Origin of the sequence: Pseudoalteromonas mucoides (genome assembly GCF_049257175.1) — a bacterium.
GTDB lineage: Bacteria > Pseudomonadota > Gammaproteobacteria > Enterobacterales > Alteromonadaceae > Pseudoalteromonas.
In genome coordinates, this window is sequence record NZ_JBMMUC010000006.1 from 115054 (window position 1) to 172724 (window position 57671).

Sequence of the window (57671 nt, forward strand, 5' to 3'; positions counted from 1 at the left end):
TGAGAGAGGGTGTCACTCACTTGCTTGCGTGCGGTGGGGGAGTCATCTGCGTGGAGGATTTTACGGCCGGCAAACTCACTTACTATGCTTTTATCGAGTATTTCATCTGATATTTGTACTTCATATTCGACTATTTCAGCTAGCACTTTTTCTACATCGATAATTTCAACTAATTGCTCTTGGCCATCTCTTTGAATTTTTGTCAGCGCTGTTAAATAGTGATTTTTACCCACAGACGTTGGTGGTGGCATAATATCTGACCATGTCATATTAACTATTTGGTCAACCTTACCAATGAGAAACCCTTGCACCGTGCGGTTGTATTCAGTAATAACCAAATTACTATCTTCGATATTTTTAGCCGCAGGCATGCAAATAGCTTGGCGTAAATCGATGACTGGGATTGATTCGCCGCGAATATTAGCCACACCAGATATTTTAGGGTGAGCGTGAGGAATAATATTTAAATGAGGTAGCTTTACTACTTCTTTTACCTTAAATACATTTAGCGCAAATAAGTGGCGGCTGTGTAAATAAAATAACAGTAACTCAAGACGGTTTTCACCGACTAGCTGGGTTCGTTGATCTACAGAAGCTAATACACCCGACATAATACATCCGTCTTTAAAGTTATAATGCAATTATAGCTTACACTGTTCTAGTGTAAAAATGCATCCTAGAAATAATCTTCTTTATCTAAACATTGTCATCAATAACGCATTACAGTAACTTAATGGCTAGATGAACAGGAACTATTAAGTGGTGGTATGCCTTTTATATTTAAACGAATTTTTCTATTGGTAAGAAACCATATAGATCAAGTGAGTTGGCAAGCGGTAGCTTTAGCAACACTGCTACATATGACATTAACTTGGCTGCTGTTATTATTTGCAGGTGAATCAGTACTTACGCCAGTTAGCACTTTTGTGTATTACTATATAGTGACCACATCAACGGTAGGGTACGGTGATTTCAGCGTTAGCACAGATTTAGGTCGCTGGATTGTTGCATTATTACAAATCCCATTTGGGTTAGCTTTATTTGGTGTTCTGTTAGGTAAAACAGGGCAAACAGTTACATATTTAATTAGGCGTGCTATGACAGGTGATAAAAGTTTTTCGCATTCTAACAACCACATTATTATTTTTGGTTGGCATCAAACGCGTACAAAAAAGATGATTGACTATATTTTGGCTGATCAAAAACGCACTGATAGACGAATTTTACTCGCAGTAACTGAGCAAATGGAACATCCATTTCTAACCAATGAGCATGTTGATTTTGCGCGTTTAAGTAGCTTTACCGATTGTGAGCAGCTGGAACGGGTTGCAATAAAACACGCCGATAAGATTATAATTGATGGCCAAGATGATAACCAAACCTTTACCACAGCGTTACGTATTAGCAAGTTGGTGAAAGAGGGTTGCCATATTAGCGCGCATTTTAACGATGAGAGTAAAGTCGAAATGCTACTAGAGCACTGCCATAACGTGGAGTGTTCAAGTGCAAAATCAGCTGAGATTCTAGTGCGTTCAATGCAGGACCCAGGTTCGAGCCGAGTGCAAGAGGAGTTATTATCAACCCTTCATGGTGATACACAGTTTAGCTTGGTTATTCCTGATAATTTAGCGCAAATGGAATTTGGGAAGTTATTCCATCATTTTAAACATGATCACGATGCAATTTTGCTTGGTGTAGCACATAACCTAAGTGCTAAAAATATGGATTTAAACCCGCCGCTTAACTACCCAGTAAACAGCGGTGATATTTTACATTATATTGCGATTGACCGGGTGTTAAATAACGAAGTTGACTGGCAAGAGTTGGCAAAATAATGGATGAAATTGCGTTTTTACTTCTGATCTTAAGCGCTTATATTTTACCTGTGGTGTTAGTGCTTAATAGTAAGCGTACGCAAGGGCATGAAAAAAACGGTTGGCTAATTGGCATCATTTTCTTTTCGTGGCTGGGACTTATTATGTATTTTGCGATTGTGCCAAAGCATGGTCATAAAAAGAAAGGCCTAAAGAAAAAGGCCTAACTTAATATGCAGATGTACTATCGCGTTATTTTAGCTGTTTGAGTTTATGATCAATTAGTGGATCTTCTGGTGCAAGTTGTTGCGCTACTTCAAGCAGCTTTATGGCATCATTCGGATGCTCATTTTGATGTGTTATTGCCACATCAATCAGTGGTTGCACATCAATTTTATCTTTTTGCTCTTGCATATGAGCCTGTTTTTCATCAATTAAGATATTATGTGCGGTGCTGAGCAGCTCAAGGCGATGCTCCGAGTGAGCATTTGCTCTATTAAGGCATTGGTAATAATCTTCTTTTAAACGCAGAGTTTTGGTTTGTAATCTAAACTGTGCAATATCAAGTTGTTGATGGCGAATAAAATCAACAGCCACCTGTTTGTAAAAGCCAAATTTGTTCAAGTAACTTGCATGTGTGCCATGACCCATACCAAATACGCGTAAATGAGTGAGCTGTGGGTAGCGCTTAGCATGTAGGCGGTCGATATGATTGGTAGGATCGTAAATGATATAGCCCTTGGCATGACCTAAATCGAGGTCATGGTAATCGCTATTCCAATCAAACTGTTGTGCTATATCTGTGCTTGAGCGGTCATCCCAAGGCGCTATCGCTTGATTTTTGGTACTAACTGGATGAAAAAGTAATACTTGATCTAATTTGAGTAATTTAGCGAAAGCACCTACAGCAAAGCCACCTCGGCTGAGTCCATAGCCTAAGCGTTGATTGAATGGTTCAAGTAGCAGTGCAAGCTGCTCCAAAAAAAAGATTAAATCGCGGCTTCTAAACCAATTACTTCTTCCAAGATGCTGAAACGAAATAATATTTACATTTTGTTTTTTCGCCAAATTATAGCCCCATGGAGCAAACGCTTCATGGAGATCATGCTCTTGGTAATTTGTGCCAGCTGGAGAAAATGTAAAAAGAAGAGGTTTTTTGAGATCTGTGAAGTGGTACTTTACAAAAATATCGCCAAGTAAATCACTGCCAGACATAGGCAGCTTACTTTGTTGTTCATCGCGGGGGTGAGTTAACCATTCATCAAGCCAATACAGTAGTTTCATTAATCCCCCATAAAAAATTCGGCCGAGATCATAGCAAACTCAAGCAAAATGGGTCAAACGTTGTCGTTAATTTGCCATACTGATGATTTCATCCCAATCATTTTGAGTGACGGGCATTACTGATAAACGGTCGCCTTTTTTTAGTGCGATGTCAGTAATGGCATCATTGTCTTTAATCGCTTTAAGGCTAACTAATTTATTTAAATGCTGCTGATAAGTTACATCAACAACCATCCAGAGTGGATTATCTGTTGTTGCTTTGGCATCGTAATAATCACTGCTTAAATCAAATTGAGTTGGATCAGGGTAGGCCTCACGAGTTACGGCGGCAATACCTACTACGCCTACATGTTTACAACTTGAATGGTAAATCATCACTAAGTCGCCGAGCTTTACGTTATCACGTATAAAGTTACGGGCTTGATAGTTACGCACACCTTCCCATTGCGTTGTTTTTTGTGGTGCATTTTTTAAATCAGCAATCGAGAATGCATCAGGTTCGGTTTTAAATAGCCAATAAGCCATTGTTATCTCCCTAAGATTTACATAATTATAGTCTATAGTATTATGTGAGCCTTGTCGGGATTGAGGATATAAAAATGAGCCAGGTTTTAGATGATTTATTGTCGTTATTAGCACTAGAAGAAATTGAACAAGGCTTGTATCGCGGGCAAAGCCAAGATTTAGGTTTTGGTGCTGTATTTGGTGGGCAGGTTATGGGGCAAGCGCTTTCTGCAGCCAAAGAAACCCTACCGCAAGGGCGTATTGTTCATTCTCTACATTCTTACTTTTTACGCCCGGGCGATGCCGCAAAGCCAATTGTTTACGATGTTGAAACAATTCGAGATGGCAAAAGTTTTAGCACGCGACGGGTTAAAGCAATTCAATATGGCAAACCTATTTTTTACATGACAGCCTCGTTCCAAGGGCTTGAAGAAGGATTGTCGCACCAAGCAACTATGCCTGATGTGCCCCAGCCTGAGGAACTTAAATCTTCGCTGGAATTTTACCAAACAAATGCCAGTCATATTCCAGAGGCGATCCGTAATAAGTTTATCCGTGAAGTGCCGATTGATATGCGCCCAGTAACCTTTCACAATCCATTTAAGCCTGAGGCGATGGAACCAGTTAAGCATATTTGGTTTAAAGCCAATGGTGATATGCCTGATGATCAGCGTATTCATAATTACCTATTAGCGTATGCGTCAGACTTTGAATTTTTACCGACTGCGTTGCAGCCGCATGGTGTGTCGTTTATGCAGCCAAATATGCAGGTTGCAACGATTGACCATGCAATGTGGTTTCATCGTCCGTTTAGACTTGATGACTGGATTTTATATACCATTGATAGCCCAAGCGCGAGCTCGGGGCGTGGTTTAGTGCGTGGGCAGTTTTTTGACCGTCAAGGCAACTTAGTTGCCTCAACAATTCAAGAAGGTGTCATGCGCCAGCGCTAATATATTAACTGCGAGGTCAAAGGTAAATTCTACCTAACCTCGCTTAGTCGTTACTTTGACTCTGTACGATATCGGTTATCGATTGCCAAATGCGAGCCGGTAATAATGCTTTAAGGTGCATATAGAGCTCGCATAGTTCATTACTGCCTTGTAAACCGTTCTCGGACTCGCTGATCAAACCTTGCTCTCTCAAGTTGCTAATAAACCCTACTAGCACTTTTTTATCGAAAAACTCAGGGCTTTTTATGCCATGTAAAGTACCGAGGCGCTGAGCTAGCACCTGGCTTTCACGTTCTAATTCTTCGCGTTCAATACCTGAACTCGTTTGTATAAAGCCAATAGCAATGGCATAACGCTGTAAAGTTAAGCTAAGTGCGCGGCCAAGCATTTCGAGTTTTGCTAGGCAGTCATTACTGTTGGTGATTTTTATATTATCTCCATCAATTTCAATCAGCTCTTGATCAACAAAACTTGCCAAAATACGGGTGATGTAGTTTTCGTCTAATTCATGTAAAAACCATTCTTTAGCAAACAGAGGGTAAAACTGACTAATAAGGTTTTTACATTCACTCAAAGTGGTTTTGTGGCTTTTGAATATATGTAAGGCGAGCAAACTTGGCACTGCAAATACATGCAAAATATTATTACGATAATAATTAAATAACGTCTTTTCTTTATCGTTGATAGCGATTATCTCGCCAAACTCATCACTTATTACATCAAATTTGTTGAGTTTGAGGGCATGATTTAATAATTCTTGTGCACTGTCATCAGGTGCACTTACTTTTTCGCTATAGCGAGCGTTACGCTGCAGATGTAAATAAAAATCAAGCTGGGCTAAAAGTTTAGGCTTGCTCAGTGCTTGTTTATCATTAACCAGTAAAATCATCGCCAGTAAATTAACGGCATTGAGTGCGGCGGCACTATTGATATTAACCATGACTTTATCAGCAAGGTTGGCTACTTGCGGCCCTAACCATTGTGGTTTTTGTATATCGGTAGGGTGAATCGATTCGCGCCAATCAGGTTGATGCTCATTTAAATACTGGTTAATAGAGATTGGGTCACCGAAGTTTAAATTACCGCGACCATAGTTTTTTAAATTTTTAATGGCTTTGAAAATACCAAAAACTGACTCACCTTTTTTATCATTGCCAGCAAGCTCTTTCAGGTAGGTATTTATCTCCATGACATGCTCATAACCAATATATACCGGCACAATAGAAATAGGTCGGTCTATTCCACGCATCATAGCTTGCAGTGTCATTGCCAGCATGCCTGTTTTTGGTGGTAGTAGGCGCCCAGTTCGGCTGCGGCCGCCTTCAGTATAAAATTTTACAGAATAACCTTTAATAAATAATTGGCTTAAATATTCTTTAAATACCGCTGAGTAAAGTTTATTACCGGCAAAAGAGCGGCGAATGAAAAAGGCACCACTGCGGCGGAATATACCACCGGCCGGGAAAAAATTAAGGTTTATGCCCGCAGCTATATGTGGCGGGACTAAGCCTAAGTGGTAAATAGAGTAGGTAAGCAGTAAATAATCCATATGGCTGCGATGGCACGGCATGTAAATTATTTCATGGCCTTTATTCGTTAGATCATGCAGTTGCTCGGTGTATTTAATATCAATACCGTTATAAAGCTTATTCCATAACCAAGTTAGTACACGTTCCGCAACCCGAATAGTTGCATCACTATAATTAGCGGCAATTTCATCAAGTAGCTTTAAAGCGTTTTGCCTTGCTTGGTCATGGCTAATGTTTTTTTCTTTTGCTTCTGTTTGAATGGCTTTTTTTATGGTTGGTGAAGCTAATAACGAATTAAATAGTTGTTCACGAGAGGGCATTTTTGGCCCTGTAGCCGCAAGTTTTTGTCGACGAAAATGAACACGCGCTACACGCAATAGTTTATGAGGCAGCTCATCAACGTCTGCTTTTTCATTAACCAGTAATGACAAATCTAACGGTTTGCTAAAACGCACAAAATTATCGCGACCAGAAAACAGTAAAACAAAAAACTTACGAAACCAACTCGGTGTTAGAGAGTGCGACACGAGCGTGCCTAATCCAGGCTTTTCCTTACCTGGGTTACGGCCCCACAAAATGGTTACAGGGATAACTTGTACATTCTTTTCATCGCTCGCGATGAGCTGATCAATAATATGCTTACCTTTTTGTAAAGCGTCCGTTGGTTTTGCTTTATCTCCAAACAAAGGTGGCGGATTTTGTAGGCCTATAAAGCGATCAAGCTCTGCACTGCCTAATAACTGCTGTTCAGTAGGGTTTGGTAATCCGTACTTTTTACATACGCGAGCAAGTGCAGCTAAATCAGACCGTGCATTGAGCTTAACTATATAAAAGGTAGGGTATGCCGGATTAAGGCCGTATTGTTCAATAGGGTTCTCAGGGAGAACTTTGCTTTTTACAAGCAAACGATTCATCAGCATCGAGAAGAAGTTTAAACAATAATTAAAAATACGCATCAACTCACCAAAGTTAGGGGGTAAAAAGCAAAATAAGCGCAGATAATACCAAGTAATAACAGGACTGACCATTTATAGCAGTATTTAAGCTCTTCTATTATAGCGGATACTACTTTGAGTTTGTTGTATTTTTAATGAACAATTCAATGTCTGGTAAGGATTATTGAAATAGTTGTTGCATTTATCACCAATATCACTATAATACGCAGGCTTTCAAAATTCCCCCGGGAACTTGGAAGGAACATTAAGCTTGGATTTCAAGCTAATAAAACAGGAGTTCCGATTTGGAACTCAACGTAGATATAAATCAACAACCGGCATCTTAATTATTAAGATTGTTTCGGTCGTTTTTTTATGCTCTTTTAAATGCTCTTTATATTGAGGTTTAAGAATGTCAAATCAACGCATTCGTATTCGCCTAAAAGCTTTTGACCACCGTTTGATTGACCAATCAACGGCGGAAATCGTGGAAACTGCGAAACGCACTGGCGCACAAGTACGTGGTCCAATTCCACTACCTACACGCTTTGAACGTTTTACTGTACTTACTTCACCGCACGTTAATAAAGATGCGCGTGATCAGTACGAGATCCGCACCCATAAACGTCTGATCGACATCGTAGAACCAACTGACAAGACTGTTGACGCTCTTATGCGTTTAGATCTTGCTGCTGGTGTTGATGTTCAAATCAGCCTGGGTTAATCGGAAGATTAGAGAGGTTTTAGGAAAATGGCATTAGGTCTAGTCGGTCGTAAAGTGGGTATGACACGTATCTTCACTGAAGATGGTGTATCTATCCCTGTGACAGTTATTGAAGCGACACCTAACCGCATTGCTCAGATCAAATCTGAAGCAACAGACGGTTATAACTCACTTCAAGTAACCGCAGGCACTAAAAAAGCAAGCCGTGTAAACAAAGCAGCAGCGGGTCATTTCGCTAAAGCTGGTGTTGAAGCGGGTCGCGGTCTGTGGGAATTCCGCCTAAATGGTGGTGAAGGCGATTTTGAAGTAGGCGCTGAGCTTACTGTTGAATTATTCAACGAAATCAACAAAGTTGACGTAACCGGTACTTCTAAAGGTAAAGGTTTCCAAGGTGGTGTTAAGCGCTGGAATTTCAGCATGCAAGACGCTACACATGGTAACTCTCTATCTCACCGTGCTCCTGGTTCAATCGGTCAAAACCAATCACCTGGTAAGGTGTTTAAAGGTAAGAAAATGGCCGGTCAAATGGGTAATGAGCAAGTAACAACTCAGAACCTAGAACTAGTTCGCGTTGACGCTGAGCGTAATTTGCTTTTAGTTAAAGGTGCAGTACCTGGCGCTATCGGCGGTGACGTTATCGTTAAACCAGCTGTTAAAGCATAAGTCCTGGAGATTTAGTGATGGAATTAGCAATTAAAGACGCTTCTGGCGCTCTTGAAGTTTCTGAAGCTACTTTTGGACGTGAGTTTAACGAAGCATTAGTACACCAAGTAGTTGTTGCATACGCAGCAGGTGCTCGTCAAGGTACTCGTGCTCAGAAGACACGTTCTGAAGTAAGCGGTGGTGGTAAAAAACCATGGGCTCAAAAAGGTACTGGCCGTGCACGTGCTGGTACAATCCGTAGTCCAATTTGGCGTTCAGGTGGCGTTAGCTTCGCAGCTAAACCACAAGACCACAGCCAAAAAGTAAACCGTAAAATGTACCGCGGTGCGATCAAAAGCATCTTATCTGAATTAGTTCGTCAAGAGCGTTTAATCGTTGTTGAAAGTTTTGGTCTTGAAGCACCAAAAACTAAAGAACTAGTTTCTAAGCTTAAAGAACTTGAGCTTAAAGATGTTCTTATCGTGACTGAAGAAGTAGATGAGAATCTATTCTTATCGGCACGTAACCTGTACAAGGTTGACACGCGCGATGTAGCTGGTATCGATCCTGTAAGCTTAATCGCTTTCGACAAGGTACTTATTACAGCTGCTGCTGTTAAGCAACTTGAGGAGACGCTAGCATGATCCGTGAAGAACGTCTTTTAAAAGTGATCCTTGCTCCACATATCTCTGAAAAGAGCACAATTGCTGCTGAAGAAAACAACACGATTGTTTTCAAAGTAACAAATGACGCAACTAAAGCTGAGATCAAATCAGCTGTTGAGAAGCTTTTTGAAGTGGAAGTAACTGGTGTTCGCACACTAAACGTTAAGGGTAAAACAAAACGTACTGGCATGCGTTTCGGTCGTCGTAGCGACTGGAAGAAAGCTTACGTTACTCTTAAAGAAGGTAGCGAGCTAGACTTTGTCGGCGGCGCCGAGTAATAAGGGGAGTTAGAATTATGGCACTTCAAAAGTGTAAACCAACTTCTGCGGGTCGTCGTCACCTAGTTAAAGTGGTTAACCCAGATTTACATAAGGGTAAACCTTACGCACCACTATTAGAGAAAAACTCTAAATCAGGTGGTCGTAATAACAATGGTCGTATTACGGTTCGTCATATCGGTGGTGGTCATAAGCATCATTACCGTTTAATCGATTTTAAACGTACTAAAGATGGCATTCCAGCCACTGTTGAGCGTTTGGAATATGATCCAAACCGTAGCGCAAACATCGCTCTTGTATTATATGCAGACGGTGAGCGTCGTTACATCATCGCACCTAAAGGCTTAAAAGCTGGCGATGCAATCCAGTCTGGTGTTGATGCACCAATCAAGCCTGGTAATGCATTACCTATGCGTAATATGCCTGTAGGTTCGACTGTTCACAACGTAGAATTAAAACCAGGTAAAGGTGCTCAAATCGCACGTTCTGCTGGTGCATACGTTCAAATCCTTGCGCGTGATGGTCAATACGTAACATTACGTCTTCGTTCTGGCGAAGTACGTAAAGTACAATCTGATTGTCGTGCAACGCTTGGTGAAGTAGGCAATGCTGAGCATATGCTTCGTTCACTTGGTAAAGCAGGTGCAAATCGCTGGCGTGGTATTCGTCCGACAGTTCGTGGTGTTGCCATGAACCCGGTAGATCACCCACACGGTGGTGGTGAAGGTCGTACATCTGGTGGTCGTCATCCTGTGTCTCCATGGGGTAAGCCTACTAAAGGTGCTAAGACGCGTAAGAACAAGCGTACGGATAAATTTATAGTACGTCGTCGTACTAAGTAATATTGAGGAATAGCCATGCCACGCTCTCTCAAGAAGGGTCCTTTTATAGACCTACACTTGCTGAAGAAGGTAGAGAAAGCTTTGGAAAGCGGTGAAAAGAAGCCAATTAAAACTTGGAGCCGTCGTTCAATGATCATACCTAACATGATCGGATTGACCATTGCTGTCCATAATGGTCGCCAGCATGTACCAGTTTTCGTTTCTGACGAAATGATCGGTCACAAACTAGGTGAATTTGCACCAACTCGCACTTACCGTGGCCATGCTGCGGATAAGAAAGCGAAGAAACGCTAAGAGGGGAATGATAAATGCAAGCATTAGCTAAACATAAATTCGCCTCTGGTTCGGCGCAAAAAGCTCGTCTAGTTGCAGATCAGATCCGCGGACTACCTGTCGATCGCGCTCTAGAAATCCTGGCGTACAGCCCGAAAAAAGCGGCTGTATTAGTTAAAAAAGTACTTGAGTCTGCTATTGCTAACGCAGAGCATAACGAAGGTGCTGACATTGATGAGCTTCGCGTAAGCACGATTTTTGTGGACGATGGTCCTACAATGAAGCGTATTATGCCACGTGCTAAAGGACGCGCAGACCGCATCCTTAAGCGTACAAGCCACATCACTGTTGTGGTTTCAGATAGCTAGGAGTATAAGTAATGGGACAAAAAGTTCATCCTACTGGTATTCGCCTAGGTATATCTAAACCTTGGGTTTCTACCTGGTACGCGAGTTCTAAAGATTTCTCTGATCAGCTTTTTGGCGATCACAAAGTACGTACTTTCCTTACAAAGGAATTAAAAGCGGCTTCTGTGTCTAAAATCGTTATTGAGCGTCCAGCAAAATCGATCCGCGTAACAATCCACACGGCTCGTCCGGGTGTTGTTATCGGTAAAAAAGGCGAAGACGTTGAAAAGCTACGTCAAGCGGTAACTAAGATCGCAGGTGTACCTGCTCAGATTAATATTTCTGAAGTACGTAAACCAGAATTAGATGCACAACTAGTAGCAGACGGCATTGCCTCTCAACTAGAGCGTCGTGTTATGTTCCGTCGCGCTATGAAGCGTTCGGTACAAAATGCAATGCGTATCGGTTCTAAAGGGATCAAAGTTGAAGTTAGCGGTCGTCTTGGCGGCGCAGAAATCGCACGTTCAGAATGGTATCGTGAAGGTCGTGTACCTCTACATACTCTTCGTGCTGATATCGACTACGCAACTTCTGAAGCCTTAACCACTTATGGTATCATTGGTGTTAAAGTTTGGATCTTCAAAGGCGAAGTTATTGGTGGTTTACCACTAGTACAAGAGCAAGAGAAGCCAGCTAAACGCGCACCAAAGAAAGCCAAAAAAAGTGCTAAGTAGAGGTAGCGAGTAATGTTACAGCCAAAACGTACAAAATTCCGTAAAACGCACAAAGGCCGCAACCGTGGTCTTGCGCAAAACGGTAACAAAGTAAGCTTCGGTACTTTCGGTTTGAAAGCTACTGGTCGTGGCCGCATGACTGCTCGTCAAATCGAAGCAGCTCGTCGAGCTATGACACGTCACGTCAAGCGTCAAGGTAAAATCTGGATCCGTGTATTCCCAGACAAGCCAATTACAAACAAACCGCTTGAAGTTCGTATGGGTAAAGGTAAAGGTTCTGTTGAATATTGGGTTGCTGAAATTCAGCCTGGTAAAGTACTTTACGAAATGGAAGGTGTTTCTGAAGAGCTTGCTCGTGAAGCGTTCAACCTTGCTGCACGTAAATTACCATTCAAAACAACTTTCGTAACTCGGACGGTGATGTAATGAAAGCTAGCGAACTAAAAGACAAAAGCGTAGAAGAGCTTAATGCTGAACTTCTAGGACTTCTTCGTGAGCAGTTTAACCTGCGCATGCAAGCAAGCACTGGTCAGTTAGCTCAAACTCACACGCTAAGAACAGTACGTCGCGATATCGCGCGTGTAAAAACAATTATTAACCAGAAGGCAGGTCAATAATGAGCGATAAAATCCGTACTCTTCAAGGCCGTGTAATCAGCGACAAGATGGAAAAATCTTTCACTGTTGCTATCGCACGTTACGTGAAGCACCCAATCTATGGGAAATTCATCAAACGTACGACTAAGTTACACGTACATGACGAAAGCAATACAGCTCAGGCTGGTGACGTAGTTACTATCCGCGAGTGTGCTCCTATTTCTAAGAATAAATCTTGGACTTTAGTAGACGTTGTTGAGCGTCCAAAGAAAGCTTAATTTTTAATTAAGTTTACTTTATTAAAAAGCCCTGGCATTAGCCGGGGCTTTTTGTTTGTAAAGAACCCCGAAAATACGTAAGAGTAGGTAACTTAAGAGAAAAGGGCACAATAAAGGAGTTGAAATAATATTCTTAGAGCTAAGTAACAACTAAATATCGGATTTATAATTTACGAAATTTATGCCTTTGTGAAAAGAGGGCAGCACCAATAGATATTAATATGCATACTGCGGAACTTACAATTAGAAAGCGGTTTTCGATCCTACTTACCTTTCTTTCGCCTACAATTTGATAAGTAACGTCTCCTTCAATAAATCGCTCACCTTGATATTGCTGACTAATATTAAACGCTAAAAAATCACCTTGCTTTGCCTGATAAGTAAAGTAGGTTTCCGGATAAAAAATTTCATAAGTTGCAAATAGCCAAATGGTGAGGCTGATTAAAAACAATGTAAAACTCAAAATAGGCAGTATTTTTAGAGGTGCTTTTGTTGTTGGTGTCGATGGTAAACAGTGATCAAAACACGCCTCGCTATAACACATTTTCAGTTTTTCAATCACTTCAGAAGAGGGGATAAATTGTCCATTTTCTAGCTTTGATAAATATGATTGTTGAATACCTATCTCACGAGCAGCAAACGCTTGGGTCCACTTTCTGTTTGCTCGAAGACGTTTTAATTCTACCCCTAAAGATTGCATATCTAATATTCTTTTATTTATTGTTGGCGCTTTATTATCACCAATTAGCTAATCTAGAGATAGAGGGATCATCAATATTCATATATATGAATAAAAGAATACTATGAATATTAATGAATTAGCGTTTTTTATGGGGTATTTTAAATTATGCTAGCATTATCAAACTAACGAAAGGATATATTGTATTATGAAAAAACACGTCTATTTATTACTTAGCTTCATGGCTTTATTACTAGTAAGTTATCAAACTAATGCCGAACCTGTTTTTGCCGTTAAAGCTGATATTTATAAGTTAAAAAACGAAATAACAATTGATAGCAAAGTAGCTGAAACTTTAAAGCTATTAACTCCTATTCATCAGCCCGCTTTATTAGCTTTATTGGGTGAAAGCGCATTAATTGAAATTGGGGATGAAAACCGTTTAACCGCACTTGAAGTAAAGACAAATAAAGATGGTACCTTTTTCAATGCGGCGATGAAGTTAAAGGACAAAACAGATGGGAAGTGGCAATCGATAACGTCGTTTATGCCACATATACCAAGTGGACAGACGGTGTACTTTAGCCGCAACTTTTCAGGTAGTACATGGTTAATAAAATTAACGGGAAATCGGTTCGCATCTGAGGAGCTTGGATTAGCGAGTTTACAGAACTAAATTATAAATGTGATTGTTTTTAAATAAATTGGGCATAGCTTAAAAACCCCTTTACCTCAACCTAACTTTAGCTTTTATGATGTGTTTTTTGTCGAATTAACAACATTATGTGCCCAGTTCAAAATTACCTTTTAAGCCTTAGGCTAACAGAATATAAGCCATCTTTTTTACAAGCTGTGAAACTCGTTCAAGCAGTGCAACAGTCAATGGCTGACAATTGTGAGTTTGCGCAAGCGGCATTAGTTTGGGTTGAAAGAAACAATCGCAACTGCATGATCACAAATGAATATGCACTGGTTACATTGCTGCTGAAAAAGCTGTGTTTACAATTTTAGAACTGATTTAGAAGACATTGAAAGTTTGAAAAGTAAGACTACTTCCAAAGATCCGGGTCATCTTGTTCTGGCGTGGTTTTATTTAAAACTTGTGAGAAGCGGTTGGCAAAAATACCTAAGTAACCCCAAGCAGCAAGACTAAGTGCCACAACGAGAATAACTAAACCGATAACTTGCAGACTATAATGGCTATAATAACCCAGAGCTATAAATATCACGGCCAGCACAAACAGTGCTAGGCCGCGTAGAAAGCGCTTTAAGCTGAGCTTAGGGTTAGAGCCTAAGCGGTATATAAGCGGCTTTATCATAACTGCTTACTATTAATAGTAAGAGTGATCGCCAGCTTGGTGATCAGTTATATCTGCTACCCCTGAAATTTCATCAAACTTAGCAATCATCTCTTTTTCAATGCCTTCTTTTAGCGTGACATCGATCATAGAGCAACCATTACAGCCACCACCAAACTGAAGTACAGCAATGCCTTCGGCTGTTACTTCAACGAGGCTTACTTGGCCACCATGGTTAGCCAGCTGCGGGTTTACTTCGGTTTCTAACATATGCTGAATGCGTTCGTTAAGACTGGCATCATCACCAATCTTACGAGCTTTAGCATTAGGCGCTTTAAGTGTTAACTGTGTGCCCATCTTATCAGTAACAAAATCAATTTCTGCTTCTTCTAAAAATGGTGCACTTTCAACGTCAACTACGGCATCAAAACCATTAAAAGGAAGGCGAATATCGCTTTCTTCTACTGCATCTTCAGGGCAGTACGAAACACCACACTCCGCTTGTGATGTGCCTGGGTTTACAACAAATACACGGATATTTGTTTTTTCAGCTTGGTCAGCTAATAATTTTGCAAAATGTGATTGTGCGGTTTCGGAAATAGAAATCATAAAACAACTATACTTGACTAAATTACTCGGATACTGAGTATCATACTCCGCTCATCGCGTTGTCGCCAGTGTTGAGCGTAAAAAGTTGGCATCTAATTTAAGCAATGTTAGCGTGCAAACATTGATCATTTTATGAGTGTTTTATATGCGTTTGATAATAACAATCTTTACACTATTTTTGAGCTTTTCAAGTTTGGCTCAGCCACTGTCATATTACTTTGAAGATGACGTAAAATTTGACCCAACAATCCCCACTCCAAAAGAAGTATTAGGCTATGAAGTGGGTGAGTGGCACGTGCGCCACGACCAGCTAGTTCGATACATGGAAATACTTGCTGATAAAAGTGACCGTATGAGCTTTGAAGTGATTGGCCGCACTCATGAGCAGCGCCCTTTAGTAATGCTAACAATTACCGCTGCTGATAAATTAGCGAATGTTGAGCAAACACGCCAAGCTCACTTAGCGCGCCTGGCAGATAAAAACGCTAAAAAAGCAGACCAACCAGCAGTGGTATGGATGGGTTACAGTGTTCATGGTAATGAATCATCAGGCAGTAACACAGCGCTGTTAGTTGCTTACTACTTAGCTGCGGCGCAAGGAAGAGAAGTTGAAACGCTATTAAACAATACAGTCATCTTACTTGATCCATCATTGAATCCAGATGGCTTAGCGCGTTTTGCTAATTGGGCCAATAGTAACCGTGGTATGAACTTATCATCTGACCCACAAACTCGTGAGCATGTTGAAAGTTGGCCAAGTAGCCGAACGAACCATTATTGGTTTGATTTAAATCGTGACTGGTTGTTGTTACAGCACCCTGAGTCACGAGCACGTATTGCTAAGTTTCATCATTGGAAGCCTAATGTTTTAACAGACTTCCACGAGATGGGCCCAAATAGCACTTATTTTTTCCAACCGGGTATTCCAACACGTAAGCACCCTATAACTCCTGATGAAAACGTTAGTCTGACTAAAGCAATCGCTAACTACCATGCCAAAACTTTAGATGAACACAATGCATTGTATTTCACTGAAGAAAGCTTTGATGATTTTTACTACGGTAAAGGTTCAACATATCCAGATGTAAACGGCGGTGTGGGCATTTTATTTGAACAAGCAAGCTCTCGAGGTCATGTACAAGAGACGCAAAATGGAACTTTAACCTTTCCTTTTACAATCAAAAACCAATTGCTAACCAGTATGTCTACGTTTCAAGCTGCGATAGACAATCGCCAAGCCCTATTGGATTATCAGGCAAAATTTTATAACCAAGCAGTGGAGCTTGCAAACGAAGAAGATTTTAAAGGCTATGTGGTTCAAGCAGGTAACGATTCGGCTCGTTTAGAGTTATTTTTAGATTTATTAAAACAGCATCAAATAGAGGCTTATCCATTAAACAAAGAGTTAAAAGCTGACGGTAAACGTTTTTCTGAGGGCAGCTATTTTGTGCCATTAGCGCAGCCACAGTTTCGCTTAGTTAAAGCTGTGTTTAGTGAACAAAAACGCTTTGTTGATAATACCTTTTACGACGTATCAGGCTGGACGCTAGCGCATGCTTTTAACCTTGAGTTTGCCTCAGTAAAAAGTGGTTGGGGACTTGATGTTAGTGATAACCCATGGCAAAAAATTGAAAAACCTAGCTTTAAGGCTTTATCCAATCAATATGCATTTGGTTTTAAATGGGATAATTATTTAGCACCAAAAATGCTGAATAAACTGCTTAGCCAAGGCGTTAAAGCACGAGTTGCGCTTAGTCCGCTCTCGGCCAAATCAGTAGCAAAAAGTGTCGACTTTGCAGCGGGTAGTATTATTGTTCCAGCAGGGATTCAAGATCAAGATAATTGGGTTGAATTATTAAGCGCAGCGCAAAATGAATTTGGCATTGAAATTACACCTATTACATCGGGCTTAACAGCAAAAGGTGCTGATTTAGGCTCGCGCTCATTGGCGGTTGTTAAAACACCCAAAGTGCTATTGGTTGGTGGACAAGGTACTAGCCAATACGAAGTGGGTGAAGTGTGGTACTACCTTGACCGCTTTGTAGGTGTTGCGCCTACAATTGTTGAAATGCAGCGCTTAGGGCGATTAGAGCTTAGTGACTATAGTCATATCGTACTGGCAAATGGTAACTACAACAGTTTGAGTGACGCTGATAAAGTTGCTATTAAAACGTGGGTCCGCAAAGGCGGGGTTATTTGGGGCCACAAAGGGGGCGCTAAGTTTTTAGTTGACCAACAGTTATTGAAAACGGGTTATTTATCACGTCAAGATGTTGCAAGTGCTTTTAATACTGGTGGCTTAAACTATGGTGACAAAGACCACCTAGCAGGTAGACAACGTATTGCTGGGGCAATTTTTAATACTAGTGTTGATTTAACGCACCCACTTACTTATTCGTTAGAGCGCAATACACTACCCGTGTTTAAAAACAGCACTTGGTTATTAGAAACTTCATCAGCCCCATTTGTGAATGTACTGCAATATACTCAAAAGCCGTTATTAGCAGGATTTACAGATGATGTGAACGTCGAACAAGTAGCGGGCGCTGCAGGGCTAGTTGCTCACTCTTATGGACGCGGTAATGTAATTGGCATGACAGACAACCCTGTATTTAGAGGCTACTGGTACGGTACTAGTCGTTTGTTAAGTAATGCGTTATTTTTTGGTCATACTTTTAGAGCTAATAGCGAATAAAATTATCGTCCTAACGGCGTTAAGCAGGTAACAAAAGCCCATACCTGTTCAGCGCCAGCTTCTTTTAAAGCTACTGTTGCAGCATTGAGTGTTGCACCAGTAGTCATTACATCATCAACAATAGCAACTGTTCTTCCACTTAAGTCCTCATGACATACAAATGCTCCTTGCACGTTTTTAACTCTTTTAGCTTTGCTGAGAGTTGACTGTGCTTTGGTTTTTTTATCTCTTTTTAAGCAACTTAAGGTTAGAGTATTTGCAGGTAAGCATGCGCCCCAAGTTTGGGCTACCTGGTTGTAGCCACGTTGTAAAAATCGCTCGTTGTGCAAAGGCAAAATAATGAACAGTTCAGGCCATTGTTCACAGCATGCTTTACTGTTTGCTAATTGTTGCTTTATAACCTGTTGCAGCGCTTTTTTATAAAAAATTTGATTACTAAATTTAAGTTGACTAAGCCAGTGATCAAAAGGCGCTCTATACCAGGCACATGCAATAAGATGGTCAAATTGGCAGTCTGGAAAAAACTCCGCAATATCGGGACGATAAAGTAAGTTAGCTTGTGCTGTTAAATCCAATAAAGGTAAGTCGTTGAGGCAACAGTCACAAATACCTTGGCTTGCTTTTATTGGGGTTTGACATTGCGTGCAAAATGATGGGAAAAACCAATCAAAAACCGCACTGGTACATTCACTTAAGCTAGTCATTGCATTCATTCCCTTAAACGCTATTATGAGCGCTAAGTTTGGATGAAGGTTGGTAAAAATGCAAAATGAGTTAGTGCTATTACATGGCTGGGGTATGAATCAAGGCGTGTGGCAGGTGATTTTACCTGAATTAGAGTTCCTACATAGCGGTACTGTAAAGTGTTTAGACCTGCCTGGTTATGGCAATACCCAACAATGTCCTCAACCTTATAATTTGCATGATGCCGCAAAGCAACTAAGTGAGCAGTTACAGCCAAAGTCAACCCTAATGGGCTGGTCATTGGGCGGTTTATTTGCACTGTATATCGCTAAGCATTGGCCAGAAAAAGTAGCTAAAGTCATCTTGGTGGCATCAACGCCTTTTTTTGCTGAACAACCTGAGTGGCCAGGTATAAAACCTGATGTGCTTAATGCATTTAAAGAGCAATTAGTCACGCATCGCGAGAAAACAATTGAGCGGTTTTTAGCAATTCAGGCAATGGGAAGTAACAGTGCCCGCGACGATATAAAGCAATTAAAACAATTATTAAATGAGTTTCCCGCTCCTAAAAACGAGGCACTGACAGCAGGGCTTGAGATTTTACAGCAACAAGATTTACGCGACCTTCTAGCTACATGTAACGTGCCAATATTCGGTGTATTTGGTCGCCTAGATGCTCTAGTCCCTTATCGAGCGATTAGTAAAATAAAAGCGTTGAATAGTGACTTTGAATACGAAGTTATCGATAAATCATCTCACGCCCCCTTTATCTCTCATAAAGATCAATTCTTATCTGCTATTAAATCAATGCTTTAAAATATTGCTGTCTGAAGCCAGTAAATATAAGGGGTTTACACTTTATTTTGTTTGTTTTATGAGCGATAATTAAAGTAATTTAATATTGGTGGAGGTGTAATATGCCAATCGGATCTGTATTTAACAATGGAGTAGAAGGGTTTAACCGTGCCAGTCAAGGTATTGAAAAGGCGAGTGCGGAGATAAATCGTGCCAGTATTGATCAGCAAGACGATGCGCAACTCGCGCAGCAGCGTCAATTACAAGCTGCCCGCCCTGAAGAAGCCGTGACTGCGCCAGTATCACAGCCTGCTCGAATCGATGAGGCTTTGGTCAACTTAAAAGTTGAAGAGTTTAACGCTAAAGCGAATACGCAATCTATCCAAACAGCTGACGAAGTACTAGGTACTTTAATTGATGTGCGAGTTTAATTAAACAATGAATATCGTCACGCCATTTCCAAATGTAAATATAAACACCGCAAATGTTTATACGGAAACGGCTCGGCGTGACAACCAGCTACGTGAAGTTATCCCCCCTCCTGCGGCCACAAAACCAAGCAATGCTGAAAATAAAGCGCTTGGTGATAATGACAAGGCCAAACAACCAGCTACACATGAAAGCGTTACTTACGACTCTAAAGGTAAAGTTGCTGACGAAACAGTTGTTCAAGAGCGTGAGCAGGGGGAGAAAAACCCTGAACAACAAAGTGAAGAGCAACAAAAAGAAGCTAAAAAAGAGCAACAAGTTGCAGAACAAGAAGAGTTAGATGCAGCACAGATAACAGAGCTAAAAGCACGGGACACTGAAGTACGCGTTCACGAGCAAGCTCATGCATCTGTAGGAGGCCAATATGCTGGCTCCCCTAGCTACGAATATCAACGCGGCCCCGATGGGCAGAATTACGCGGTGGGTGGCGAGGTTCAAATAGATGTTGCTGAAATCGAAGGGGACCCACAAGCTACGATTGAAAAAATGCAAACAGTACGTGCTGCAGCACTTGCCCCTGCAGAACCCTCTGGTGCAGATAGAGCTATCGCAGCAGATGCCACACAAAAACTTGCAGCGGCGCAAGCAGAGTTAACGACGCCTGAAAATGACGATGAAAGCGCAAAAGACAGCGGTGAGACTTTTAAAGTAAATGATGACAATGAACAAGCTGCACCTATCTCAAGCTCAGAAACCGCTACAGCTAAGCGTGACGCCGATGTTGACGCACGAGCAGGGCGTATAGCTCAATTCTACCAAGCTGCTACATCTCCTTATGGACAAGCAGGGTTTTCGGCCACCATTTAGTTTAAGCCGTAAATTTCTATTGCCTATTAAATAAGACTCTCAATTAAAATAATTTCACGTTTGTTTACACTATATTGCTTTTTATGTTGTTAAGAACATTTCTAATTGTTACTTTTCCTGCAATTTTTATTAAGGAAGACAATTAAATGAAATATGCAGTAATCGCAGGCGCTTTATCTCTTTTCTCAATCACAGCAGTGGCAAATGAAACATCACTTTTAAGCTATGATTATGTTGAAGCGGGCTACGCTAAAATGGACGTAGATGATATTGATGAGCTTAGCTTTGATGGTTATGTTGTAAAGCTTAGCAAGCAAGTGAGTGATAATTGGTACCTAACAGGTTTATACGCCAGTACATCAGATGATCTTTTTGAGAGCGAATCGATGGATTATCGCGATCTTTATCGAAATGGTGAGTATGTTGGCACTTCAACCTTGTATAGAGAATCAGGTTTAGACATTGAAATTACGCGCTTAGAGCTTGGTCTAGGGTATATCCAGCAGTTATCAGCAGTGACTAATTTAGATTACAGCATTAAGTTGGGCAGACTGAAGTTTGAATCGGACAATACTTATTTATCTGAAGAAAGGTTTAACGGGGTAGAATTTGATTCATATTCTGATGGTGATTCAGATTCTAGTAGTGCAGATATCCTTTCAGCAAACGTACAAGTAAGGCATTTATTAACTGACCAGTTCGAAGTTAATGCGGGTGTTGGCTACGAGCGTTTACATGATGAAGAAAGTGATAATAACCTAGTGCTTAAAGCTGGCTTTAACTACGCATTTACTGAAAAAGCAATCGTAGGTGCTGCATATCGCAATGTTAATGAATATTCTGATTTGAGCGTAACGCTACGTTATAATTTTTAATGCATAAACAACGCGTTTAAAGTGTTTAAAATGCCGCAACATTTGTTGCGGCATTTTTGGTTTACTTTTTCACTTTTGCATTGGCGAAGGCATCGGCAAAGGCATTACCCATCATCGCATTACCGGTATCGCGTTTTGGCTTAGCAGCACGAGGCTGGTGATTATTGCCTCTAGTATTACTTTGCGACTTTTGCTTCGCTGCAGGTGCCGGCTTATTACTAGTGTCAATGTCATCGTCTAAGCGCATGGTAAAGCTAATACGTTTTCGTGCAGCGTCAACTTCTACGACTTTTACTTTAACTATGTCGCCGGCTTTAACTACTTCTCGCGGATCAGAAATAAACTTATTCGTGATCGCTGAAATATGCACTAGGCCATCTTGATGTACACCAACATCAACAAAGGCACCAAAGTTTGCAACGTTCGACACTACACCTTCTAAAATCATACCGGGCTTTAAGTCAGAGATTTTTTCAACTCCGGCTTTAAATTCAGCTGTTTTAAACTCAGGGCGCGGGTCGCGACCCGGCTTGTCAAGCTCGCTAATAATATCGGTTACAGTCGGTAGACCAAACTTGTCGTCAATGTAGTCGTTTGCAACAAGCTTATTTAATAACTCTGAATTACCGATAAGGCTGTTTACGTCTAAGCTATTTTGCTCACAAATACGCTTTACAACAGGGTAGGCTTCAGGGTGAACAGATGAGTTATCGAGCGGATCTTTACCGTTACTTATTTTCAAGAAACCAGCCGCTTGTTCAAACGCTTTTGGCCCTAGTCGTTCTACTTTTTTAAGCTCTGAGCGTTTAGCAAAAGAGCCATTAGCATCGCGATAGTTAACAATGTTTTGCGCTAAGGTTTTATTTAACCCTGATACACGGGTTAACAGCGGTACTGAGGCCATATTTAAATCAACGCCAACGGTGTTTACACAGTCTTCAACAACGGCAGTTAGGGTTTGGCCCAACTGACTTTGCGACACATCGTGTTGATATTGACCTACACCAATTGATTTAGGCTCAATTTTAACCAGCTCAGCAAGTGGGTCTTGTAGGCGGCGGGCAATAGATACCGCTCCACGTAGTGATACGTCTAAGTCCGGAAATTCATTGGCAGCAAATTCAGAAGCTGAATAAACCGATGCACCCGCTTCGCTGACCATGATTTTATTGAGTTTAAGCTCAGTGTTTGCTTTGATGAGCTCAGCGACTAGTTTATCTGACTCACGCGATGCGGTGCCGTTACCAATGGCAATGAGTTCAACTTTATGTTGACGGCATAGCTGCTCAAGGGTGCGTAATGATTTATCCCAATGATTTTGTGGCGCATGTGGGAATATTGTTTGTGTTGCTAATAATTTACCTGTGCTATCAACTACGGCAATTTTACAGCCGGTACGCAGGCCTGGATCAAGTCCAAGTGTGGTACGTGCGCCAGCAGGTGCGGCCATTAGTAAATCTTTTAAGTTTTTAGCAAATACATCGATAGCACCGGTTTCGGCTTTTTCGCGCATGGCGGCTAAAAATTCGTTTTCTAAGTGTAGGCCAAGTTTTATTTTCCACGCCCATTGTACCACGGTCATTAACCATGCACTGGCAGCTTGGTTTTTTATATCAAGGCGGTAATGATCGGCAATCATAATGGCGCAAACAATAGATGGATCTTCAGCGTTTGGCTCAGGGTTAATACTTAATTGTAAAATACCTTCATTGCGAGCACGTAGCATAGCTAGTGCACGGTGAGACGGTATTTTTTTCAGTGGTTCTTGATGTTCAAAGTAATCACGATACTTTGCACCCGCTTGCTCTTGCCCTTTTATAATGCTTGCTTCTATCTGACCATGTTGGCTGATATGACTGCGGAATTTAGCTAATAATTTAGCATCTTCAGCAAAGCGTTCCATCAGAATAAACTTAGCACCATCTAGAACCGCTTTATTATCGGCAAAGCCAGCATCGGTGTTTATGAACTGGCTTGCTTGCTGCTCTGGATCAAGGGTTGGGTCTTTAAACAGTGCATCAGCTAATGGCTCGATGCCTGCCTCAATCGCTATTTGCCCTTTGGTACGACGTTTTGCTTTATAAGGGAGATATAAGTCTTCAAGCTCTGTTTTGCTCGCTGCATTATTTATATCTGCTTCAAGCGCTGTGGTCAGTTTATCTTGCGCTTTTATCGTGGCTAATATAAATGTTCTACGTTCTTCTAATTCACGTAAGTAAGATAAGCGCTGCTCTAATAAGCGTAACTGGGTGTCATCTAAACCACCGGTAACTTCTTTACGGTACCGAGCAATAAAGGGAACAGTTGCCCCTTCATCAAGTAATTTAGTTGCAGCAACAACTTGTTGTTGTTGAGCATTTAGCTCAGTGGCTAAACGTGCAGAGAGTGTGCTCATGCATAAACCTTTTCAAACGAAAAATAAAGCCAGTATTACTTTACTGGCACAGTAAGACTAACTGAATAATATCACAGTACAAAGCAATGGAAAGGCCTTAAAAGCTGAGCTTTTAAGGCCTTTTTAAAATCACTGACACAACGCGGGAAAAGAGGTATTAATGTGGATGATCCACATGCTCCAATACTTCACTAAACGTGTGTGCAATTGGGCTAATATGCAGTGGAATTTGCAATGTTTTAGTAATTTCACGTGCTGATAATAAACCGCATATTTCGTTATCAGCGGTCGTGACTAACAAAAACATGGTACCGTGGTGCTCCATTGTTTGTAAGGCATCACCAATACAGGCATAGCTTAAGCTTTGCATACTGACGCCAGTTAATTGCGTTAGCGGAGTCATTACATGGCGTAAACTAATATCAGCACGGTTTACATTTAAACGTTGTGCTAACACCATGATTTTTGAGCTTTGCAAATCTGCACTTGATACAATACCAATAAGCTTTTCGCTATCGTCGATTACTAAAATGAAGTCAGTATGTTGGCTACTGGTTTGCTGTAGCGCCTCGATGATACTGATGTCGTAATGAGCGCGTAGCGGATCTTTTTGGGTAAAGTTATTTACCATTTTTAAAGCAGGAGAAGTTAGATCAATTAGCGGCTGAGTGTCACTATACACATGAGATAACACGCCTTTTGATACATCTTGGGTACGTAATTCTTTGAAATTAGCCATAGTAGTCACCATTTTCGTTATTAAATTTAATATTTTTTAGCAGTAAATTAAATAAGGAAAGTTGGCGGCCCTCGCACAGAAGTTCGATTAAAAAGTGACGCTAATTGTGGTATCACATAGTGTGAAATTGTGGCTTCAGGGAGTGGTTGAAGTGCCCCAAAGTAAAGTTCGTTGGCATGGATATCTATGTCAACGTCAAGGTTTGCTTGGTCAGGAATGTCACAAGCAATGTAGTGAGTGGTTGGGGTGGAAAATTCTTGTACGTTGTCAAAGTCATTGGCAAATACGGTCAAACTCACACTCATTAAGAGCGTAAATAACACGGCATTCTTAACTATGCGATGTATTAAGTTTGACATAACACGACCTTCCAATTACAACTTCAAGCGCAAAATGCTTTACTTGAGTAACACTATTTATAGTCTACAAATACACATTAGACAATCAATTATTAACCTTATCTGAATTATCCTAGTTCAAGGTTAGCTAAGCGCATGTTTATTTACTTTGCCCCAGGGTATTCAATATTATTGACGTACCATTCTTTGTTACCTTGCGGCGTGGTGACATAAAATTCGTCATCTACTTGCTTTTTTAGTAATGCTCGCGCCATCGGTGAGTCAATCGAGATATAATCTTTACGATCATAAATTTCATCGGGGCCGACAATTCTAAACTTGAGTACTTCGCCTTGTTCGTTTTCGACTTCTACCCATGCTCCAAAAAACACTTTACCTGCTTGTTGCGGTGAATAATCAATGATTTGCAAATCAGGCATGCGTTTACGCAAATAACGTACGCGGCGGTCTATTTGCCTAAGTAATCGTTTATTGTACTGGTATTATAACCCCACCCAAATATATACTAAAATCACTACTTTAATACTTGTTAGATGATAGAAAAGAGTTAGTATTAAGGAAAAGTAAATATACTATATAATAAAAAGTATGGCATACATCCAAAAAATAAACGTAAAGTATCATGATAAAGAGGCTGGTAGTATTTGTGAGTTACCAGCTCTTTATACAGAGAAAGGTGTCGTGATATCACATATAAGATATCTTGCTTGGTACAGCTCTAAAAGTGAGTCATGGAAAGAGCGCTCTATATTTTCTTTAAAGCTCCTACTCACATATATTGATGTCGTACCAAACTTTGAAAACTCAACTTTATTATTAAAAGGTTTTACTAAAGCACTATTAGTAGGAACAATCGATTACGATAAAATGGATGACGAACTTGGATTGTATTGGAAGGCAAGAAAGCCTAGAGATGCAAATAATATATTATTTCATATAACGCATTACTCTGATTTTTTAGCTTTACAGGAAGGGTTTGACTCATCAAGGATAAACCCCTTCAGAAAAGCAACCAGTTATGAAGAGAGATTAAATTGGTGTGCATATTATCATAAGCACGCAAATGTGTTCCTAAATCATTTATCTAATCAAAATGACGCTGCCTTTAATGCGAAGAGAGTAAGATTCATTGATCGGTTATTAGAGCCTAAAATAAATAATGAAAAAGCGATGAAATTCCCCGATGAGCACTTTGAAAAGCTTCTTTATATTGGAATGGTAAAAGGCTCAACACCAGACTATAAATCTCAAGCTATGACCATGTTATTAAATTATGGTGGATTACGTAAAAGTGAGCTATTTCACCTTTATGTTTCAGATATAACTTTACACCCAATATATCGAGATGAAGCATTAGTTAGGGTCTATCATCCAGAAATAGGCCGCTCACCTGACAGTAGTTTTGCAAATAGGCGAGAATACTTACTCGAAAGCACTTTCTATAAACCAAGAAATACATACCGATTATCAGAAAGACTATATGCGGGTTGGAAGTCACCTTTACTCACAAATAAAGACGGCTATTTTGAAGTGATATTTAACCCGCCTGAAAAAGCAAAAGAATTTTTAATATCTTGGGTTAACTATCTTAAATATCAACGGGTAGAGCCGGCAAAAACAGACACTCACCCATTTGCATTTACCAACTCCACAGGAGCGCCTGAAACGATAAAAAACTTTCAGCGAATTCATAAAAGAGCAGTAAAAAAAATTGGGTTGGAAGTTCAAAAAGAGCTTGGAACTACAGAGCATGGACACAGGCATGCATATGGTTATCGCGCACGACAACTTGGTTTAAGCCAAGTTGAAATTCAAAAAGCAATGCATCATAAGAGCTCTCTATCCTGCTTGGTATATATACAACCAACCTCAGAAGATATTCGTAGTAAGATGAGAGAGATTAAATGAGCAAACTTAAAGGTGACTCGAGCCTTCCATTAAATATACCTGTATCAATAAAAACATTGGGTGAATACAAAGCAATATGCAAAAAAAACGGTATTACTAACTCAAGATTACATTTAGAAAATTACAAAAGCATACCAGGCCTAATTGCACATCCAGAGAGGGTTTTTAAGGATGAGTGGGTGAGCTATAAAGATACATTTGATGTCCCTGATTTTTATTCCTATAAAAAGTTAAAGAGTATTATTAAGCCATTAGCTCTCAAATCACAAAAGGAATACAGGGCATTTGTTAAAAAGCAAGATGACCCTCAAATACCAAATGACCCACAGGGGGTATGGGAAAGTGAATGGGAAAATTGGTTTAAATTTTTAGGTAAAAAAGAGCCTTACAATTTAAAATTTATTGCAAAACCATATATAGCTTGGGCTGTAAAAATAGAAGAATTTATGACCCAAGCATTAGGCGGAGGTTCTAAAAACTCTTTGCTTTGCCGATTCGTTCGAATTTATATAGAAAAACACGATAAAAGCTTAACTCCAGAAGCATTTCTTACAAAGCAAAAGGTTAATATTAGACCCTTAAAGCAAGAATTAGAAAAGTTGAATACCGATAATATGCGGCGTAACTTGATAATTGCAGTGAATGAATTTTTAGACTTTGTAATTACCAACGATCTAACTAGTGAAGATGAGGAGACTGGAGAGATCATTCGTGTAATGGATGCTAGAAATCCTTTATCGCTGCTATCAAATTCAGCAAGTGTGATGTCTCCGCAACGCGCTGAGTCAACTAAACCTTGCTTGCAGTATTACTTTGTTAAAAAGGCCCAAGAGTGGATAATTCCAGCTAATGCAAAAACTTTTAAAGACCTAAAGCATTTGCAAAAATTTGATGCTGATTGGCTGAAAGTATCATCGAAGGAAGTAGATCGAAGTGACCCTGATTGCGTGATAAAAAAGATTGGAGATCAGCTTTATATGTGGTCTCCAATAAATTGGTTGCATACGTTCACTTTAACAAAAGTTCCATTGCGGGGTCGTCAGATTGCATATAATGATTCAGGTGAAGCAGATGATGTAATAGCTAATGTTGATCAAAATGGAAAAATAATTTGGGAAAAAAATAAATCTATTTTTTCGGGGTTAACAAAAAACCAAGCGTTTATTAAAAGAATGCCTGACGAAAACGCAGGGATGTTTATCACTACAAACAAAACAAGTAATAATGGTCAAGGTTATTCAATACCTTGGATACCTGAAGACCTTATTTATTGGTTAGTAAAACTTCGTAAGTGGCAGCAAAAATATAATCCTATAGATAACCCTACGAACTGGTCTAGTTGTAAAAGAACAAATTTAAATGAGTTGCAACTTAAGGCTAAAGGAATAAATTGTTTTTTATTTAGGGCGTATCAGGATATTGAGCCACAAAGTGTTGGTAATTCCCTAACACCAAGGTTAGCTGCCGCACTTTATAATGTTCAACCATCAAATTTAGAGCTTGCAACGCTATCAGGGAAGGAAGCAACGTTAAATCAGTATAAGTCTAAGTATACCCCTCACTCAATGCGTGTGAGCCTTATAACGGCTTATATAATGGAAATGGGGATGCCTATTGAAATAGTTATGAAAGTTGTGGGGCACTCATCAATTGTAATGTCTATTTATTACTGCAAAATTACGCAAGGCGATATTAGAAAGCGATTAGAGCAGGGCGAGAAAGAAGCATTAAAAACGAGGGTTGACGCTACTCAGAGTTTAATTGAACAAAATAAAATAGAGAAAGTAAAAAATGAATTGGTATCAAATAATGAAGAGTTACTAAATTCATTAACAAACTCTATTCCAGCAGGGAACTTCATTTTCAGGGATTATGGTATCTGCCCATATGCCGCAACTCGCTGTGAAGATGGCGGAGAACTTAATGGTAGTGGTACATCATTACGTGTACCGGCTCCATCTGGTTATCTAGGGACGCAAAATTGTCTTCGCTGTCGTCATTTTATTACAGGCCCCGCATTTATTGGTGGGTTGCTATCCATCACTAACGAAATATTATTTCACTCTAACACCCAGTCATCTCAATGCACAAAGTTACAAAGTAAAATTACTATGCTTGAGAAAAGTTTAGACGAATTAGATCGCCGAGAATACGTAGCTAATTTAAAAAATGAAAAAATTGACTTATCAGAGCGTAAAATTCTTGAGTTAAAAATAAGAAAAACTGAGTCAGAATATGAAAGTGCAGCAAAAAAAATGGATATGCTCTTATGTGACTTACAGTCGTCCTACAAGCTAATTAAAATGACACAATCAATAGCTAATCAAAAAGACAGCTTGTCCCTCGTTAAAATGAGTGATTCAGAAATAGAAATATCTTTAGAAGAGACATCTTCATTTGAGCAACTTCAAGAGGTTTGTGAGAATGCAACGATTTATGAGTCGGCCAATGCATCGCATGCCATAATTCCAAGATCTCAACAGTTGGATAAAATGGCTGTATTCAATGAAATATCTCCCGGCTTATTCTTACTCACAGAAGAGCAACAATTGCACGCTGGAAATCAATTAGCGCGCCTTTTAAAGTCTCGTTTAAAAACATGGTCAAAAGTTAGTCGTGTAATTAATTGTGATATTAAGCTCTCCGACCTTCTTGGTGATGAACAGATTTCAAAGTCTGAAATCGAATTTATTAATAAAAATAATACGTTAATTAATAGTGAGTTATGAGTATGTCACCTGAAGATCTACTAACTGAATTACAAAAAGGTTGCTCTACTAAGATTAGTGAAACCCTCGAAGCAATCTATAGGGTTTGTATGGAGCAAAGAAAAAGAGGTGTTGATGACTATTCTATTTCTACAATATCAAAGTTAGGCACTCAACGAGGGGTTCCAAAAGCACAAAGTATTCGTAATAAATCGGGTGAAAAGTATAGAGCACTTATTGCATCATTTGCAGAGAACAGCCCAGTAAAAGATCTTGGTAAGCAAAAGCATCAAGGGTTAGACTGGATAGATGAAATAAACAATCCAAAGCATCGATTACTAGCAAAAATTCAAGCTTCCGAGCTAATTGCGACTCGAAAAAAGCTACAAGAAATTATTCCACCAAACCTTCAAATTGATATTTATGACTACAAGTCTACTGGGCTTGGTTCTGAGCATAAACTATCGAATCAAGAGCGCAGAGCATTAGAATATTTATTATCAAATAGCTTTCAAAGCAAATGGAAATTAACGCCAACGGATTATGGGGAGCTTATTGATGAAAATAAGCATGCTGTTTTTAAAGCGGCTACCCTTGACGCTATAAAAAAAGCTTTAGATTTTTTATAGCCGTAATATCTATAACACACGCTAAAATTTAATTTGCTGTCTGGTTATTATAATCTTTGTAGTTTCAATAAAGGAAAGCTTCATTTGGATAGAAAAATTAAAAGACCCTATAGTTAGGCTTCAAGATAACATTTTCTACTCTCAAGCATTAGCAGCTGAAAAACTAGCAAAGGAGATATAGTACCGATTGGTCCAGTCATAGAATTTTATGAAGGTGGGTAGTCTTCGTCACCAAACTCAAAATAGACTGACTTAGAAGTAGAAGATCTTGAATACCTCATATCTAAAGAGTTTATGCGCCGAGCAGGTTTGGAAGTGGGGCCAAACGGTAGTATATTATCAAGTAATGATAAAGATAACTTTCTCCCGGTTGCAACTTTAGATGCTGTTAAAAAAGCATTGCAGTATTTGTAATATTGGGATGGGGCAAACTAATTGTATACCAATCTAATAACGCGTGAAGGATTAGACAAGCTAAATAAAGAGCTTAATTACCTTTGGCGCGACTACAGACCTGAAATAACAAAAAAAGTAGCTTGGGCTGCTAGCCTTGGCGATCGTTCAGATAATGCCGATTATAAAGAAAATAAAAGATTACTTAGACAGATAGATTCTCGAATTAGGTTCCTTAGAAAGCGCATCGAAGCAGTCAAAGTTATTGACTACTCTCCTCAACAAGTCGGCAAGGTTTTCTTTGGGGCATGGGTAGAGGTTGAAAATGATAATGGTGAAACAAAAGCTTTTCGCATAGTTGGCCCTGATGAGATCTATGGTCGTAACGATTACATTTCTATTGACTCTCCTATGGCCAGAGCGATGCTAAAAAAGGAAGTTAATGATGATTTTCAAGTTAAAACGCCAGTAGGGATAAAAGAGTGGTTTATTAACAAAATTGAGTATAAGTAAAGAGCTAGTACAGCTTATGCAACAACTAACTTGAAAAACTCCGAAAGAGAGTATTTATATTTCAGCCTTCTGAGCTTTAGTCATCAAAATCTCTTTTGGTATAAAGACGGTTAGTCTGCTTAGAGCGATCAACGGACATTCGACCTACCTCAGTCGAACGACTGCTTAGCCCAAAAATGCGGACATAGCTATTTATTCTTTATCTAATATCAATTAGCGAACCATGTACAATTATGAAACCTTAGGCAAACGTAAACTACAAGACTTGTAGATATAAGTATCACTCTTCAAGCAACTGCAATACCCCACATTCTTTAACTTTTCTATCATCTGTGCATGCCGAGGCTATCTCAGATAGGGTAGCCTTTAGCTCCTCAAGCTCTGCAATGCGATGCGTGACGTCAACCATATGTTGATGGATCAAATTGTTCACACTAGAACAACTTTTATCGGGATTATTTTTTGTATCCAACAGCTGTTTAATTTCTATTATGGTCAAATCTAATGAGCGACATTGTTTAATGAATCGCAGTGCTCTCAACGATGATGCGTCGTAAATTCTGTAGTTGCCTTCACTGCGATTGCAAGCCTCAAACAAATCCTGTTTTTCATAAAAACGGATCGTCTGAATAGAACACCCACTTTTTTTTGATAGCTCACCTATTTTCATAAACGTGCCTTTGTGTTGTTGACTCTATACTAGGTATAGACTTTACACTGTACCTATAGTTTTGGGAATAAGAGTTGAACAATGAGTGGTTGCGGCTGTGAAGTGGAAATCAAAGATGCCTCACAAAAACGGGTTCTGTATTGGCTGCTCGGCATCAATGCGACGATGTTTTTCGTTGAGATGACCGTGGGTATTTTGGCTGACTCTACTGCTTTAATAGCAGACTCTATGGACATGCTAGCGGATGCCGTTGTATACGGCATAGGTATTTATGCTGTGGGAAAATCTATACTTCACAAAGCCAAAGCTGCGAAAATCAGTGGTTACTTTCAGCTATTGCTGGGCGTAATTATTCTTATTGATATTACCAGAAGGTTATTCTTGGGCAGTGAGCCTATCTCATCACTAATGATAGGAATGGGGTTCATTGCACTAATTGCAAACGTCGTTTGCTTGGTGATCATTCGTAATCATAAAAACGACGAAGTACATATGCGAGCCAGCTGGATTTTTTCGGCCAACGATGTCATCGCCAACATGGGTGTCATTATCGCCGGAGTTTTAGTGGTATGGCTTGATAGCAGAGTACCGGATTTGGTTATCGGCTGTATTGTGTCGATTGTCGTGCTGCGCGGAGCGTGGATGATCCTCAAAGATGCCAAGCAGGAAGTACTTAATAGCGAAGTACAGAAAGGTAAAGCGGGTGATCCACTATGACATACAACAAAGCGGTTAAGCCACATATCGATTCAAAATTAACAGATTACTCAGATGCAATGTCTAACAATAATGAGAGGCAGGCATTTGCAGCGCTGGAGGATGCGCATGTAATTGGTCAGCACTCTACTTATTATCATTGTTTAATTCATTGTAAAATGCTGCGACACGGTCTTCTAAACAAAGATTGGAGAGCCGTTTTTGGACAAGTAATAAGAATAGTTGGTGCTGCAACCAAAACAGCTATCGGCCTTGTACCTAAAGGGAATACAGGTGGCACTGACATCAGCCCCTTTAAGCGACTGCCAATCAGTGCTGAAAATCAAGCGATATTGGACAAAATCAACCATGCATAATCATAACCACAGTCACAGTGATAACAGCGCATCAAAACGTATTGGCTGGGCATTTTTCTTGAATGTCGTGTTCACTATCATTGAATTTATCGGCGGGTGGCTGACAAACAGCACGGCTATTATGGCCGACGCAGTGCATGATTTGGGCGATAGTTTATCCATTGGCACCGCTTGGGGCTTAAATAAACTCAGTGATAAACAAGCAACCAATACATTTTCCTATGGCTATAAACGCTTTTCACTTCTTGGTGCATTGATTAACGGGTTAGTGTTAACGACTGGCTCAATATGGATCTTATTCGAAGCTATCCCAAGGCTTTCTGCACCCGAAATGCCGCAAGTCGAAGGCATGATACTCCTGTCAATTTTTGGCATCGCCGTTAATGGATTTGCTGCGTATAAACTTAGCGAAGGGAATTCCTTAAACGAACGTATTTTAAACTGGCATTTGCTTGAAGATGTTTTGGGTTGGGTGGCAGTGCTGATCGTATCGATCGTGCTGATGTTTAAGCCATGGCCAATTTTAGATCCTATCTTATCCATTGGCTTCACGTTATTCATTTTATTCAATGTAGTTAGAAATCTAAAAGAAACCTTATTGTTATTCCTGCAAGCCACGCCCGATGCTAAGCAGATGGAGGAAGTGCGTAAAGTACTCATGTCATTTGATGATGTGGCGGATATACATCATTTTCATATCTGGTCTTTGGACGGTGAACATAGCGTCATGACGGCACATGTGGAGTTGAAACAAGATGTTTCGGTTTCTCAATTGAGAACACTTAAAGACGAACTTCGCCAAGGTCTTGATGAGTTTGATTTTGTGCACACTACCATTGAAATTGAATTTGCCAATGAAGATTGTCGTGATGAGTAATGTAATGATTGAAATACTTTGTTTAGGTTGGTCGATTGGTCTTAGTTCGATTACCTGTTAATATGAAAAAGATGAGAGTAGATAGATATGTTTAGTGTAAGGGTGACAAGTTACCTGCTGATTTCGCTGATTTTGTTTCAGTCGTTTTCTGCTGTCGCCAATACATTGGATTCTCATACTGTCGACTCACAACATCTAAATGAAATACACGAACATCAATTGGGCGATAACATCGCTACTGAACATGCGCAGGTTCAACTAAAATCTAGCGAACAACCTGATGCTGATAACGTCCCCGTAGATAAATCTCACAATCCTGCTGATTGCCACCACTGTGGCCATTGTCACGGAACCCATGCCCAATGGATTGTAAGCACCAATGGTATCGAACTCGATTCTGTTGCCACCCATCACAATTTCTATTACTTATCAAAAGTAATAGATGCACCGATCACGCAATTACTACGCCCACCTAAAGCATAACCCTGAACTAATCAAACACCGTTCGCCAACAGTTTGGCGATATATATTTTTTTGATAATTTAGGAATAAAACAATGATGCATTTTTCATTGAGTCGCCCTATGCGTGTGCACGCTTGGGTGATTTTCACGATGCTTGTTCTTTTGACAACACACACCGTGGTAGTAGCACAAACAAACAGTATCACCAATCGCGAAATGACCTTGCAAAGCGCCATACAGCGAACATTAGCGAATTCACCCGAGTTGCATGAGTTCACATATAGGCAACAAGCGATTGAGGGAGAAATTAAAACTGCTTCTCTCAAACCAGCCCTCAACGTAGGCATTGAAATGGAAAACTTCTTAGGAACAGGCGAGGTCTCTGGCATTAAGGACACCGAGTTGACTCTCACATTGTCGTCGGTCATTGAATTGGGCAATAAACTCAACTCACGTAAGGCGTTTGCTAAGGCGCAATCCACCTTAGTCGAAGCGCAAAAACAAGTGCACACCTTGGATGTACTGGCTGAAGTGACACGTCGCTACATCGATGTATTGGCGCAACAAGCGTTAATTGACGCGCAACAAGAGGCAGAAACACTTGCTCGATATACCTATCAGGCTGTCACAAGACGCGTGGATGCAGGTGCTTCCCCTGCATTTGAACAGAAACGCGCTGAAGCAGCGCTAGCAAGAGCTAGACTGGATGTGGTGACGGCACAGCAAACTAAGCAAGGCATGATAAATAGTCTGGCTATTATGTGGGGGGAAAAAGATCCCACTTTTACTGATGTGGAGGGTGACTTATTTGCGCTGCAATCGTCTCCTTCGTTAACCGCGCTTTTCACCACTCTATTGGACAGTCCCAATCTTGAGGTCTATACGCAAGGTTCGAGATTGCAGGCTTCCCAAGTCCGCCTTACTCAAGCAGCTAATCAATCGGATTTAAGCTGGACGGCCGGTATCAGGCGCATGAATGGCATAGATGAAACAGCCTTTGTAGCAGGCGTGAGTATGCCTCTGTTTGCCGGTGACCGAAATCTTGGCGAGTACCAAAAGCAGCGAGCAATTCAGGCACAGCTGGAACAACAAAAAGAGTCAGCGACGCAAAACCTATACCATCAGCTAAATATGGCCTTGATGGTCAGAAACAATGCGTTGCTCAATGTACATACACTGCAAAACTCTATTATCCCACCCTTAGTTCAAGCGCTGGAATTAGTAGAACAAGCCTATATCAACGGTCGATTCAGCTACCTTGAATGGGTGAGTACACGTCAAGAACTACTCAATGCCAAACAAGCCTTAATTCAATCAGCGAAGCAAGCTCATCAGCGCGGTGCAGATATCGAATCACTGACTGCACAGCCACTTGTGGATACGATCAACACCTCTTTTTCGAGAAAAACAAAATGAACAAAAATATATTAAATGAGAAGCAAAACGCTCTGTTAGTTTTCATTGTTTGCAGTGCGTTGGGATTTTTTTCAAGCACCACAATACAAGCATCAGAAGGCGAACATGGTAAAGAGGAAGCCCATAAGGATGAACGCGTATTCATGTCAGATAGCATGGCGCAAAAAATGGGCGTAATGACGCAAAGTGTGCAAACGGGTAGTCTCAATATTACCACCACTGTCTACGGAAATATCGTGACCGACCCTGCTTCACTGAGTCATGTGCGTGCACGATTCGACGGTATGGTGACCAAGGTCAATGCAAATTTAGGTAAAAAAGTTAAAAAAGGCGAGACACTGGCGGTAGTTGAATCCAACGAAAGCCTGAAAAGTTATCCCGTTGCCGCGCCGTTTTCAGGCACCGTGATTGCCAGACATGCCAATGAAGGCGAGTTATCTAATGGCCAAGTGTTATTTTCAATCGCAAACTATGATGACGTGTGGGCACAGCTTAAAGTCTTCCCACAACAGCTCTCTGATATTGCAGAGCAGCAAAGTGTTCAACTTAGTGTGGCAGGCTCATCGTTAGAAACCACTATCCAGCATATCTTACCCTCGCCAGATGAAAAACCGTATGTATTGGCGTATGCCAAAATAGCTAATACCTCAGGTCAGTGGCCGGTTGGCGCGGCTATCAAAGGGCTTGTCACAATCAACAAACTTGATGTCGCCATGATGGTGCCTAAAGCGTCGATTCAAGAGTTTGAAGGGGCTTCTGTCGTGTTTGTCAAAGAAGGTGATGAATACCGTCCCGTGCCCGTTACCTTAGGTCAACAAGATAACTACAATATTGAAGTGTTATCAGGTCTGCACATTGCAGATGTGATTGTCAGCCAGAACGGCTACCTGTTTAAAGCCGATTTAGAAAAGTCGGAGGCCGGTCATGACCACTAATAACTCAATGCTATTTACTTGGTCATGCGTCTCAGTTATTGGGGGACGAACACATGATTGAATCCATATTACGTTTATCCATAGAGCGACGAGGGATAATGCTGATGTTGATCTTCCTTGTGCTGGGCATGGGGATATTCAGTTATCAAAAATTACCTATCGATGCGGTACCCGATATCACTAACGTGCAAGTGCAAATCAATACACAAGCACCGGGCTATTCGCCTTTGGAAACCGAGCAGCGGATCACATTCGTAGTAGAAACAGCACTGGCGGGATTACCTGACCTGTCCTACACCCGCTCTTTATCACGCTACGGCCTGTCTCAGGTAACAGCGGTATTTGATGAAGGCACTGATCTGTATTTTGCGCGTAATCTCATCAATACGCGATTAGGCGCAATCAAAAGTCAGCTACCAGAAGGGTTAGCGCCTGAAATGGGGCCTATCGCTACTGGGTTGGGCGAAATCTACATGTATACCTTGCGAGCCAAGCAAAATGCGATGCAAAAAAATGGTGAGCCTTACAATGCAATGGCGCTTCGCGAGATACACGACTGGATTGTAAAACCGCAGCTCGCACTGGTTAAGGGGATCACTGAAGTCAACGCCATTGGAGGCTATGTTAAGCAATACCATGTGAATCCTGAACCACAGCTTATGCTGAATTTTGACATTAGTCTAAGCGATATCCATCGTGCTCTGGAGCGAAACAACACCAATCAGGGGGCGGGGTTTGTTGAGCGAAATGGGCAACAAATACTGGTGCGCTCACAAGGTCAACTTCAAACACTTAGCGATATCGAAAATGTGGTAATAAAACGCATTAATACTGTCCCCGTTGCGGTGAAAGACATTGGCAGTGTGGCTATTGGTAAGGAGCTGAGAACTGGTGCGGCAACGCAGGAGGGTGAAGAGACCGTTTTAGGTACAGCAATGATGCTAGTCGGCGAAAACTCACGAGCCGTTGCTCAATCCGTAGCCAAAAAGGTGAAGGACATTCAATCCAGCTTGCCTGATGGTATTGTCATTGAGCCAGTCTACGACCGTACCCTACTGGTCGATAAAGCTATCGAAACGGTTCAGAAGAATTTAGTGGAAGGTGCGTTATTAGTCATAGTGATCTTGTTCATATTGCTTGGCAATATTCGCGCCGCGCTCATCACTGCGGCAGTTATACCGCTAGCGATGTTGGCGACCATCACTGGGATGGTCAATACCGGTGTGTCTGCCAACCTAATGAGCCTTGGGGCATTGGATTTTGGATTAATTGTCGATGGTGCGGTGATCATCGTAGAGAACTGTATCAGGCGGTTATCCGAGTCTCAGAAACGCACAGGTGGAGTCTTGCCACTAAAAGGGCGGCTAGAACTGGTTTTTCAAGCGACCAACGAAGTCATTCGTCCTAGCTTATTCGGTGTATTGATTATTACTGTCGTGTATATCCCGCTGTTCTCATTGACAGGCGTTGAGGGCAAGATGTTCCAACCAATGGCGGCAACGGTCATCATGGCGCTGATAGCAGCGATGCTGTTCTCCATTACCATTGTACCGGCGGCAGTCGCGATGTTTATGGCAGGTAAAGTCAGTGAGAAAGAAAGCTTCATTATTGTTGCAGCTAAATCCGCCTATCGTCCTATCATTAATCTTGCACTGAAATTACGCTGGATAGTGCTTTTCGGCTCAGTCGTGCTGGTAGTGGGCAGCTTATGGTTGGCAACGCGATTAGGCTCTGAGTTTGTTCCCCAGCTTGACGAAGGAGACATCGCACTGCACGCCATGCGAATACCGGGCACAGGTATTGAACAAGCCGTCGCAATGCAAAAAACACTTGAATCTACCTTGATGGAATACGAACAGGTACTCACAGTGTTTGCGAAAACCGGTACCGCAGAAGTAGCTACCGATGCGATGCCGCCCAACGTAACCGATACCTTTGTGATGCTAAAACCACGAGCGCAATGGCCTGATCCTGACCTATCAAAAGCTGAATTCGTGGAAACCCTTGAGCGAGACTTACAAGCGGTGACAGGTAATAACTATGAGTTTACCCAACCTATCCAAATGCGCTTTAACGAGTTGATTAGTGGGGTAAGGGCTGATCTTGGTATAAAAGTCTTCGGAGATGATTTAACCACGCTTGTTGCCTCTGCAAACGACATCTTAACAGTTTTGCAATCAATTGACGGCGTGGCGGATGCACGACTTGAACAGGTCGATGATATCCCTATCTTCACTATTAACCCCAAGCCAGTCGAGTTGGCACGTTATGGATTGGACGTCGCCGATTTACAGGAGTGGTTGGCGTCAGCTATCGGGGGTAATACCGCAGGCTTAATTTTTGAGGGAGATAGACGATTCGAGTTGCTTGTGCGATTTGATGAAGGTATCCGCACAAACTTAGATGCCATTGACAGCACTCCTATTATTACGTCCGATGGGGAATTTGTGCCGTTATCAGAAGTCGCTACGCTGGGTTATTCGTCTGTTCCCAATCAAATCAGTCGAGAAAACGGTAAGCGCAGAGTCGTGGTTACCGCCAATGTCAGAGAGCGCGACTTGGGGAGTTTTGTTGACGAAGCCAAAATCAAAATAACCGAACAGGTAGCTCTACCAGCAGGCTACTGGCTGGATTATGGCGGCACGTTTGAACAGCTTGAAAGTGCCAGTCAGCGACTGTCTATCGTGGTGCCGGCCACGCTTTTCCTGATACTTGTGTTACTAGTGGTGGTGTTTGGCTCATTTCGTGATGCCTTGATCATCTTCACTGGTGTGCCTTTAGCCTTAACAGGAGGTGTTTTCGCACTCTGGATGCGTGACATGCCACTGTCTATATCTGCCGGAGTCGGGTTTATTGCGCTCTCTGGCATTGCGGTACTAAACGGCTTAGTGATGTTGTCATTTATTAAACAGCGAGTACTAGAAACAGGTGACTTGATTAACTCAATCGTTGATGGAGCTATCACAAGATTGCGTCCGGTTCTGATGACGGCACTGGTAGCAAGTTTAGGTTTCATCCCCATGGCACTGAATGTCGGGACTGGCGCTGAAGTGCAAAGACCGCTTGCAACGGTAGTGATTGGCGGGATCATCTCGTCCACCATCCTAACATTGGTCGTTTTGCCTATTTTATATCGGATGATGCACTCGAAATTAACTAAGGAGTGAATGTTGGGCACCGTATTGCAGAAAATACGGTGCTCTTCGTCTGGAAATTTAAAACAACTGAAAATGATTACTGAACTGTATATTCACCAATAAGAAGCTGATTGTCCGGAATACTACAATTACCACCAATTCAATCAAGGTCGAATGATGATCTGCAAATGACACAAATTTAACAGTCAGGTCTAACGTTCGACTGTCCGCTTATAGGCTCAAAGCAGACCGTCAGAGAATTTCTGCTCAACAACTGCAATTGGCACAAATGCGACTATCAGAGAAAATTGAGTCATTAATAAGCTCAAATCAACGTTTTAATCTCTAAAGTGATAGCTTCTTGTTAAGTTAAGAAAAGGATAGAACTTGGTTTCATGTTGGCAGTCTGTTGATCGTGCGCTTTACGTCCTAAGACACTTTACTCTTAGGCGTTATAGCCATATTTGAGCCTGTTTACGGTATTTTTAATTAATTCACGGCCAGCTATTGTATCTATAAATGTTAAAGGTTTTTTAGAGTCGAATTGGAGTGACGAGGTATTTAACCAAATATTAAAACGTTCTATATTTTCAAAGTAATCAAGACAAAAAGAGCAGACTTTTGCAATTTCAAATGCATTTTCACTTAAAGTGGTATTTAAGGGCTTTAATTCTTTTTTATAGCGTACATATGAGCTCTTGCTAGTTCTAATAGCTGAAGAAAATGCTCGTATATCCCAGCCTAACTCTATCCTTAGACGCTCAGCATTTTTGATAAATACACCTTGATGTATAAAGTTAATTTGCTCTAGGTGACTTGAACTTTCACTGCTCTTTCTATTGGTTAAAATCTCTATAAAGTCTATTTTTTTATGAATTTCAGAGAAGCTATACATAGCAACACCTTAAATTAAGTTATATTTCCTCGTGTAACTGAAATTGATGTTACCTGTAGAGGTCTACTTGAGGTAAATTCTAGCGTATTTACCGCAATTCACTTAACCCTAAAGCGATCGCTTCTTGTTGAAAACGGCCTGATATATTAATAATTCGCTCATAGGCACCGGTTAAAAAATGTTCCTCTGTCGCTTCAGGTCTATTGCTCATAACTGGCTGATCAAAAAAGTCAGCAAAGTTATCAAAATCAAACTGAGCTTTGGAGGTTTTTTTATTTTTCTTATTAAAGGTCATTTCACTTAAACCTTCATCTTCAGTAGGTTCTTCAGCAGTAGCTTTCATCTTTTCAAACTTAACTACATCAGCTTCAAATGGAACATCTTGATTAACTCTATACGCGTACTCTAAAAGCTTAGGTTCGGCAGGCATGTACATAATAGCTTCTTGGTTTTTAGAGTTTGTTACCCTCAGTATACGGCCCAATATTTGGCGATAATGCATTTCTGTTTTTATGTTTGTAAGGTGGCAGCAAACCTGCAAACGAGGGATATTTGTACCTTCGCTAATCATACCAACAGAAATAATCCACTTAGTTTGTGCATACCTAAACTGCTGAATAATACTTGTAGGTTCATTTTCTCGGTAGGTTACAACAGTGCTATCCTCGTCAAAGTGAGTTCGCATTAACATAGAGATTTGATGGGCATGCTCAACAGACGATGCAACAATCAACCCCGCTGCATCGGGGTTTTTCAATCTAAATGAGATAAGCTTTTTTTGAGCGGAAGAAATTATGTATTTTATTACCGCTTCATTTTCAATAATTTCTTGATAAGAAACGCCAGAGTAGTTTAATAACGCTTTAAAGCAGTTAAATGTTTTGGTTTCAACGTCATCTACAACTGTAATATGGCTATTATCAACAGCTACTATTTGTGGAACCCGACAAACATTATCTCCAATAGCCTCAGAAAGCCCGTAAACGTAGTCACACGCTATTTTATTGTTAGGTTGCTGATACGATGAAAGAACAATAGGAGCAGCGTCAGAACGCCAAGGGGTGCCTGTTAAGGCTAATGTATACTGTGCTTTATTTTGAATGTTAAGTATTATCTGCTCACCCCATGCATTTGCATTGGCAATATTAGAGCCAGCACAATGATGAATTTCATCAAATATTACAAAAACACGATATCGTTCAAATAACTGCCAAAAGTGCACATCTAAATACTGTAAGCTTTGATAGGTTAAAGCTCTACCTTTAGCGCCAATAAGCCCATCAAATCGTTCATTCGTTTTTAGCTGTAAGCTTTCCTTAAAGTCTTGAGAAACAATAGACGACGGTGAAAAACAAATAATCACATCGACCATATTATTTTTTAATAACTGGTTAGCTAATTCCGAAGCCATTAAGGTTTTACCCGCCCCAGGAGTTGCCAAGGCTAAAAAGTGGCTATTGCCGCTCTGGTATTGTGTAAGCGCTAAATTAATACACTCGGCTTGCCATAGTCTTAGTTTCATATTTTCTCTAATGCTTCGTTTTGCTTCATTAAGCCTTCAATCGCTCTAATCTTGCCAAGTATTCTTGTATTGTTGTCTCTCGCTTTGTTGTATTGTGGCTGAAGTTCATCTACTAATTCGGGTGACTCCAAATAAAGCTCTTTGTATGCCTCAGATTCCCCCATATTCAATAATAGCTCGGCTTTATAATGATTTAACTTACTAAGTAATAGCGCGTGCTTATCATCTGCCTTTTCTGTAGTTCCAATAGGTATTGCACTAGCTAGCTGAGTAATTACCTCAACGTTAAAGCTTTCTGTTTTATTGAATCGCGTAAATCCTTTTTTATTTGATACCATTTTTTTCAGCCAGCCTTTTTTAACAAGCTTGATCAATTCGGCATATATACTTCGCCTAACTGCTGTAGGTACCAAAGAAGAATCACTTTTTAATGCTAAGTACGCCGAGCGTACATCGCTTGTTGTAAAGTTATCAAAATTTGGTGCAACAATAATTTGAGCTACGAGAGGGTCAAATTTCAAAGTAAATCCTAATAAACTTCTTATAATAATGGGTATTATAGGGCGTGGTAGTTAAGCCCTCAACATGAAAATCTAATCATTTTGCCTTGAGGAAAACCAGGTGAGTGATTTAGTTAAACATTTTGGTGAAAAGCTACGAGAAAAACGCAAAGAAGCAGGCTACTCGCAAGAAGGTTTTGCCGCCTATGTCGGTATAGAGCGCGGTAATTACGGAAAAATGGAAAGAGGTAATGTTAATATTAAACTCGAAACCTTATATAAATTAGTAAACGCATTAAATTGCGAGTTCGAAGAGATACTACCGGCAAGGCAAAAGTATAAAATTGACCTAGATTAACCAAAAACTACTTGGTACTAATATATTATTAATTTTTTAATTAATTAGGGTATATTAATCACTATTACCTCAGGAATATAAATAAGCGAGTGAGTTGCTTTAAGCAAAAAAATCATCTCAAACTCACTGGCTAACAAGGACTTAATTTACATGTTTGAACAAACATTTAAAAATATCGACGACATTTTCCATAAAGACGCAGGCTGCTCTAGTGAGCTAGACTACACCGAGCAATCGTCGTGGATGCTATTTTTAAAATACCTTGATGACTTAGAGTTTACCAAGTCTCAAGAAGCCGAGTTAATGGCAGAAGACTACCAATATATTATTGATGCAGAGTACCGCTGGAGTTCGTGGGCTGCGCCTAAAACTGCTAATGGTGAGTTTGATCACGATAACGCCTTAACCGGCAGCGACTTAATGGATTTTGTTGATGGCGAGTTATTCCCTTACCTTAAAGGTTTTAAACTTCGTGCTAAAAGCCCTGACACCATTGAATACAAAATTGGTGAAATCTTTAGCGAGATCAAAAACAAAATTCAAAGTGGCTACTCACTTCGCGACGCACTCGAAAAAGTAGACGAATTACGTTTTCGCTCACAAGAAGAAAAGCACGAGCTTTCACACCTGTACGAAGTTAAAATCAAAAACATGGGTAACGCTGGCCGTAACGGGGGCGAATACTACACACCACGCCCATTGATTCGCGCCATGATCGATGTATTACAGCCGCAAATTGGCGAAACCATATACGACGGTGCCGCAGGCTCGGCGGGTTTCTTATGTGAAGCCTACGACTACCTTCGCCAAGGTGGTGCTAGCAATAAACAGCTTTCAACCAGTGACTTAAAAACCCTGCAAGAAAACACTTTCTACGCCAAAGAGAAAAAGTCGTTAGCGTACGTTATTGCCATTATGAACATGATTCTACATGGCATCGAAGCACCTAACGTTATTCATACCAATACCCTGGGCGAAAACCTACAAGACATTACCCCAAGCAACCAGCACGACATTGTATTAGCTAACCCACCGTTTGGTGGTAAAGAGCGTAAAGAAGTTCAGCAAAATTTCCCGATTAAAACCGGTGAGACTGCCTTCTTGTTTTTGCAGCACTTTATCAAAATGCTAAAGCCTGGTGGCCGTGCAGCTATTGTTATTAAAAACACCTTTTTATCGAATACCGATAACGCCGCCATTGCCTTACGCAAAGAGCTATTAGAAAACTGCAACTTACACACCGTGCTCGATTGCCCAGCCAAAACCTTTTTAGGCGCAGGGGTAAAAACTGTGGTGTTGTTTTTCACCAAAGGCGAGCCGACACAAAAAACCTGGTTCTATCAGTTAGATCCTGGCCGCAGCTTGGGTAAAACCAATCCACTAAACGACAAAGACTTAAAAGAATTTATCGAGCTACAAAAAGACTTTGCAGATAGTGCTAAGTCTTGGTCATTAACAACAACTGAACTGGATGAGGCAACATGGGATTTATCGGTTAAAAACCCCAATCAAGCAGAAGAAGCCCCACTGCGTGAACCGCAAGCAATCATTGAAGAAATCATCGCCCTGGATAAAGAAAGCGAAGCAATTCTGGGTAAAATTCAGGAGTTGTTGTGATGGAAGGTTGGAGGAAAAAGAAAATAGGTGACTTTCTTACTCTTGAGTATGGAAAGCCTTTGGATAAGGTCAAAAGAAAGGTTGATGGGTTATACCCAGCATATGGAGCTAATGGAGTTAAGTGCCGAAGTGATGAGTTCTATTTTGATAAAAAAACTATTATTGTTGGGCGTAAAGGATCGGCTGGAGAAATTACCCTAACAGAAGAGAAGTTTTGGCCCTTAGACGTCACTTATTTTGTGAATTTTGATGCTACGAAATACGATTTAATGTTTATTTATCACTTATTATCTCGTTTAGATTTACCTAGTTTAGCAACTGGTGTAAAGCCAGGAATAAATAGAAATAATGTTTATTCGATTAGTGTTCAAATTCCCGAAATAAAAGAACAAAAATGCATCGTCGCCATACTCGAACAGGCCTTTGCCGACATAGAACAAGCCCGCGCCAAGACTGAGCAAAACCTCAAAAACGCCCGCGAGCTGTTTGAAAGCTACTTGCAGCAAGTGTTTAGCCAGCGTGGTAAAAAGGTTCAGAGTGTTGAGTTGGGAGATGTGGTAGATGTGCTGACTGACTATCATGCTAATGGTAGTTATAAAGTTTTAAAGCAACATGTAGAACTAAAAGAGCAGGAAGATTTTGCTTGGATGGTTAGAAGTACTGACTTTGAAAAGAAATTCAAAAATGAAAAGCGATATATTACCGAGCATGCTTATAACTATTTAACAAAGAGTAAATTGTTCGGTGGCGAAATTATTATGAGTAAAATAGGAAATGCTGGAAAGGTGTATTTTATGCCTGAAACTGACCGGCCTTGTTCTTTAGCAATGAATTTATTTTTAATTCGCTTGGATCCATCCAAAGCGAATAATGAATATATTTACCGCTATTTAAACTCTAGTAGTGGGAAAGCCCAAATAGCGCCAAGACTAAAAGGTGCAGCAACACAAACAATTACTAAAGACAACGTGAGAAGCCTTCAAATTCCAATGCCTTCTTTAGATGGACAACATGAGGTTATTAAGAACCTAAAAATTCTAGAGAAAGAGATCGAATCACTAGAAAGTCTTTACATGAAAAAACTTACAAATATCGAAGAACTCAAAAAATCTATCCTACAAAAAGCCTTTTCAGGTAAGTTAACGAAAACGCTTGAGGTTGATACAAACAAAGGAGCAGTGGCCTAATGTCACAAGCAAGGATGCGTAACGAAGCAGATACACGCGCGGATTTAATTGATCCTAAATTGGTTGCTTCAGGTTGGGGTGAAGTTGATAGCAGCTTTATTCGTCGTGAGCTTATTTGCCCAGGCCAAATTATGGCGGGTGGCAAACGCGCTAACAAAGTGCCTTGCGATTATGTGTTGGTATATAAAGGCCGTAAGCTTGCCGCAGTAGAGGCAAAAAAAGAAAGCCTTACTTATAGCGAAGGTGTGCGCCAAGCGAAAGACTATGCACAACGCCTGCAATGCCGTATTGCATATGCCACCAACGGCCATGAGATTTACCAGATTGATATGCTCACAGGTATTGAGACGCTGGTAGATGAATATATGTCTCCCCAAGCGCTTTGGGAGTTAACCTTTGAGCAAAAAGGCGATGCACCAGAAGCGGATTATACGACAGCTTGGCGTGATGCGTTCTCTACTATTCCCTTTGAGGCCAAAGGCGATTGGGCACCGCGTTATTATCAAGAAAACGCCATTCATAATGCTCTTGAAGCCATTGCCCAAGGTAAAAATCGCATCCTGCTAACATTGGCCACAGGTACAGGTAAAACCTGTATTGGCTTTCAAACCGCATGGAAGTTATTTAAAACTCGTTGGAGCTTAACTGCACAAAAAGACGTTAGCCTTGCTAAAAAGCGCCCCCGTATTTTATTTTTGGCCGACCGTAATATATTAGCTAATCAGGCGTTTAACGATTTTTATTCGTTTGGTGATGATGCCATTGTGCGTATCACCCCTGAAGATATACGTAAACGAGGCGGTGTGCCGAAAAATGCTAGCGTATTTTTTACAATTTTTCATACTCTTATGTGTGGGCCTAAAACTGAATTAAAAGAAGCCACAACAGAAGAAGATGAAAATGCGCCACTCAAAAAGGCAGAAAACCCGTATTACGAACAATACCCAGCTGATTTTTTTGATTTAATTATTATTGATGAATGTCACCGTGGTGGCGCGAATGATGAAAGTGCTTGGCGCGATATTCTTAAACACTTTGAACCCGCAGTTCAGCTAGGCTTAACTGCCACACCAAAGCGTACCGATAACGCTGATACCTATGGTTACTTTGGCGAACCCGTTTACAGCTACACATTAAAAGAAGGCATTAACGATGGTTTTTTAACGCCATTTAAAGTGTTACCCATTGTTGGCACTATGGATGAGTACAAGTACATAGAGGGAGATGGTGTTGTTGTAAAAGGCGATCCTGAGCCTGGTAAACTATATAAAGAAGGTGACTTTAACCGTATTATTACCATACCTCAGCGCGAAGAGCGCCGTGTGCACTATTGGATGGATCACTTTAATCCTAAAGAAAAAACCATCGTGTTTTGTGCAACACAAGTTCATGCCGGTATGGTACGCGATTTTATTAATCAGTACGCAGTTAAAAAAGGCTGGACTACCAACACTAACTATTGTGTTCGTGTCACCGCTAACGATGGTGTCGCGGGTGAAAATGATTTAAAAACCTTCTGTGATAACGAAAAAACCATTCCGACAATTTTAACCACCTCACGCAAACTCTCTACCGGTGTAGATGCACGTAATGTACGCAATATTGTGCTTATGCGCCCTTGTAAGAATATGATTGAGTTTAAGCAGATAATAGGGCGAGGCACTCGCACATACGATGGCAAAGACTACTTTACAATTTACGACTTTGTAAAAGCGCACCATAACTTTGCCGACCCTGCTTGGGATGGCGAGCCAATACCCAGCGAAGTATGCTCAGAGTGCGGCACAACTCCATGCCAATGTGAAGACACTGGCGGGGATGGAGCCGGTGAAAAGAAACCGTGCAAGGTGTGTGAACAAAAACTATGTATTTGTGAAAAACCAGAGCCTGAAGGCTGTGATAAATGTGGCGAAAGACCATGTGTATGTGAAAAGCTTGAAATAAAGCTCTCAGACGGCCGTACACGACAAATTAAGCATATTTCCTCAGCAATGTACTGGAATGCTGAAGGCAAGCCCATTACAGCAAAAGAATTTGTTGAACGTATGTTTGACGACTTACCGCGCTTTTTTGAAAATGAAGACCAACTACGCGAAATCTGGAGCGATCCAACCACTCGCGAAAAGCTATTAGAAGATTTAACCGAAGCGGGCTACGATAGCGAAAAACTCGATAGTATGAAAGCCGTAATTGATGCACAAGACAGCGATGTATACGATGTTTTATCCTACGTAGCGTATGCCTCAGAGGCACAAACACGCACTGAACGAGCTCAACAAGCAAAACCTAAAATAAACTCTGCTTTTAGCGATTATAAACAACAAGAGTTTATAAACTTTATATTAAGTAAATACATTGAAGATGGCGTGCAAGAACTCGCACCTAAAAAAATGCGCAGTTTAGTAGAGCTTAAATACAACACCATTAACGACGCCGCCATTGAGTTTGGATCACCGACAGCGATACGCGATACGTTTATTGGTTTTCAGAAGTATTTGTATGCAAGGTAGTTAAATTATATAACTATCTGTAAGCGGAGGAACAACGAATTAACTTTCTCAAGTTGATGTCTCTGAGCTACTACATATAACAGGTTCAAATAAATACTGCTTTAATAGCGTTTACTCATACACTGATACTCAGAATATTATACTGTAGCCAACGCGTTTGAGCATAAGTTTCAAATTTTCCTCAGGAATTTTTTAAATTCATTTAGCTATGCACTTACGTTATTTTGTTTATCGAATTTCTAATGACTAATTAAACATTTTCGTTTAAATCCAGACACATCATGATACCCATATCATTCTCTACTTAATTTGCTGTAATAGGGAATACTGTTGCACCCAGCCATAGCATAAAAGCAAGTTATAGATGTAATAGTTCAGTCTTAGTTTATAAAAATGAAAGTAAAAATGTATATTGTTAACTTTGTTTGAATTTAGGTGTTTTACATTTAGAATAGTAATAAATTACTAATAAACTAATTGAAGCCAATTCTTTAGGCTTTCTTTGTCTGGAAAAAAATGAAAAATTACGCTTATATTTGTTATGAACAAGCGGTTAGTGAAGCTGAAGTTGAACTAATAAATCAATTTTGGGAATTAGAGAAAGGTGAGAATATTAAATTTGCAAATAATGCTCAAAATGTATTTAAAGAATTTAAAAGCAAACTAGATAAGCCTTTGTCAATAATAAAAAGTAAAAGTAGCTGTACCAATGTTCATTCAGCATTTAACTGCGATAGCTGCAATAAAAAAAAACTATTTTCTACTCGTAAAGAGTGCATTGAGCAGTTTGAGTCTGAGCGATATGTGTGTAAAAGTTGCCTTGTTGAGTGCTATTTAAAAGATGGAAAATTAACAATAGAAAAGTTAGGTGAGTATATTGAGCAGAGGCTAAAGTCTGAAAGTACAATTTCTTGTTTAACATATATCGAAAAACTATATTTATTTCTTCTACTTACACGGTTTAATGATGGCAATAAGGCGCCGATTAAGCATCATTACGATGCTCATTCAGAAACTCTCGGTTGCGAAGAAGCAGAAAAAAGAATGATGAAAAGCTTAATTTCCAAAGGTTTTTTAGTCCGCATCACTGAGCATGACTTTAGGGAGGCTCAAGCTCAAGGTCGTGAATCTATAAGATCTTTTCTAGGCGCTTGTTTGCATCTATTTATTCGCGAAGATAATATTTTATCTGAATTGCCAACTTATTCGACTTCATTCATCAACTCCTTTGGATTGTACTTACGCTACTCTGAGGAATATAGCTCAGTTAGCGAATTAACTAAGAGGTTATATGATGATATTTGCGCTCGCAAAGTTAGTAAGAATGATGTAGAGGAGATTCAAGAACTATTGGAAAAAAATAGGATATACAACATCCTGTTGATTATAGAAGACGCTTGTTGTGACTTTAAAGTTACAGTGCAAAAATCACTCCGTTTTGGGAATCTTTTACAGTACCTTGCCAAAAATTATTCATTACCGATTATTAGCTATGTTGTATACAAAGAAGCAAGAAATTTAAGTGCATATTTATATAACAGAAATATCCCCAGTTACATATCTGATAAACTTTTAACAAAGAGAATAGAAGAGTATTTAGACTTAATAAAAAGAAAGAATTACTCTGCTGTTTACACTCGTAGATTGCCTGAAAATATTAGAGTATCAGAAATGGAGGCTTTTTTTTGTAGGGAATTTAATGAAGATTGCTTTAACTGGTTTCATTTAACAAATGAGGAGGTTTTGGACTCCTGGATATCAGGTGCAACAATTGAGTTTAATGTTCCATCTTTACTAAGTTGAAGAGTACATTAAAATAGTACGTGTACTATTTATAAGTTGTTGTTTTTAATGTGAACTTTGTATGCATAGTATGTTTTCTGGGGTTATAAAAAGTTATCAGCATTCTCAGAACGGTCCCCTAAACTTGCTGCCCAACTAACAATTTTAGTAACTTCAGGGCGCTTTACATTCCAAAGGTGGTCGTGCTCTTGTTGTAGTTGTAAATAGCCCTCTCGGGTAATTAAATTTGTTTTCACTGTTGTTTGCTCTGTTGTTGAATGCAGTGGCAAGGTATAAAAAACCACTTATCTTGTCGAGTAGATTTTACGCCAGTTAGCATGTTTGAAATGTTGTGTAACAATCTAATTAATCAATTCATTTTTTATTAGCTTAGTTTTCATTTATATTAACTATTAACAAGTCAAAAACAACAAGAATGAATGTTATGGGACACGAAACCACAAAAGTATTAGTCGTCGATGATGATATGCGATTGCGCAGCTTATTAGAGCGTTACTTGGTTGAGCAAGGGTTTATTGTACGCAGCGCTGCAAACTCTGAACAAATGGATAGGTTATTAGAGCGTGAAAACTTTCACTTAATGGTGCTCGACTTAATGCTGCCAGGTGAAGATGGCTTATCTATTTGCCAGCGTTTACGCCAAAAAGAAAACGAAATCCCCATTGTTATGCTGACCGCGAAAGGTGATGAAGTTGACCGTATCATTGGTTTAGAGCTCGGTGCAGATGATTATATCCCTAAACCATTTAACCCACGTGAATTACTGGCGCGTATTAAAGCTATTTTACGCCGCCGCTCTAAAGAAGTACCTGGTGCGCCCGCAGCAGAAGAAAACGAGATCACATTTGGTGAGTTTTCGTTGAATCTCGCTACGCGAGAAATGACCCAAGGTGATAAAACCATGTCATTGACCAGTGGGGAATTTGCGGTATTAAAGTCGTTAGTGACTCACCCTCGTGAACCGCTTAGCCGCGATAAGTTAATGAACTTAGCCCGAGGCCGTGATTACAGTGCTCTAGAGCGTAGTATTGACGTACAAGTTTCGCGCCTGCGTCGTATGATTGAGGACGATGCAGCCAACCCACGTTATATACAGACAGTCTGGGGCCTAGGTTATGTATTTGTTCCTGACGGTGAAAAATAACCGTTTATGAGTATGTTTCCCAAAAGTGCATTTGGCCAAACAGTGTTTTTGGTGGCAGCATTATTGCTGATCAACCAAGTTGTATCATACATCACTGTGAGCCTTTACGTGGTAAAGCCCACCATTGAACAAGTAAACCTCATCCTCGCCAAACAAGTGAAAACAGTGTTTATTGATTGGGAAGATGGTGTAGAAATTAGCGATGAAGTATCTGCTAAGTTTTTCGAAATTACAGGTATCGAAGTAATGACCCAGCGCCAAGCTATGTCTCAAGGGCTTGGCCAAACACGAGAGTACCCAATGCTATCGCGCAGTATGTCGGAGCAATTAAATGGTTCTGCTCGCGTGCGTATTAGCCAAATAGGGCCGTTGATTTACTGGGTCGAAGCACCGCAAGCACCTGGTTTTTGGGTAAAAGTACCCCTCACAGGATTTAAAGATAACAACTTAGAGTTTTTAACCTTCTATTTATCGAGCATTGGCTTCTTGAGCGTTTTAGGTGGCTGGTTATTTGCCCGTCATTTAAATCGGCCATTAAAAGCATTGCAGCAAGCGGCTGTTAAAGTTGGAGTAGGGGATTTCTCTACCAAACTGGAAGAGCATGGCTCCACTGAAGTCATAGAGGTAACACGAGCATTCAATCAAATGTCTCGAGGTATTGCTGCACTTGAAAATGACCGACGGTTACTGATGGCTGGTGTGTCACACGATTTACGCACACCCCTTACACGTATTCGCCTTGCGACCGAAATGATGTCGGCAGAAGAAGATTACCTGCGTGAAGGGATCATCTACGATATCGAAGACATGAATGCCATTATCGACCAATTCATTGAATATTTACGCCATCATAAACGTGAAGAGCTTGCGCACGAAGACTTAAATGCGATTGTCTCTGAAGTGGTGCATTCTGAGCAAAAGCATCAGCGTAATATTCGTTTTATAGAGAACCCAAACCTCGATAACGTACCGTTAAGTATGGTGGCAATAAAGCGCGTAGTGACCAATATGATTGAAAATGCTATTCGTTACTCTGATGACGATATAGAGGTTGAAACCGCGCTAAGCAACGATAAAAAGTATGCCATTGTAATGGTAAATGATCAGGGCCCGGGTATTCCAGAAAGTGAGCTTGAAACAGTGTTTGAGCCATTTAAACAAGGCGATGCAGCCCGAGGCAGTGAAGGCAGCGGGCTTGGTTTAGCTATTATCAAACGAATTATTGATATGCACGACGGAAAAGTAAAATTAGTAAACCGGCCAGAAGGCGGCTTGAGTGCGCAAATTTATTTGTTATTAAAGCAAAGCTAGCTATATAGTAATTCATTTTGTAATTGACGCCGACGCCAAAAAACATGGTTTGACCAGCGCTGCTCTTGGCTATAAAAGTAGTGTTGGTGATATAAATATTGTTGCCAGATTAGCTCAATTTGTCGCTGATATGTTTTGTTGAAAAACTGTTGAGTATCGTTACCAATAAATTTAATAATCTGCGATTCGTTAATTAACTTTGCTAGCTGCATAGAGCTAGCCATCGCATTAAAAATTCCTTGCGATGATAATGGATCGAAGCTGATGGCTGCATCACCTAATGCAGCCCATTGTTGTCCGCTGAAGATTTTTAAGCGAGTTGAGTTGGCACTAACGATTCCCTGTAAATTCAGTGCACTTTCATTATCAACCAATAATGAGGCGAGCTGCTGCTGACATTGCGCGTGCTTAATAAATAACTGTACATTTCTGTGCAGCCCCTTAGTAATTAAATCAGAGTCTGTCTGAAATGCAATGACACGCCGTTGTCTTGGCAGAGGAGCGCTATACCACCAGCCATTGTTAGTTGCACAAATACTACCAAGTTTGTTTTGGGCAATATCAGGCATGGTGGCCCAGCAAGAAATCAGCCGATCCGTTTGTATACGTGTAGTGTACTTTTTAGCGAAATGTGCTTGGCGCCCTGATGCATCAATCACAAATTGTGCTGCAATATTGATATTTGGTTGTGTATCAGCTGTAGCTAAAGAGATTTGCCACATCCGGTTGTTGTAATGGCTATTATTGAGTTTAGCTGGCCAAATACACGTTACGCCACGCCGTTGTGCTTGTGCGCGTAAAAAGACCTCAAAAGCTTGCCTATCTAACCGCCAACCACTTCCGTCAGGGTTATTTAAATTGTCAGCAATATGGGTTGCTTCTTGGCCCCAGCTTATTTTCATACCAACATTGTGCAAATGGTTTGCGGCACTTGAGCTACTGGTCAGTTGACTTTCAAACTCAGCAAGTAAACCTAATTGCTGTAAAATACGCCTAGCAGCAGGAGCTAAACATTCGCCAATACGTTCTTCTGGCGCTGTTACTTTATCAATTAATATAACATGATACGTATCACATAAAGCGAGTGCCGCTATACATCCAGCGACACCAGCCCCGATGATCACAACATCTGCTTGCCGCTGGGGATGCTCGTGCAATGGCATATTCTTAGCGCCCCTTGATACGATGGAAGCGGTTCGCTTTTTCAGTCACGCCTAAGTTCGTTTGTCTGCGATGTGAGGAGTGTTCAGCGCTGAGGCTTGCTTTAGTATGATGCATAGCTTTACTAGCCAAGTTGACTAACCCTTCACTTTGCTGGTTGTGCGGCAATATACCAACCTGCATCGCGCTGGGAAATTGTGTATCTCCTATTACGCCGATATGAGGCTGGACAATAGCAAGTTCAGCAAAGTTATCTATCATACTATTGATTTGGTTTGTATAAGTGGCGGGATTGCCATGTAAAGGTAAATCATCAAGCCAGTCAGTTCGATAAGCGAAAGCCTGTTGACGAGTACTGTCAGATAATGAGGTATCAAGCACTTGTTGATAACGGAACTGGCTCATAATTTGATTTGGCACTCGAGCAGGCCAAAATGTTGGTAAAAATGGATCATACTCAGAACTATAACCATCTCTACAACTCGCGGTATCTGTTTGCCAAGGAACAGCCATCCAGCGGGTAATACCTCCTGCAACTTGACCACCAAATAAAGGCCCTTGCGCTAAGGTATAAACATCACTGTTCATGACGGGGCCATAATAATATCGATCACTTTGTAAATCAGCTGTGGCATGCTTTAATCGAAATGGCGACATATACATACCTGCGGTGCGCATTGGCCAAGTCATTTCACAGCCAGGATGAAATGCGTCGGCAAGGCAAAACTCCATCGCACCGCGGGTTAATAATTCTGGTTGTTCGGACACATGGTAATCGTCAATAGTTGGCACGTTCGCGTGTGCAGGGCAGGGCGACTTTGGTGTGAAATCATTTATAAAATCACCTTTAACCCATTGTTCTAAAAAGCTCAATTGTAAATTAGATAAGGTTGCATGCTGACGTACAGAACCTGTTGGAGGAATGCTTATAGCATCACCGTACAGCCAAGGCCATAGTTGTGGGGCTTGAGCACCAGGCACATCAAACCTACGAAAGTTGTTGCTCAAAGTGCGACGTAACTCTTGATACGCAGGCGAGGGGTCGCTGAGCTTTGTTAGCCACTCTTCGCTGGTGTAATTAAATTGCCCACCCCAACCAAATGCACCTGCAAAACCATCATTAACCCATTGCAAGTCAGTCATTCTGTTAAAGATGGGTTGAATGTCATTACAAAAAGGTGGGCGCTGTGGTCTTGCTAACATGCCGGCATCCACAGCAACGTCACGCATTAAATCCCACATTGTTCGCACTGATTTTTGCATTGGTGCATAATCTGGTGGCGCGCAAATTACCCAAGCGGGTTCAACTCGTAATGCGACACCTTGATATTCAACTTCAGCGGTAATAGGACCATCAGAAGTATCATCATACCAACCTTCATTATTGGCAAAAGTAATAGCAATATCACCGTTGATATTACGTGAAACACCGTGGCCACCAAGCATAATTAAACGGCCTTTTTGATCGCTGCGCATTTCACCTAAGTAGACTTCTTGATCCATAAAGTGGCCGATAAATTCATGCTTAGATTTAACATTTTTACGGCTTAAACTGTGTTTACCACCGTTGATTAGTAATTTACTACGATCAGCTACATTGTTATTACGTAGTAACGATGGTGGTGCATCCGCGGCTTCAGGGATATCCAAGGCAATTTGAAACTCGTACCAGGAGGCTTTTTGATTTGCTAATTCAGCATGCCAAGTAATGTCTGCATTATCGAGGGTTAGTTCTTTTATGGCTTTCCCTGCTGCATTAAAACCGTATATTCTAAATTCAGCAGCTTGGCGTTTTAGTGCGCCGGTTTTATCTCGATAACTGTTTTCATCGCTGTGTGCTATTGGCTGTGGCTGTTGTGGGCCGATAAAGTATTCTGTTTTGCTATTGCCTACGCGCATGACTCCAATCGGCGGGTAAATACCTGCGTAAACTATGCATTCAGAGTCAGAATCTTGATTCTGCTGCGGATTGAAATCGCTCAGTTGTTTAGGTTCTTGTAATTGTTGGCCATTAGCGCAATGACGAGCGTGAGCGCTGGCTGCATAAGCTGATTTTCGAGCGAGTGCGATACTACCTAAAGGTTCGTGAGCGGCTAATGTGCGCCAAATGTTAAAAGAAAGGTTACTTCCTAACTCAGCTTGCCCTATAGCGGTAATATTCTGCTGAGCTAAATGCAGTCGTGCGATACATATATAGGGGCTTTCCTTTGTGCTCCATAGCGCCTGAGCATCATCTAAAGGCATTGTTTTGGGATTACTTCTTAGCTGTACTTCAAACCGAAATGTGGCTGAGCTTTGACGTAAACGACGCTGTAAATCTAGGGCAAGATAGTTGTTATCTACACTAGGTGCCCCAAGCTCACTATCCTCGGGGACTAAGCGATATTTTACAATTTGCTTATCGCCTAACTTGAAAGGTAATATAGCCCAATATTTTGCGCTTAAACAACTGGCTTCTACTTTTTGCATTGCCTCAAGAATATCAGCTGTTTGTTTGTTTTCAGGATTATTTAAGTAGGCATCATAGTTTTTGTCAATTACGCCTGCTGTTGTAAATTGGCACATTTGTTGCGCATTTTTGGTGAAAAAACGATTCATGTTTTGAAAAATAAAATCAGCAGTTTCACCTTCACCAATCAACTTAGGGCCTTCCACTTTAAATAGCTTTATTGCCAGTCCCAATGTACTGTGTAAATCTGGCGAAGCTGGCTGGGTATCACTTGAAAAGCGCACCGCACATTCATATTCTTTGCCTGCAAAAATACCAACTTTAAACTGTTGAGCAATGTCTGAGTTAATTTCCAATTTACCATATGCAATACCATGTTGCTTTCTAAATACTGCCCGTTGAGCCGGGTGTTGTCCTTTGTCAATAGTGGGTACTTGCCCTAGGCCGACAAACATTTCGGTTAATCGTTGGCAAGCCAATTCAACATCTTTATCATTTGACCAACACGGTACATTGTTAGCAGTTATAGAGGCGTTTTCATTCTTTGTTGTTTTTTTAGTCATCACTTTATTCCTTATACAATTTAGGGGCTCTCGATAGTTTGAGCTGAAAACCTATTTTCGTTCGTTGATCACGGTTTTTTTGTTTGCACATTGAGCTGTTGATTGCTACTGACTAATTTTTCAAAGTTATTAAAAATATGGCTAACGGCCATGGTTGACTTACCTGCACTGATACCGTGACACGCAAAGCAATTATTGGTTGAATAGTTAGTGGTTTGATTTGGATCGCCATAGGTTTGGGTGTAGGTTTCTAGCGTTATATTGGCCAGTGCAAGTGAACCACGTAACTTGTCGTTAGCGTTAGGTGGGACAATATTGCCGCTAATGCCGTTACTAAACTGATAATCCTGAGTACTTAACCAAACACTACCGGCATAAAAATAATGCTGCCAATGGCTATCCTGCGCAGCTAGCCCTTTATAAACACTATGGTTTAGTTGCTGAATATTATTGAAGTTCTCCGCATCTTGGCTTTGCTGAGCTGCTGTTGCAAGGTGGACATAGGGGGCGCCGTTAGGTACGCCAAATTGGTAAAGTCTAAATGTATTGGTGGTGCTTTCAGCTGAAGGATAGCTCAGGTGAGCATCTCCTGCGGTGGTGTTTTTTCGATAGAAAATAAAATTATCACTATCGCTTACCACTTTATTTGCATCGTAATCGGTATCGACCTTTTTAAACGCACTCGTTGAGCCATAATAATCTGGTGTTGACGCTTGATGCTCAAAAGTGGCCCAAATAAATTCTGGGTGATTTTCTACCACGCCAACAACATGCATGCCAATTAATGCAACTTTGCTGCTACGTATGGTTTTATTGTCGGCTTTGATCAATGCTTGGTGTGTATAAAACTGCTCATCTATTTCTTGCTCAGAATAAAGGGGTCGTAATTGCTCGACTTCCAGCCAAGCAACCTTTAATTCAACCGAGCCAACAGCAAATTGATCACTGCTAGTGATAGGCGTTTTAGCTGCTGACTTGATAAATTCACGGTTTATATGTATTGAATAATAAGCTGGTTTATCACCATATTTTGTAAAGAGTTTGCCATGACTACTACCTGCTTGAGTGGTATCTTCTAAAATTAACTGGGCGCTTAATTTTAGGCCT

Annotated in this window: 56 protein-coding genes and 2 pseudogenes (2 of these 58 only partly in view); 38 read left to right on the forward strand and 20 right to left on the reverse strand. The window is 40.6% G+C overall.

What is annotated here, in order from left to right; genetic code table 11:
• Positions 1 to 611 carry the 5' portion of a chemotaxis protein CheV gene (locus AAEU30_RS08710; protein WP_421960184.1) on the reverse strand. The gene continues 340 nt to the left of window position 1, outside the view, so 611 of the gene's 951 nt are visible here — the first part of the coding sequence; the start codon lies at positions 609 to 611; its stop codon lies off the left edge, out of view.
• A 156-nt stretch (positions 612 to 767) separates the two neighbouring features.
• Here AAEU30_RS08710 and AAEU30_RS08715 point away from each other — a divergent pair, with 156 nt between their 5' ends.
• A complete protein-coding gene (locus AAEU30_RS08715) occupies positions 768 to 1835 on the forward strand; it encodes a potassium channel family protein (RefSeq protein ID WP_421960185.1) in 1068 nt (355 codons plus the stop codon).
• Positions 1835 to 2041, forward strand: a complete 207-nt coding sequence (locus AAEU30_RS08720; protein WP_087532563.1) for a PLDc N-terminal domain-containing protein — start codon at positions 1835 to 1837, stop codon at positions 2039 to 2041. Before AAEU30_RS08715 ends, AAEU30_RS08720 begins: the two co-directional genes overlap by 1 nt.
• 25 nt (positions 2042 to 2066) lie before the next feature.
• Here the strand turns inward: AAEU30_RS08720 and AAEU30_RS08725 are convergent, their stop codons facing one another.
• Both AAEU30_RS08725 and AAEU30_RS08730 read right to left on the reverse strand, forming a co-directional pair.
• Positions 2067 to 3098, reverse strand: a complete 1032-nt coding sequence (locus tag AAEU30_RS08725; protein WP_421960186.1) for a cytosolic protein — start codon at positions 3096 to 3098, stop codon at positions 2067 to 2069.
• Between the two features lie 66 nt (positions 3099 to 3164).
• The gene (locus AAEU30_RS08730; protein ID WP_421960187.1) at positions 3165 to 3623 is read right to left on the reverse strand and encodes an EVE domain-containing protein; all 459 of its coding nucleotides are present in this window, start codon (positions 3621 to 3623) and stop codon (positions 3165 to 3167) included.
• 74 nt (positions 3624 to 3697) lie between these two features.
• Between AAEU30_RS08730 and tesB the strand changes: the two genes are divergently transcribed.
• A complete protein-coding gene (gene tesB / locus AAEU30_RS08735) occupies positions 3698 to 4555 on the forward strand; it encodes an acyl-CoA thioesterase II (protein ID WP_421960188.1) in 858 nt (285 codons plus the stop codon).
• Positions 4556 to 4598: 43 nt separating this feature from the next.
• Here tesB and plsB read toward each other — a convergent pair whose 3' ends face one another.
• Positions 4599 to 7040, reverse strand: coding sequence for a glycerol-3-phosphate 1-O-acyltransferase PlsB (gene plsB / locus AAEU30_RS08740; protein ID WP_421960189.1), 2442 nt, complete (start codon positions 7038 to 7040; stop codon positions 4599 to 4601).
• Between the two features lie 391 nt (positions 7041 to 7431).
• Here plsB and rpsJ point away from each other — a divergent pair, with 391 nt between their 5' ends.
• Genes rpsJ through rpsQ form a run of 11 tightly spaced genes read left to right on the forward strand, consistent with a single transcriptional unit; the run spans position 7432 to position 12398 of the window.
• On the forward strand, positions 7432 to 7743 hold the full coding sequence (gene rpsJ / locus AAEU30_RS08745; RefSeq protein ID WP_002957900.1) for a 30S ribosomal protein S10: 312 nt from the start codon (positions 7432 to 7434) through the stop codon (positions 7741 to 7743).
• Positions 7744 to 7770: 27 nt separating this feature from the next.
• Complete coding sequence (rplC, locus tag AAEU30_RS08750) at positions 7771 to 8406, forward strand: 50S ribosomal protein L3 (protein WP_058561417.1); 636 nt, start codon at positions 7771 to 7773, stop codon at positions 8404 to 8406.
• Positions 8407 to 8423: 17 nt separating this feature from the next.
• Positions 8424 to 9029 (forward strand): 50S ribosomal protein L4, encoded by a 606-nt coding sequence (gene rplD / locus AAEU30_RS08755; protein WP_058561416.1) that lies wholly within the window; start codon positions 8424 to 8426, stop codon positions 9027 to 9029.
• Positions 9026 to 9328, forward strand: a complete 303-nt coding sequence (rplW, locus tag AAEU30_RS08760; RefSeq protein WP_016709050.1) for a 50S ribosomal protein L23 — start codon at positions 9026 to 9028, stop codon at positions 9326 to 9328. Before rplD ends, rplW begins: the two co-directional genes overlap by 4 nt.
• 17 nt (positions 9329 to 9345) lie before the next feature.
• Positions 9346 to 10170, forward strand: coding sequence for a 50S ribosomal protein L2 (gene rplB / locus AAEU30_RS08765; RefSeq protein WP_004588688.1), 825 nt, complete (start codon positions 9346 to 9348; stop codon positions 10168 to 10170).
• A 15-nt stretch (positions 10171 to 10185) separates the two neighbouring features.
• Positions 10186 to 10464 carry a 30S ribosomal protein S19 gene (gene rpsS, locus AAEU30_RS08770; protein ID WP_004588689.1) on the forward strand — a complete coding sequence of 93 codons (279 nt, stop codon included), beginning with the start codon at positions 10186 to 10188 and terminating at the stop codon, positions 10462 to 10464.
• Positions 10465 to 10478: 14 nt separating this feature from the next.
• A complete protein-coding gene (gene rplV / locus AAEU30_RS08775) occupies positions 10479 to 10811 on the forward strand; it encodes a 50S ribosomal protein L22 (protein ID WP_087532558.1) in 333 nt (110 codons plus the stop codon).
• An 11-nt stretch (positions 10812 to 10822) separates the two neighbouring features.
• Entirely contained in the window at positions 10823 to 11524 is a 702-nt protein-coding gene (gene rpsC, locus AAEU30_RS08780) for a 30S ribosomal protein S3 (protein WP_004588691.1), read from the forward strand.
• A 12-nt stretch (positions 11525 to 11536) separates the two neighbouring features.
• Positions 11537 to 11950 carry a 50S ribosomal protein L16 gene (gene rplP / locus AAEU30_RS08785; RefSeq protein ID WP_054206129.1) on the forward strand — a complete coding sequence of 138 codons (414 nt, stop codon included), beginning with the start codon at positions 11537 to 11539 and terminating at the stop codon, positions 11948 to 11950.
• Positions 11950 to 12141 (forward strand): 50S ribosomal protein L29, encoded by a 192-nt coding sequence (gene rpmC, locus AAEU30_RS08790; RefSeq protein WP_004588692.1) that lies wholly within the window; start codon positions 11950 to 11952, stop codon positions 12139 to 12141. The genes rplP and rpmC overlap by 1 nt, the downstream gene beginning before the upstream one ends.
• On the forward strand, positions 12141 to 12398 hold the full coding sequence (rpsQ, locus tag AAEU30_RS08795) for a 30S ribosomal protein S17 (protein ID WP_058561414.1): 258 nt from the start codon (positions 12141 to 12143) through the stop codon (positions 12396 to 12398). Before rpmC ends, rpsQ begins: the two co-directional genes overlap by 1 nt.
• Positions 12399 to 12561: 163 nt before the next feature.
• On the opposite strand, the gene AAEU30_RS08800 is transcribed toward rpsQ, so the two are convergent.
• Positions 12562 to 13098: a helix-turn-helix domain-containing protein gene (locus tag AAEU30_RS08800; RefSeq protein WP_421960190.1), complete on the reverse strand. Its 537-nt coding sequence runs from the start codon at positions 13096 to 13098 to the stop codon at positions 12562 to 12564.
• Between the two features lie 187 nt (positions 13099 to 13285).
• Between AAEU30_RS08800 and AAEU30_RS08805 the strand changes: the two genes are divergently transcribed.
• Complete coding sequence (locus AAEU30_RS08805; protein ID WP_421960191.1) at positions 13286 to 13753, forward strand: hypothetical protein; 468 nt, start codon at positions 13286 to 13288, stop codon at positions 13751 to 13753.
• A gap of 373 nt (positions 13754 to 14126) precedes the next feature.
• Here the strand turns inward: AAEU30_RS08805 and AAEU30_RS08810 are convergent, their stop codons facing one another.
• On the reverse strand, positions 14127 to 14396 hold the full coding sequence (locus tag AAEU30_RS08810) for a hypothetical protein (protein ID WP_087532554.1): 270 nt from the start codon (positions 14394 to 14396) through the stop codon (positions 14127 to 14129).
• 12 nt (positions 14397 to 14408) lie between these two features.
• Positions 14409 to 14984 carry a Fe-S biogenesis protein NfuA gene (gene nfuA / locus AAEU30_RS08815; RefSeq protein ID WP_087532553.1) on the reverse strand — a complete coding sequence of 192 codons (576 nt, stop codon included), beginning with the start codon at positions 14982 to 14984 and terminating at the stop codon, positions 14409 to 14411.
• 145 nt (positions 14985 to 15129) lie between these two features.
• On the opposite strand from nfuA, the gene AAEU30_RS08820 reads away from it, so the two are divergent.
• Entirely contained in the window at positions 15130 to 17679 is a 2550-nt protein-coding gene (locus AAEU30_RS08820; protein WP_421960192.1) for a M14 metallopeptidase family protein, read from the forward strand.
• A gap of 2 nt (positions 17680 to 17681) precedes the next feature.
• Here the strand turns inward: AAEU30_RS08820 and AAEU30_RS08825 are convergent, their stop codons facing one another.
• Positions 17682 to 18383 carry a ComF family protein gene (locus AAEU30_RS08825; protein ID WP_421960193.1) on the reverse strand — a complete coding sequence of 234 codons (702 nt, stop codon included), beginning with the start codon at positions 18381 to 18383 and terminating at the stop codon, positions 17682 to 17684.
• A 58-nt stretch (positions 18384 to 18441) separates the two neighbouring features.
• Here AAEU30_RS08825 and bioH point away from each other — a divergent pair, with 58 nt between their 5' ends.
• The 4 genes from bioH to AAEU30_RS08845 all read left to right on the forward strand — a co-directional run bounded on the left by bioH (position 18442) and on the right by AAEU30_RS08845 (position 21329).
• Positions 18442 to 19179, forward strand: a complete 738-nt coding sequence (gene bioH / locus AAEU30_RS08830; protein WP_421960194.1) for a pimeloyl-ACP methyl ester esterase BioH — start codon at positions 18442 to 18444, stop codon at positions 19177 to 19179.
• A 101-nt stretch (positions 19180 to 19280) separates the two neighbouring features.
• The gene (locus tag AAEU30_RS08835; protein ID WP_087532549.1) at positions 19281 to 19589 is read left to right on the forward strand and encodes a hypothetical protein; all 309 of its coding nucleotides are present in this window, start codon (positions 19281 to 19283) and stop codon (positions 19587 to 19589) included.
• A gap of 7 nt (positions 19590 to 19596) precedes the next feature.
• A complete protein-coding gene (locus tag AAEU30_RS08840; RefSeq protein ID WP_421960195.1) occupies positions 19597 to 20454 on the forward strand; it encodes a putative metalloprotease CJM1_0395 family protein in 858 nt (285 codons plus the stop codon).
• 146 nt (positions 20455 to 20600) lie between these two features.
• Entirely contained in the window at positions 20601 to 21329 is a 729-nt protein-coding gene (locus AAEU30_RS08845) for a hypothetical protein (RefSeq protein WP_421960196.1), read from the forward strand.
• A gap of 61 nt (positions 21330 to 21390) precedes the next feature.
• Here the strand turns inward: AAEU30_RS08845 and AAEU30_RS08850 are convergent, their stop codons facing one another.
• The 4 genes and pseudogenes from AAEU30_RS08850 to AAEU30_RS08865 all read right to left on the reverse strand — a co-directional run.
• Positions 21391 to 23724: a Tex family protein gene (locus AAEU30_RS08850; protein ID WP_421960197.1), complete on the reverse strand. Its 2334-nt coding sequence runs from the start codon at positions 23722 to 23724 to the stop codon at positions 21391 to 21393.
• 157 nt (positions 23725 to 23881) lie between these two features.
• On the reverse strand, positions 23882 to 24463 hold the full coding sequence (locus tag AAEU30_RS08855) for a CBS domain-containing protein (RefSeq protein WP_421960198.1): 582 nt from the start codon (positions 24461 to 24463) through the stop codon (positions 23882 to 23884).
• Positions 24464 to 24510: 47 nt separating this feature from the next.
• Positions 24511 to 24822 carry a hypothetical protein gene (locus AAEU30_RS08860; protein ID WP_421960199.1) on the reverse strand — a complete coding sequence of 104 codons (312 nt, stop codon included), beginning with the start codon at positions 24820 to 24822 and terminating at the stop codon, positions 24511 to 24513.
• 143 nt (positions 24823 to 24965) lie between these two features.
• A pseudogene (locus AAEU30_RS08865) lies at positions 24966 to 25304 on the reverse strand (GreA/GreB family elongation factor); the annotation flags it as partial.
• A gap of 106 nt (positions 25305 to 25410) precedes the next feature.
• On the opposite strand from AAEU30_RS08865, the gene gmtY reads away from it, so the two are divergent.
• The 4 genes from gmtY (at position 25411) to greB (ending at position 30973) form a co-directional block, all read left to right on the forward strand.
• Positions 25411 to 26730 carry a gamma-mobile-trio recombinase GmtY gene (gene gmtY, locus AAEU30_RS08870; protein WP_039489106.1) on the forward strand — a complete coding sequence of 440 codons (1320 nt, stop codon included), beginning with the start codon at positions 25411 to 25413 and terminating at the stop codon, positions 26728 to 26730.
• Complete coding sequence (gene gmtZ, locus AAEU30_RS08875) at positions 26727 to 29459, forward strand: gamma-mobile-trio integrase GmtZ (protein WP_039489104.1); 2733 nt, start codon at positions 26727 to 26729, stop codon at positions 29457 to 29459. The genes gmtY and gmtZ overlap by 4 nt, the downstream gene beginning before the upstream one ends.
• Positions 29456 to 30067, forward strand: coding sequence for a gamma-mobile-trio protein GmtX (gene gmtX / locus AAEU30_RS08880; RefSeq protein ID WP_290294884.1), 612 nt, complete (start codon positions 29456 to 29458; stop codon positions 30065 to 30067). Before gmtZ ends, gmtX begins: the two co-directional genes overlap by 4 nt.
• 435 nt (positions 30068 to 30502) lie before the next feature.
• Positions 30503 to 30973, forward strand: coding sequence for a transcription elongation factor GreB (greB, locus tag AAEU30_RS08885; protein ID WP_421960200.1), 471 nt, complete (start codon positions 30503 to 30505; stop codon positions 30971 to 30973).
• Between the two features lie 280 nt (positions 30974 to 31253).
• On the opposite strand, the gene cadR is transcribed toward greB, so the two are convergent.
• The gene (cadR, locus tag AAEU30_RS08890; protein WP_182671357.1) at positions 31254 to 31643 is read right to left on the reverse strand and encodes a Cd(II)/Pb(II)-responsive transcriptional regulator; all 390 of its coding nucleotides are present in this window, start codon (positions 31641 to 31643) and stop codon (positions 31254 to 31256) included.
• Positions 31644 to 31724: 81 nt separating this feature from the next.
• Between cadR and AAEU30_RS08895 the strand changes: the two genes are divergently transcribed.
• From AAEU30_RS08895 to AAEU30_RS08925, 7 genes are all read left to right on the forward strand, one after another.
• Complete coding sequence (locus tag AAEU30_RS08895; RefSeq protein WP_182671358.1) at positions 31725 to 32360, forward strand: cation efflux transmembrane domain-containing protein; 636 nt, start codon at positions 31725 to 31727, stop codon at positions 32358 to 32360.
• Complete coding sequence (locus AAEU30_RS08900; RefSeq protein ID WP_058549645.1) at positions 32357 to 32716, forward strand: DUF3703 domain-containing protein; 360 nt, start codon at positions 32357 to 32359, stop codon at positions 32714 to 32716. The genes AAEU30_RS08895 and AAEU30_RS08900 overlap by 4 nt, the downstream gene beginning before the upstream one ends.
• The gene (locus AAEU30_RS08905) at positions 32709 to 33593 is read left to right on the forward strand and encodes a cation diffusion facilitator family transporter (RefSeq protein WP_058549644.1); all 885 of its coding nucleotides are present in this window, start codon (positions 32709 to 32711) and stop codon (positions 33591 to 33593) included. The genes AAEU30_RS08900 and AAEU30_RS08905 overlap by 8 nt, the downstream gene beginning before the upstream one ends.
• A gap of 87 nt (positions 33594 to 33680) precedes the next feature.
• Positions 33681 to 34076, forward strand: coding sequence for a hypothetical protein (locus AAEU30_RS08910; RefSeq protein WP_182671361.1), 396 nt, complete (start codon positions 33681 to 33683; stop codon positions 34074 to 34076).
• A 73-nt stretch (positions 34077 to 34149) separates the two neighbouring features.
• Positions 34150 to 35472, forward strand: a complete 1323-nt coding sequence (locus AAEU30_RS08915) for a TolC family protein (protein WP_182671362.1) — start codon at positions 34150 to 34152, stop codon at positions 35470 to 35472.
• The gene (locus AAEU30_RS08920) at positions 35469 to 36407 is read left to right on the forward strand and encodes an efflux RND transporter periplasmic adaptor subunit (protein ID WP_200219807.1); all 939 of its coding nucleotides are present in this window, start codon (positions 35469 to 35471) and stop codon (positions 36405 to 36407) included. The genes AAEU30_RS08915 and AAEU30_RS08920 overlap by 4 nt, the downstream gene beginning before the upstream one ends.
• Positions 36408 to 36460: 53 nt before the next feature.
• Positions 36461 to 39574, forward strand: a complete 3114-nt coding sequence (locus AAEU30_RS08925) for an efflux RND transporter permease subunit (RefSeq protein WP_182671364.1) — start codon at positions 36461 to 36463, stop codon at positions 39572 to 39574.
• A 415-nt stretch (positions 39575 to 39989) separates the two neighbouring features.
• On the opposite strand, the gene AAEU30_RS08930 is transcribed toward AAEU30_RS08925, so the two are convergent.
• The 3 genes from AAEU30_RS08930 to AAEU30_RS08940 all read right to left on the reverse strand — a co-directional run bounded on the left by AAEU30_RS08930 (position 39990) and on the right by AAEU30_RS08940 (position 42482).
• Entirely contained in the window at positions 39990 to 40439 is a 450-nt protein-coding gene (locus AAEU30_RS08930) for an antitoxin Xre/MbcA/ParS toxin-binding domain-containing protein (protein ID WP_421960201.1), read from the reverse strand.
• A gap of 88 nt (positions 40440 to 40527) precedes the next feature.
• Positions 40528 to 41961, reverse strand: a complete 1434-nt coding sequence (locus AAEU30_RS08935) for a DEAD/DEAH box helicase (protein WP_182755362.1) — start codon at positions 41959 to 41961, stop codon at positions 40528 to 40530.
• Entirely contained in the window at positions 41958 to 42482 is a 525-nt protein-coding gene (locus AAEU30_RS08940) for a VspR family transcription factor (protein ID WP_039490532.1), read from the reverse strand. The genes AAEU30_RS08935 and AAEU30_RS08940 overlap by 4 nt, the downstream gene beginning before the upstream one ends.
• A gap of 100 nt (positions 42483 to 42582) precedes the next feature.
• Between AAEU30_RS08940 and AAEU30_RS08945 the strand changes: the two genes are divergently transcribed.
• The 5 genes from AAEU30_RS08945 (at position 42583) to AAEU30_RS08965 (ending at position 49936) form a co-directional block, all read left to right on the forward strand.
• Entirely contained in the window at positions 42583 to 42819 is a 237-nt protein-coding gene (locus AAEU30_RS08945) for a helix-turn-helix domain-containing protein (RefSeq protein WP_004588153.1), read from the forward strand.
• 150 nt (positions 42820 to 42969) lie between these two features.
• Complete coding sequence (locus tag AAEU30_RS08950; protein ID WP_421960202.1) at positions 42970 to 44436, forward strand: class I SAM-dependent DNA methyltransferase; 1467 nt, start codon at positions 42970 to 42972, stop codon at positions 44434 to 44436.
• Positions 44436 to 45623 (forward strand): restriction endonuclease subunit S, encoded by a 1188-nt coding sequence (locus AAEU30_RS08955; RefSeq protein WP_240915905.1) that lies wholly within the window; start codon positions 44436 to 44438, stop codon positions 45621 to 45623. The genes AAEU30_RS08950 and AAEU30_RS08955 overlap by 1 nt, the downstream gene beginning before the upstream one ends.
• The gene (gene hsdR / locus AAEU30_RS08960; RefSeq protein WP_165724147.1) at positions 45623 to 48133 is read left to right on the forward strand and encodes an EcoAI/FtnUII family type I restriction enzme subunit R; all 2511 of its coding nucleotides are present in this window, start codon (positions 45623 to 45625) and stop codon (positions 48131 to 48133) included. Before AAEU30_RS08955 ends, hsdR begins: the two co-directional genes overlap by 1 nt.
• A gap of 516 nt (positions 48134 to 48649) precedes the next feature.
• A complete protein-coding gene (locus AAEU30_RS08965; protein ID WP_165724145.1) occupies positions 48650 to 49936 on the forward strand; it encodes a hypothetical protein in 1287 nt (428 codons plus the stop codon).
• A 95-nt stretch (positions 49937 to 50031) separates the two neighbouring features.
• Here AAEU30_RS08965 and AAEU30_RS08970 read toward each other — a convergent pair.
• Positions 50032 to 50172, reverse strand: a pseudogene (locus AAEU30_RS08970) (transcription elongation factor GreB); the annotation flags it as partial.
• A gap of 188 nt (positions 50173 to 50360) precedes the next feature.
• Here AAEU30_RS08970 and ompR point away from each other — a divergent pair.
• Together ompR and envZ are read left to right on the forward strand one after the other, a co-directional pair.
• On the forward strand, positions 50361 to 51080 hold the full coding sequence (ompR, locus tag AAEU30_RS08975; protein WP_087532542.1) for an osmolarity response regulator transcription factor OmpR: 720 nt from the start codon (positions 50361 to 50363) through the stop codon (positions 51078 to 51080).
• Between the two features lie 6 nt (positions 51081 to 51086).
• A complete protein-coding gene (envZ, locus tag AAEU30_RS08980) occupies positions 51087 to 52391 on the forward strand; it encodes a two-component system sensor histidine kinase EnvZ (RefSeq protein ID WP_421960203.1) in 1305 nt (434 codons plus the stop codon).
• Here the strand turns inward: envZ and AAEU30_RS08985 are convergent.
• The 3 genes from AAEU30_RS08985 to AAEU30_RS08995 all read right to left on the reverse strand — a co-directional run.
• Positions 52388 to 53554 (reverse strand): NAD(P)/FAD-dependent oxidoreductase, encoded by a 1167-nt coding sequence (locus AAEU30_RS08985; protein WP_421960204.1) that lies wholly within the window; start codon positions 53552 to 53554, stop codon positions 52388 to 52390. The genes envZ and AAEU30_RS08985 overlap by 4 nt on opposite strands.
• Before the next feature lie 4 nt (positions 53555 to 53558).
• Complete coding sequence (locus AAEU30_RS08990) at positions 53559 to 56564, reverse strand: LodA/GoxA family CTQ-dependent oxidase (RefSeq protein ID WP_421960205.1); 3006 nt, start codon at positions 56562 to 56564, stop codon at positions 53559 to 53561.
• Positions 56565 to 56632: 68 nt separating this feature from the next.
• Positions 56633 to 57671, reverse strand: partial view of a hypothetical protein gene (locus AAEU30_RS08995; RefSeq protein ID WP_421960206.1) — the 3' portion only. Its footprint extends 368 nt past the window's final position; 1039 of the gene's 1407 nt are visible here — the last part of the coding sequence; its start codon lies off the right edge, out of view; the stop codon is at positions 56633 to 56635.

What these genes read in the sequence shown, in the direction of transcription:
- AAEU30_RS08715 (WP_421960185.1), top strand. Translation starts at nt 768, where the DNA reads ATGCCTTTTATATTTAAACGAATTTTTCTATTGGTAAGAAACCATATA.
- AAEU30_RS08720 (WP_087532563.1), top strand. Translation starts at nt 1,835, where the DNA reads ATGGATGAAATTGCGTTTTTACTTCTGATCTTAAGCGCTTATATTTTA.
- AAEU30_RS08725 (WP_421960186.1), bottom strand. Translation starts at nt 3,098, where the DNA reads ATGAAACTACTGTATTGGCTTGATGAATGGTTAACTCACCCCCGCGAT.
- AAEU30_RS08730 (WP_421960187.1), bottom strand. Translation starts at nt 3,623, where the DNA reads ATGGCTTATTGGCTATTTAAAACCGAACCTGATGCATTCTCGATTGCT.
- tesB (WP_421960188.1), top strand. Translation starts at nt 3,698, where the DNA reads ATGAGCCAGGTTTTAGATGATTTATTGTCGTTATTAGCACTAGAAGAA.
- plsB (WP_421960189.1), bottom strand. Translation starts at nt 7,040, where the DNA reads ATGCGTATTTTTAATTATTGTTTAAACTTCTTCTCGATGCTGATGAAT.
- rpsJ (WP_002957900.1), top strand. Translation starts at nt 7,432, where the DNA reads ATGTCAAATCAACGCATTCGTATTCGCCTAAAAGCTTTTGACCACCGT.
- rplC (WP_058561417.1), top strand. Translation starts at nt 7,771, where the DNA reads ATGGCATTAGGTCTAGTCGGTCGTAAAGTGGGTATGACACGTATCTTC.
- rplD (WP_058561416.1), top strand. Translation starts at nt 8,424, where the DNA reads ATGGAATTAGCAATTAAAGACGCTTCTGGCGCTCTTGAAGTTTCTGAA.
- rplW (WP_016709050.1), top strand. Translation starts at nt 9,026, where the DNA reads ATGATCCGTGAAGAACGTCTTTTAAAAGTGATCCTTGCTCCACATATC.
- rplB (WP_004588688.1), top strand. Translation starts at nt 9,346, where the DNA reads ATGGCACTTCAAAAGTGTAAACCAACTTCTGCGGGTCGTCGTCACCTA.
- rpsS (WP_004588689.1), top strand. Translation starts at nt 10,186, where the DNA reads ATGCCACGCTCTCTCAAGAAGGGTCCTTTTATAGACCTACACTTGCTG.
- rplV (WP_087532558.1), top strand. Translation starts at nt 10,479, where the DNA reads ATGCAAGCATTAGCTAAACATAAATTCGCCTCTGGTTCGGCGCAAAAA.
- rpsC (WP_004588691.1), top strand. Translation starts at nt 10,823, where the DNA reads ATGGGACAAAAAGTTCATCCTACTGGTATTCGCCTAGGTATATCTAAA.
- rplP (WP_054206129.1), top strand. Translation starts at nt 11,537, where the DNA reads ATGTTACAGCCAAAACGTACAAAATTCCGTAAAACGCACAAAGGCCGC.
- rpmC (WP_004588692.1), top strand. Translation starts at nt 11,950, where the DNA reads ATGAAAGCTAGCGAACTAAAAGACAAAAGCGTAGAAGAGCTTAATGCT.
- rpsQ (WP_058561414.1), top strand. Translation starts at nt 12,141, where the DNA reads ATGAGCGATAAAATCCGTACTCTTCAAGGCCGTGTAATCAGCGACAAG.
- AAEU30_RS08800 (WP_421960190.1), bottom strand. Translation starts at nt 13,098, where the DNA reads ATGCAATCTTTAGGGGTAGAATTAAAACGTCTTCGAGCAAACAGAAAG.
- AAEU30_RS08805 (WP_421960191.1), top strand. Translation starts at nt 13,286, where the DNA reads ATGAAAAAACACGTCTATTTATTACTTAGCTTCATGGCTTTATTACTA.
- AAEU30_RS08810 (WP_087532554.1), bottom strand. Translation starts at nt 14,396, where the DNA reads ATGATAAAGCCGCTTATATACCGCTTAGGCTCTAACCCTAAGCTCAGC.
- nfuA (WP_087532553.1), bottom strand. Translation starts at nt 14,984, where the DNA reads ATGATTTCTATTTCCGAAACCGCACAATCACATTTTGCAAAATTATTA.
- AAEU30_RS08820 (WP_421960192.1), top strand. Translation starts at nt 15,130, where the DNA reads ATGCGTTTGATAATAACAATCTTTACACTATTTTTGAGCTTTTCAAGT.
- AAEU30_RS08825 (WP_421960193.1), bottom strand. Translation starts at nt 18,383, where the DNA reads ATGACTAGCTTAAGTGAATGTACCAGTGCGGTTTTTGATTGGTTTTTC.
- bioH (WP_421960194.1), top strand. Translation starts at nt 18,442, where the DNA reads ATGCAAAATGAGTTAGTGCTATTACATGGCTGGGGTATGAATCAAGGC.
- AAEU30_RS08835 (WP_087532549.1), top strand. Translation starts at nt 19,281, where the DNA reads ATGCCAATCGGATCTGTATTTAACAATGGAGTAGAAGGGTTTAACCGT.
- AAEU30_RS08840 (WP_421960195.1), top strand. Translation starts at nt 19,597, where the DNA reads ATGAATATCGTCACGCCATTTCCAAATGTAAATATAAACACCGCAAAT.
- AAEU30_RS08845 (WP_421960196.1), top strand. Translation starts at nt 20,601, where the DNA reads ATGAAATATGCAGTAATCGCAGGCGCTTTATCTCTTTTCTCAATCACA.
- AAEU30_RS08850 (WP_421960197.1), bottom strand. Translation starts at nt 23,724, where the DNA reads ATGAGCACACTCTCTGCACGTTTAGCCACTGAGCTAAATGCTCAACAA.
- AAEU30_RS08855 (WP_421960198.1), bottom strand. Translation starts at nt 24,463, where the DNA reads ATGGCTAATTTCAAAGAATTACGTACCCAAGATGTATCAAAAGGCGTG.
- AAEU30_RS08860 (WP_421960199.1), bottom strand. Translation starts at nt 24,822, where the DNA reads ATGTCAAACTTAATACATCGCATAGTTAAGAATGCCGTGTTATTTACG.
- gmtY (WP_039489106.1), top strand. Translation starts at nt 25,411, where the DNA reads ATGGCATACATCCAAAAAATAAACGTAAAGTATCATGATAAAGAGGCT.
- gmtZ (WP_039489104.1), top strand. Translation starts at nt 26,727, where the DNA reads ATGAGCAAACTTAAAGGTGACTCGAGCCTTCCATTAAATATACCTGTA.
- gmtX (WP_290294884.1), top strand. Translation starts at nt 29,456, where the DNA reads ATGAGTATGTCACCTGAAGATCTACTAACTGAATTACAAAAAGGTTGC.
- cadR (WP_182671357.1), bottom strand. Translation starts at nt 31,643, where the DNA reads ATGAAAATAGGTGAGCTATCAAAAAAAAGTGGGTGTTCTATTCAGACG.
- AAEU30_RS08895 (WP_182671358.1), top strand. Translation starts at nt 31,725, where the DNA reads ATGAGTGGTTGCGGCTGTGAAGTGGAAATCAAAGATGCCTCACAAAAA.
- AAEU30_RS08900 (WP_058549645.1), top strand. Translation starts at nt 32,357, where the DNA reads ATGACATACAACAAAGCGGTTAAGCCACATATCGATTCAAAATTAACA.
- AAEU30_RS08905 (WP_058549644.1), top strand. Translation starts at nt 32,709, where the DNA reads ATGCATAATCATAACCACAGTCACAGTGATAACAGCGCATCAAAACGT.
- AAEU30_RS08910 (WP_182671361.1), top strand. Translation starts at nt 33,681, where the DNA reads ATGTTTAGTGTAAGGGTGACAAGTTACCTGCTGATTTCGCTGATTTTG.
- AAEU30_RS08915 (WP_182671362.1), top strand. Translation starts at nt 34,150, where the DNA reads ATGATGCATTTTTCATTGAGTCGCCCTATGCGTGTGCACGCTTGGGTG.
- AAEU30_RS08920 (WP_200219807.1), top strand. Translation starts at nt 35,469, where the DNA reads ATGAACAAAAATATATTAAATGAGAAGCAAAACGCTCTGTTAGTTTTC.
- AAEU30_RS08925 (WP_182671364.1), top strand. Translation starts at nt 36,461, where the DNA reads ATGATTGAATCCATATTACGTTTATCCATAGAGCGACGAGGGATAATG.
- AAEU30_RS08930 (WP_421960201.1), bottom strand. Translation starts at nt 40,439, where the DNA reads ATGTATAGCTTCTCTGAAATTCATAAAAAAATAGACTTTATAGAGATT.
- AAEU30_RS08935 (WP_182755362.1), bottom strand. Translation starts at nt 41,961, where the DNA reads ATGAAACTAAGACTATGGCAAGCCGAGTGTATTAATTTAGCGCTTACA.
- AAEU30_RS08950 (WP_421960202.1), top strand. Translation starts at nt 42,970, where the DNA reads ATGTTTGAACAAACATTTAAAAATATCGACGACATTTTCCATAAAGAC.
- AAEU30_RS08955 (WP_240915905.1), top strand. Translation starts at nt 44,436, where the DNA reads ATGGAAGGTTGGAGGAAAAAGAAAATAGGTGACTTTCTTACTCTTGAG.
- hsdR (WP_165724147.1), top strand. Translation starts at nt 45,623, where the DNA reads ATGTCACAAGCAAGGATGCGTAACGAAGCAGATACACGCGCGGATTTA.
- AAEU30_RS08965 (WP_165724145.1), top strand. Translation starts at nt 48,650, where the DNA reads ATGAAAAATTACGCTTATATTTGTTATGAACAAGCGGTTAGTGAAGCT.
- ompR (WP_087532542.1), top strand. Translation starts at nt 50,361, where the DNA reads ATGGGACACGAAACCACAAAAGTATTAGTCGTCGATGATGATATGCGA.
- envZ (WP_421960203.1), top strand. Translation starts at nt 51,087, where the DNA reads ATGAGTATGTTTCCCAAAAGTGCATTTGGCCAAACAGTGTTTTTGGTG.
- AAEU30_RS08985 (WP_421960204.1), bottom strand. Translation starts at nt 53,554, where the DNA reads ATGCCATTGCACGAGCATCCCCAGCGGCAAGCAGATGTTGTGATCATC.
- AAEU30_RS08990 (WP_421960205.1), bottom strand. Translation starts at nt 56,564, where the DNA reads ATGACTAAAAAAACAACAAAGAATGAAAACGCCTCTATAACTGCTAAC.